This is a genomic window from Nostoc sp. EspVER01, assembly GCF_034530635.1.
In the GTDB taxonomy this organism is placed as follows: Bacteria; Cyanobacteriota; Cyanobacteriia; order Cyanobacteriales; family Nostocaceae; genus Nostoc.
Genome location: NZ_JAVRCS010000026.1, coordinates 12,229 through 69,899, shown reverse-complemented (window position 1 = coordinate 69,899; position 57,671 = coordinate 12,229). Strand labels below are relative to the sequence as shown.

Annotated in this window: 37 protein-coding genes (1 of these 37 running past the window's edge); 17 read left to right on the top strand and 20 right to left on the bottom strand. The window is 42.2% G+C overall.

All coding sequences use genetic code 11. The features are described 5' to 3' along the window. The 4 genes from fbp to opcA form a co-directional block, all read left to right on the top strand. Positions 1–941 carry the 3' portion of a class 1 fructose-bisphosphatase gene (fbp, locus tag RMX69_RS20700; protein WP_194043026.1) on the top strand. Its footprint begins 109 nt before the window's first position, so only the last 941 of its 1,050 coding nucleotides appear in the window; its start codon lies beyond the left edge, outside the window; the stop codon is at positions 939–941. Between the two features lie 301 nt (positions 942–1,242). Next, positions 1,243–2,388: a transaldolase gene (tal, locus tag RMX69_RS20695; RefSeq protein WP_289800004.1), complete on the top strand. Its 1,146-nt coding sequence runs from the start codon at positions 1,243–1,245 to the stop codon at positions 2,386–2,388. Positions 2,389–2,513: 125 nt separating this feature from the next. Next, positions 2,514–4,043, top strand: a complete 1,530-nt coding sequence (gene zwf, locus RMX69_RS20690) for a glucose-6-phosphate dehydrogenase (protein ID WP_322638580.1) — start codon at positions 2,514–2,516, stop codon at positions 4,041–4,043. 176 nt (positions 4,044–4,219) lie between these two features. After that, a complete protein-coding gene (gene opcA / locus RMX69_RS20685) occupies positions 4,220–5,596 on the top strand; it encodes a glucose-6-phosphate dehydrogenase assembly protein OpcA (RefSeq protein ID WP_289797371.1) in 1,377 nt (458 codons plus the stop codon). A gap of 1,076 nt (positions 5,597–6,672) precedes the next feature. On the opposite strand, the gene RMX69_RS20680 is transcribed toward opcA, so the two are convergent. Beyond that, entirely contained in the window at positions 6,673–7,308 is a 636-nt protein-coding gene (locus RMX69_RS20680) for a glutathione S-transferase (RefSeq protein WP_322638579.1), read from the bottom strand. Between the two features lie 241 nt (positions 7,309–7,549). Here RMX69_RS20680 and RMX69_RS20675 point away from each other — a divergent pair, with 241 nt between their 5' ends. Continuing rightward, positions 7,550–8,974 (top strand): cobyrinate a,c-diamide synthase, encoded by a 1,425-nt coding sequence (locus RMX69_RS20675; protein ID WP_322638578.1) that lies wholly within the window; start codon positions 7,550–7,552, stop codon positions 8,972–8,974. A gap of 244 nt (positions 8,975–9,218) precedes the next feature. Here RMX69_RS20675 and RMX69_RS20670 read toward each other — a convergent pair whose 3' ends face one another. From RMX69_RS20670 to RMX69_RS20650, 5 genes are all read right to left on the bottom strand, one after another. Further along, positions 9,219–9,641, bottom strand: a complete 423-nt coding sequence (locus tag RMX69_RS20670) for a TerB family tellurite resistance protein (protein ID WP_289797368.1) — start codon at positions 9,639–9,641, stop codon at positions 9,219–9,221. Positions 9,642–9,698: 57 nt separating this feature from the next. Then, complete coding sequence (locus tag RMX69_RS20665; RefSeq protein ID WP_322638577.1) at positions 9,699–11,135, bottom strand: 16S rRNA (cytosine(967)-C(5))-methyltransferase; 1,437 nt, start codon at positions 11,133–11,135, stop codon at positions 9,699–9,701. 206 nt (positions 11,136–11,341) lie between these two features. Next, positions 11,342–12,793, bottom strand: a complete 1,452-nt coding sequence (locus RMX69_RS20660) for a glycoside hydrolase 100 family protein (protein ID WP_289800003.1) — start codon at positions 12,791–12,793, stop codon at positions 11,342–11,344. A 666-nt stretch (positions 12,794–13,459) separates the two neighbouring features. After that, positions 13,460–14,077, bottom strand: coding sequence for a Uma2 family endonuclease (locus RMX69_RS20655; RefSeq protein ID WP_289797366.1), 618 nt, complete (start codon positions 14,075–14,077; stop codon positions 13,460–13,462). 57 nt (positions 14,078–14,134) lie between these two features. Further along, positions 14,135–15,418, bottom strand: a complete 1,284-nt coding sequence (locus RMX69_RS20650) for a DnaJ domain-containing protein (protein WP_322638576.1) — start codon at positions 15,416–15,418, stop codon at positions 14,135–14,137. Between RMX69_RS20650 and RMX69_RS20645 the strand changes: the two genes are divergently transcribed. Beyond that, on the top strand, positions 15,403–15,747 hold the full coding sequence (locus RMX69_RS20645) for a hypothetical protein (protein ID WP_322638575.1): 345 nt from the start codon (positions 15,403–15,405) through the stop codon (positions 15,745–15,747). The genes RMX69_RS20650 and RMX69_RS20645 overlap by 16 nt on opposite strands. Before the next feature lie 214 nt (positions 15,748–15,961). On the opposite strand, the gene RMX69_RS20640 is transcribed toward RMX69_RS20645, so the two are convergent. The 5 genes from RMX69_RS20640 to RMX69_RS20620 all read right to left on the bottom strand — a co-directional run bounded on the left by RMX69_RS20640 (position 15,962) and on the right by RMX69_RS20620 (position 23,570). Beyond that, positions 15,962–16,261: a transposase gene (locus RMX69_RS20640; RefSeq protein WP_322638574.1), complete on the bottom strand. Its 300-nt coding sequence runs from the start codon at positions 16,259–16,261 to the stop codon at positions 15,962–15,964. A gap of 72 nt (positions 16,262–16,333) precedes the next feature. After that, positions 16,334–17,887 (bottom strand): NAD(P)H-hydrate dehydratase, encoded by a 1,554-nt coding sequence (locus RMX69_RS20635; protein ID WP_322638573.1) that lies wholly within the window; start codon positions 17,885–17,887, stop codon positions 16,334–16,336. Positions 17,888–17,964: 77 nt separating this feature from the next. After that, positions 17,965–19,365, bottom strand: a complete 1,401-nt coding sequence (locus tag RMX69_RS20630; RefSeq protein ID WP_322638572.1) for a family 2B encapsulin nanocompartment shell protein — start codon at positions 19,363–19,365, stop codon at positions 17,965–17,967. A gap of 288 nt (positions 19,366–19,653) precedes the next feature. Beyond that, the gene (locus tag RMX69_RS20625; RefSeq protein WP_322638571.1) at positions 19,654–21,057 is read right to left on the bottom strand and encodes a family 2B encapsulin nanocompartment shell protein; all 1,404 of its coding nucleotides are present in this window, start codon (positions 21,055–21,057) and stop codon (positions 19,654–19,656) included. A gap of 260 nt (positions 21,058–21,317) precedes the next feature. Next, positions 21,318–23,570, bottom strand: a complete 2,253-nt coding sequence (locus RMX69_RS20620) for a family 2 encapsulin nanocompartment cargo protein terpene cyclase (protein WP_322638570.1) — start codon at positions 23,568–23,570, stop codon at positions 21,318–21,320. A 1,561-nt stretch (positions 23,571–25,131) separates the two neighbouring features. Here RMX69_RS20620 and RMX69_RS20615 point away from each other — a divergent pair. Continuing rightward, positions 25,132–26,307 (top strand): homospermidine biosynthesis protein, encoded by a 1,176-nt coding sequence (locus RMX69_RS20615; protein WP_322638569.1) that lies wholly within the window; start codon positions 25,132–25,134, stop codon positions 26,305–26,307. 94 nt (positions 26,308–26,401) lie between these two features. Here the strand turns inward: RMX69_RS20615 and RMX69_RS20610 are convergent, their stop codons facing one another. The 4 genes from RMX69_RS20610 to RMX69_RS20595 form a co-directional block, all read right to left on the bottom strand. Next, entirely contained in the window at positions 26,402–28,309 is a 1,908-nt protein-coding gene (locus tag RMX69_RS20610) for an adenylate/guanylate cyclase domain-containing protein (RefSeq protein ID WP_289797358.1), read from the bottom strand. 456 nt (positions 28,310–28,765) lie between these two features. Then, a complete protein-coding gene (locus RMX69_RS20605) occupies positions 28,766–29,911 on the bottom strand; it encodes a hypothetical protein (protein WP_322638568.1) in 1,146 nt (381 codons plus the stop codon). Between the two features lie 493 nt (positions 29,912–30,404). Continuing rightward, positions 30,405–31,451 carry an agmatinase SpeB gene (gene speB, locus RMX69_RS20600; RefSeq protein ID WP_289797356.1) on the bottom strand — a complete coding sequence of 349 codons (1,047 nt, stop codon included), beginning with the start codon at positions 31,449–31,451 and terminating at the stop codon, positions 30,405–30,407. 192 nt (positions 31,452–31,643) lie between these two features. Next, the gene (locus tag RMX69_RS20595; protein WP_322638567.1) at positions 31,644–31,946 is read right to left on the bottom strand and encodes an acylphosphatase; all 303 of its coding nucleotides are present in this window, start codon (positions 31,944–31,946) and stop codon (positions 31,644–31,646) included. A 240-nt stretch (positions 31,947–32,186) separates the two neighbouring features. Here RMX69_RS20595 and RMX69_RS20590 point away from each other — a divergent pair, with 240 nt between their 5' ends. From RMX69_RS20590 to RMX69_RS20575, 4 genes are all read left to right on the top strand, one after another. Next, a complete protein-coding gene (locus RMX69_RS20590) occupies positions 32,187–32,564 on the top strand; it encodes a DUF1823 family protein (RefSeq protein WP_322638566.1) in 378 nt (125 codons plus the stop codon). A gap of 354 nt (positions 32,565–32,918) precedes the next feature. Then, positions 32,919–34,577 (top strand): alpha-amylase family glycosyl hydrolase, encoded by a 1,659-nt coding sequence (locus RMX69_RS20585; RefSeq protein ID WP_322638565.1) that lies wholly within the window; start codon positions 32,919–32,921, stop codon positions 34,575–34,577. 199 nt (positions 34,578–34,776) lie between these two features. After that, positions 34,777–35,835 (top strand): 3-deoxy-7-phosphoheptulonate synthase, encoded by a 1,059-nt coding sequence (locus RMX69_RS20580; protein WP_322638564.1) that lies wholly within the window; start codon positions 34,777–34,779, stop codon positions 35,833–35,835. Between the two features lie 560 nt (positions 35,836–36,395). Next, entirely contained in the window at positions 36,396–38,591 is a 2,196-nt protein-coding gene (locus RMX69_RS20575; RefSeq protein ID WP_322638563.1) for a transglycosylase SLT domain-containing protein, read from the top strand. Between the two features lie 452 nt (positions 38,592–39,043). On the opposite strand, the gene RMX69_RS20570 is transcribed toward RMX69_RS20575, so the two are convergent. The 4 genes from RMX69_RS20570 to RMX69_RS20555 all read right to left on the bottom strand — a co-directional run bounded on the left by RMX69_RS20570 (position 39,044) and on the right by RMX69_RS20555 (position 47,700). Further along, the gene (locus RMX69_RS20570) at positions 39,044–41,524 is read right to left on the bottom strand and encodes a C1 family peptidase (RefSeq protein ID WP_322638562.1); all 2,481 of its coding nucleotides are present in this window, start codon (positions 41,522–41,524) and stop codon (positions 39,044–39,046) included. A gap of 83 nt (positions 41,525–41,607) precedes the next feature. Continuing rightward, positions 41,608–45,138 (bottom strand): AAA-like domain-containing protein, encoded by a 3,531-nt coding sequence (locus tag RMX69_RS20565; protein ID WP_322638561.1) that lies wholly within the window; start codon positions 45,136–45,138, stop codon positions 41,608–41,610. A gap of 29 nt (positions 45,139–45,167) precedes the next feature. Further along, complete coding sequence (locus RMX69_RS20560) at positions 45,168–47,378, bottom strand: AAA-like domain-containing protein (protein ID WP_322638560.1); 2,211 nt, start codon at positions 47,376–47,378, stop codon at positions 45,168–45,170. A gap of 1 nt (position 47,379) precedes the next feature. Next, on the bottom strand, positions 47,380–47,700 hold the full coding sequence (locus tag RMX69_RS20555) for a CU044_2847 family protein (RefSeq protein ID WP_322638559.1): 321 nt from the start codon (positions 47,698–47,700) through the stop codon (positions 47,380–47,382). Between the two features lie 408 nt (positions 47,701–48,108). Here RMX69_RS20555 and RMX69_RS20550 point away from each other — a divergent pair, with 408 nt between their 5' ends. Then, positions 48,109–49,485: an MATE family efflux transporter gene (locus RMX69_RS20550; RefSeq protein ID WP_322638558.1), complete on the top strand. Its 1,377-nt coding sequence runs from the start codon at positions 48,109–48,111 to the stop codon at positions 49,483–49,485. 229 nt (positions 49,486–49,714) lie between these two features. On the opposite strand, the gene RMX69_RS20545 is transcribed toward RMX69_RS20550, so the two are convergent. After that, a complete protein-coding gene (locus tag RMX69_RS20545; RefSeq protein ID WP_322638557.1) occupies positions 49,715–52,090 on the bottom strand; it encodes a penicillin-binding protein 1A in 2,376 nt (791 codons plus the stop codon). A 253-nt stretch (positions 52,091–52,343) separates the two neighbouring features. Here RMX69_RS20545 and folK point away from each other — a divergent pair, with 253 nt between their 5' ends. From folK to kdpA, 5 genes are all read left to right on the top strand, one after another. Further along, positions 52,344–52,892, top strand: coding sequence for a 2-amino-4-hydroxy-6-hydroxymethyldihydropteridine diphosphokinase (folK, locus tag RMX69_RS20540; protein ID WP_322638556.1), 549 nt, complete (start codon positions 52,344–52,346; stop codon positions 52,890–52,892). A gap of 36 nt (positions 52,893–52,928) precedes the next feature. After that, positions 52,929–53,477 carry an NUDIX hydrolase gene (locus RMX69_RS20535; protein ID WP_322638555.1) on the top strand — a complete coding sequence of 183 codons (549 nt, stop codon included), beginning with the start codon at positions 52,929–52,931 and terminating at the stop codon, positions 53,475–53,477. A gap of 7 nt (positions 53,478–53,484) precedes the next feature. Continuing rightward, positions 53,485–54,330: an ADP-ribosylglycohydrolase family protein gene (locus RMX69_RS20530; RefSeq protein WP_322638554.1), complete on the top strand. Its 846-nt coding sequence runs from the start codon at positions 53,485–53,487 to the stop codon at positions 54,328–54,330. A gap of 136 nt (positions 54,331–54,466) precedes the next feature. Beyond that, positions 54,467–55,018 (top strand): hypothetical protein, encoded by a 552-nt coding sequence (locus RMX69_RS20525; RefSeq protein WP_322638553.1) that lies wholly within the window; start codon positions 54,467–54,469, stop codon positions 55,016–55,018. Positions 55,019–55,635: 617 nt separating this feature from the next. Then, positions 55,636–57,381, top strand: a complete 1,746-nt coding sequence (gene kdpA, locus RMX69_RS20520) for a potassium-transporting ATPase subunit KdpA (RefSeq protein WP_322638552.1) — start codon at positions 55,636–55,638, stop codon at positions 57,379–57,381. The last annotated feature ends 290 nt before the right edge of the window (positions 57,382–57,671 follow it).

Sequence of the window (57,671 nt, the reverse complement as noted above, 5' to 3'; positions counted from 1 at the left end):
GTTTTTCGCCAGATGCACAGGATTTGAGTGCGCTGATGAATCGCATCGCCCTGGCCGGAAAACTGGTGGCTCGTCGTATGAGTCGCGCCGGTTTAATGGAAGGCGTTCTCGGATTCACTGGAGAAGTTAATGTCCAAGGCGAATCTGTCAAAAAGATGGATGTTTATGCCAATGATGTATTTATCTCAGTGTTTAAGCAAAGCGGCTTAGTTTGTCGCCTCGCTTCTGAGGAAATGGAAAATCCTTATTACATCCCGGAAAATTGTCCCATTGGGCGTTATACCCTACTGTATGACCCAATTGATGGCTCATCCAACACTGATAATAATCTCAGCTTGGGTTCCATTTTCGCCATTCGCCAACAAGAAGGAACTGATAGCGATGGTAAGGCAACTGACTTACTCGCCAACGGACGCAAGCAACTCGCTGCCGGATACATCCTATATGGCCCCTGCACGATGCTGGTTTATACTATAGGTAAGGGCGTTCATTCCTTTGTTCTTGACCCCAGCTTAGGAGAGTTTATTCTCACAGAAGAAAATATCCGCATTCCTAACCACGGTTCTGTTTACAGCGTGAACGAGGGTAACTTTTGGCAGTGGGAAGAATCGATTCGAGAATACATTCGCTACGTTCACCGCACAGAAGGCTACAGCGCTCGTTATAGCGGCGCAATGGTGAGCGACATCCATAGAATTTTGGTTCAAGGCGGCGTGTTTCTCTACCCAGGCACAATTCAAAACCCTGAAGGAAAATTACGCTTGCTTTATGAAACGGCTCCTCTCGCCTTTTTGATTGAGCAAGCAGGTGGCCGTGCTACTACAGGACTGGTCAATATCTTGGATGTGGTGCCAAAAAAACTGCATCAGCGCACGCCTTTAATTATTGGTAGCAAAGAGGATGTCGCAAAGGTGGAGTCTTTTATTCAAAACGGACACTAGAAGACAATTCGTAATTCGTCATTTGTAGTTAGTGTTACGTAAGGGTTTTAGACGTTTTATAAGAGTGACTTATGTCCTCTGTGCCGTACTCTCATCTGCCATTAATTAAACGTTAATCATGGTGATTTAGGATTGGGGATGCAAAATAGCGCTTTTTGAAGATCAATTAAGGATTATCTCAGCTGGCCGATGCAATAAGTAATTGGCAACGCCACAATTCAAAAGTAACCATCAATATTTGATGCGTTTTGCCAAATTTACTTAGAAGCATCACTATACAGGAGTGAAACAAATTAGAGCTATGTCTACCAATCATCTACTAGAAATTAACCAATACGGTCAAAGTATCTGGATGGATAATTTGAGCCGTGACATTATTCAATCAGGTGAACTCAAAAACTTGGTTGAAAATCAAGGTATATCTGGGATTACTTCTAACCCAGCTATCTTTGAAAAAGCGATCGCTGGTAACGTTATTTATGATGCCGATATCGAAGCCGGAGTTCGGGCTGGCTTACCGACATACAAAATTTACGAATCCCTAGTTTTTGCAGATATCCGTAATGCCTGTGATATTTTACGCCCTGTTTATGAAGCCTCAAATAGACTAGATGGTTATGTGAGTATTGAAGTACCGCCAACCATTGCCCATGATACTGAAGCAACCATAACCGAAGCCCGCCGCTATTTCCAAGAAATTGGTCGGGAAAATCTGATGATTAAAATTCCCGGTACAGAACCTGGTTTGCCAGCAGTAGAACAGGTAATATCCGAAGGGATGAATGTTAATATTACGCTGCTGTTTTCTGTAGAAAGCTATATAAACACAGCAATGGCTTATATTCGGGGCTTAGAAAAACGGTTGGCTGAGGGTAAAGACATTAGTAAAATTGCTTCAGTCGCTAGTTTCTTCCTCAGCCGGATCGATAGCAACATTGACGGCAAGATTGATGCTAAGTTGAAAAAAGGCGTTGATGATATTGCTGTGGAAGCAAAGCTAAGAGCTGTTAAAGGAAAAGTAGCGATCGCTAACGCTAAGATTGCGTACCAGGAATACAAGAAAATCATTAGAAGCGAGCGTTGGCAAGATTTGGCAGCAAAAGGAGCTACAGTACAACGGCTACTTTGGGCTAGCACCAGCACCAAAGACCCCAACTACAGAGATGTGATGTATATCGAAGAGTTGGTCGGCCATGATACCGTCAACACCGTACCACCAGCGACTATTAAAGCTTGTGCCGATCATTGTAACGTAGGCGATCGCTTAGAAACAGATTTAGATAATGCTTACACGCTGATCGAAAACCTCAAAGATCCCGACATCAACATCGATCTCGATAACGTCATGGATGAACTGTTAGTCGATGGTATTGACAAGTTTATCCAGCCCTTCCAGTCCTTGATGAACTCTTTAGAAGACAAGATCAAGGTATTGTCACCAGTGTAGGGAACAGAAGAGGGGAAAAGGTTAAAGGGTAAAGGGTAAAGGTATAGTTCTTCCCCTTTCCCCCTTCCCCTTTCCCCCTTTCCCTTTCCCCAATCCTAGTACCAAATCTAAAATCCAAAATTGTTATGGTTAGTCTGCTAGAAAATCCCTTGCGTGTTGGTCTGCAACAACAACGGATGTCCGAACCCCAGATTATAGTCATTTTTGGCGCTTCTGGCGATCTTACCTGGCGCAAACTAGTGCCAGCACTTTACAAATTGCGGCGAGAACGGCGTATTCCACCAGAAACTACCATTGTCGGTGTAGCACGTAGAGAATGGAGCCATGAGTACTTCCGCGAACAAATGCAAAAAGGCATGGAAGAAGCACATGCCGATGTCGATTTAGGGGAACTCTGGCAAGATTTCTCCCAAGGTCTGTTCTATTGCCCTGGCGATATAGACAACCCCGAAGGCTACCAAAAACTGAAAAACTTATTGAGTGAATTAGACGAAAAGCGGGGCACACGAGGGAATCGAATGTTCTACCTCTCAGTTGCCCCCTCATTCTTTCCCGAAGCGATTAAGCAGCTAGGAACCGCCGGGATGCTAGAAGATCCCTACAAACATCGTCTAGTAATTGAAAAACCTTTTGGTCGGGATTTGGCTTCTGCCCAAAGTCTTAACCAAGTGGTACAGAAATATTGTAAAGAAAACCAAGTATACCGGATTGACCATTACTTGGGTAAAGAAACAGTACAGAATTTGCTGGTGTTTCGCTTTGCGAATGCGATTTTTGAACCCTTGTGGAATCGTCAATTTGTTGACCACGTGCAAATTACCGTGGCAGAAACCGTGGGAGTGGAAGACCGGGCTGGTTACTATGAAAGCGCCGGCGCATTACGGGATATGTTGCAAAATCACCTCATGCAACTTTACTGTCTAACGGCAATGGAAGCGCCCAATGCAATGGATGCCGACAGCATCCGCACAGAAAAAGTGAAGGTACTCCAAGCTACTCGTTTAGCTGATGTTCACAATCTGTCGCGGTCAGCAGTCCGCGGTCAATATAGTGCTGGTTGGATGAAAGGTCAAGCAGTGCCAGGGTATCGGACAGAACCAGGCGTTGATCCCAACTCCACCACACCAACCTACGTCGCCATGAAGTTTTTGGTAGATAACTGGCGCTGGAAAGGTGTTCCTTTCTACTTGCGTACCGGGAAGCGGATGCCGAAAAAAGTCAGCGAGATTGCCATTCACTTCCGCGAAGTTCCATCTCGGATGTTCCAATCTGCCGCCCAACAGTCAAACGCCAATATTTTGACGATGCGGATTCAGCCAAATGAAGGTATTTCCCTGCGTTTTGATGTGAAAATGCCGGGGGCAGAATTCCGTACCCGTTCCGTTGACATGGACTTTAGTTATGGTTCCTTTGGCATCCAAGCAACATCTGATGCCTACGATCGCTTATTCCTTGATTGTATGATGGGCGATCAAACATTGTTCACCCGCGCGGATGAAGTAGAAGCCGCTTGGCAGGTCGTAACGCCAGCCCTTTCCGTTTGGGATGCACCCGCCGACGCCAATACTATTCCCCAATATGAAGCTGGAACCTGGGAACCAACAGAAGCAGAATTCTTAATTAACCAGGATGGCCGTCGCTGGCGCAGACTGTAAAAAGTTAAGAGTGATGAGTTAATAGTTAGGAGTAATAAATTATGAGTTTTTGAGTTAATAATTTCAGTTATTCTAACTCCCAACTCCCAACTCCTAACTCCTAACTCCTAACTCCTAACTTCTCACTTCTAACTCCTAACTGATTCACCAAACAAAGCTGACAACTCAAAACTACTATGGCTCCCCAAGCTTCTACAATTTATTCACTTCAGGCGCCAAAAGATATTTCGCTTAACGAAATAGAAGCGGAACTTAATCAAATTTGGCAAAGTTACGGCATTACTGGCGAGGACGGTGGGCTTCCTGCTGCCACTCGCGCCACAACATTTACCTTAGTGGTTTACGAACCCGAAGAAACCCAGTATCTTTTGGCTACTTTGGGATTTTACAACGGCCCGCTTGACGGAATTTTAGGGCCTCAGATGGTAGCTGCCTTGCGGCAAGTGCAGACAAAATATGCATTGCCCGATACTGGAACAGCAACACCTGAAACTCTGGCTATCTTGAGAGAAGAATTCATCAAACGTCAAGGAAACGGCGCTGCGGGTGACAATGCTTCTATTGAACTTCCCAGCTTAAATGCCCCAAGCCCCAGAATTGCTGATGAAATCGCCCTCCGCAACCCCTGCCGCATCATTGCGCTATTTCCTATTACTGGCGAAGATGAAGGAGTTAAGGCTCAGGTCTCTGCCTATTGCCCCATCCAAAAGCAATCGTCAAGCACACTAATTTGTTGCGAATACATCACTCTCAGTGGAACTGCTGCGGCTTTAGAACGCATCGGTGGGATGATTCCAGCATTGTTGATTGGTGGCTTACCAAAGTTTCTTTGGTGGAAAGCAACACCAGACCCCAACAACACTCTATTCAAACGGTTGTCAGCCGTCTGCAATAATGTGATTGTGGATTCTTGCCGCTTTAATGAGCCAGAAAGTGACTTACTCCACCTCCAAGAATTGGTGGACAGTGGTGTTCCCTTAGCTGACCTGAACTGGCGTCGCCTCTCAGCATGGCAAGAATTGACAGCTGAAGCTTACGACTCACCTCATCGTCGGGCAGCCCTGCGGGAAGTTGACCGAGTAACTATTGATTACGAAAAAGGCAACCCCGCACAAGCATTGCTGTTTTTGGGTTGGTTGGCAAGTCGTTTAGGATGGCAGCCAGTTTCGTATAAAAAGGAAACCGGAGATTATGACATCACTCGCATTAACTTTATTGCTCAAGACCAACGGCAAGTAGAAACCGAATTAGCGGGCGTTCCCCTTGCTGATGTGGGTGAGATTGCTGGCGACTTGATTGCTTTGCGCCTAAGTTCGACCAATCCAAAGGCAGACTGTGGTACAGTAATTTGCTCGGAAACTGGTGGCTGTATGCGGATGGAAACCCACGGTGGCGCTCAATCTGCTGGTCTATTTCAACAGGTGACTTCACTTTCAGAACAAAAGGCGGAAGCATTGCTGAGTCAGCAGGTACAACGCTGGGGTCGTGAGTCGCTTTTTGAAGAAAGTCTGGGAGTGACAGCAAATATTTTCAAATTGGAAACAAATAGTTAGTTTCGCCTGGAAACAATAAAAGTTACCAAAATTGCGAAAATCAAACACAAACTCTTCAGATTTTTGGATATTTCAATAATCTGGAGGGTTTTTCTATTTTCCTTGGAGGCAAGAGACGCGATGAATCGCCGTCAAGACAAAAATCAATCTTTTGTATATAGCGCTTCTCGTTTTGATGGAATACAGTTTGACCTCTCTCCTAAAAGCAGAGAGGCTTTGAATCTTACTCCCCAACGCTAGTAGGGAAGAGGGGCTGGGGGTTAGGTCTGTATTCCATACAATTGAGAACCGCTATATACGGCGATTTATCGCGTTTTTGGCGATCAATAATTTTCATCAAAAAACCTTAACCGAACCGTATTGCATTAACATAAGCTGTTACGTATACAACTTGCATTATCAGGGCGGGCAAAATGCCATTGGTGTCAAGTTAACGCTAAACCCGCTTGGTGACAAGGTTTTGCCCTCACCCCCAGCCCCTCTCCCATCCGTGATATCATGTCCGCATAATTAGTTATGATTTCCACAGTCATTGCACCCCACCCCCAGCCCCTCCCCGCAAGCGGGGAGGGGAGACAAAGCGCAGCTTTGGCGGGGTGGGGTTCTTGGGGTTTAGTAAGTAATCAAGCGGACATGATATGAGAGGGGAGCTAGACATTCAATTCCCTTTCTCCCAAGGGAGAAGGGGTTAGGGGATGAGGGCGTGAGGGATTTGTAAAACGCCTGTCCGATATAGTTTTCGGCTTAAGTTGACACCAATGGCAAGATGCCCGCCTCACAATTATATTGAAAAAAATATTAGTGCAAATTGAAGGCGCAACAGCTTAGCAAGTCAATGTATTGGCATAACAGGCTGATGTATTGGCATAACAGACCGATGTATTAACATAACAGACTGATGTATTGGCATAACAGACCGATGTATTGGCATAACAGGCTGATGTATTGGCATAACAGGCCGATGTATTGGCATAACAGGCCGATGTATTGGCATAACAGGCCGATGTATTGGCATAGCAGGTCAATGTATTGGCATAGCAGGTCGATGTATTAGGTGATTTCCGACAAAGAAAAGTCTATTGAAAGGATACTTCGTATTTACCTCCACGCTCCAGGGCGCGTTTGTAAGCAGGTCTTTCATGAATGCGCTTGACAAATTCTTTGAGCTTTGGTCTGTTCTTGACCTCTTCGGGAAGCGCAGCCACCACTTCTAGGGGAAAGCTCATTTGGATATCGGCGGCGGTAAATTCATTGCCTACAAACCACGTATTTTTACGGAGTTCGTCTTCTATGTAGTCCAAGTGAAGTTTAATTTGGGGCGCGACAAATCCGCTAACCACGCTGCTGTCACCTGCACCAAAATTGTTCAATACCAGCCGCATTACCAGTGGTGGCATTGCCGAGCCTTCGGCGTAATGCAGCCAATACTTGTAGCGCAGATACTCTGGCGTACCGGATGCTGGGACTAACCGACCATTACCATAGCGATCAATTAGGTATTCGATAATTGCACCCGACTCAGCGATCGCCAAGTCTGCATCTGTGATTACTGGTGACTTGCCGAGGGGATGAACTTGGCGTAGCGTCTCCGGTGCCATCATCGTCTTGGCATCGCGTTCATAGAATTTGATTTCGTATTCGATACCTAATTCTTCAAGCAGCCACAGCACCCGCTGCGATCGCGAGTTGTTAAGATGATGCACTGTGATCATAAAACGTTCCTTTTGTGGTAGCTGATTATTATCTGATCTTGGATAATCTCCTCTCCAACTGTATTATTAAACAGACGTTTCCAACTTAACTCCCCTAATTGGGTGGTTTTCTTGTTTCTAATTGGTATAAGTTTGAGTTAATCGGTTGGAAAAACTGGTGCATCTGCTTTTGCAAAAAGTAACGATAGACATACAGCCAAGAATCGAAATAGTTGCTGCATATTATTAATTTGTTTCATTTATGGCTTTAGTCATTGCCGGGGAACGTAGTGGGGTGGGTAAGACAACAGTCACGCTCACCCTTTTAGCATCTTTACGCCGTCGCGATCGCTTGGTGCAATCTTTTAAGGTGGGGCCAGACTACATCGATCCGATGTTTCATCGACACGTAACCGGTCGTGCTTGTCGCAATTTAGACCCCGTGCTGACTTCTGAAGCCTACGTTCAGCAATGTTTTGCCCATCATAGCCAACTGAGTGAATATGCCCTCGTGGAAGGGGTTATGGGGTTGTTTGATGGAGTGAAAGAGGGAGCAGGGGAGCAGGGGAGCAGGGTAGCAGAGGAGAAGAACAATGCCCAATGCCTAACTGACTTTGCAAGTACGGCACACATTGCACGGCTGTTAGATTTACCTGTGGTGTTGGTGATTGATTGCAGTCGTTTATCTGGTTCTGTAGCTGCGATCGCACACGGCTATCGATCTTTTGATCCCCGCATTAAAATAGCTGGGGTAATATTAAATCGCGTCGGGAGCGATCGCCATCTCTCTCTCCTCAAAGATTCCCTAGAACCCTTACAATTACCGATTCTCGGCGTCATGCGCCGTCAAGATAACATTACAATTCCCGATCGCCACTTGGGTTTAGTACCCACAGCCGAACTTCCCGAACTCAATGCTTTAATCGATCGCCTCGCGGATTTAGGAGATAGTTGCTTCGACTGGCAACGCTTATTACCTTTGTTAAAATCAGAACCCCTTTCTCCCTCCGCTTCATCCTCCTTATCTCCCTTATCCCCAGTTAGGATTGCAGTAGCCCGCGATCGCGCGTTTAATTTTTATTACCAAGACAATCTCGATTTGCTGCAACAACTTGGTGCAGAATTGGTTTTTTGGAGTCCGTTAGAAGATGCTGACATACCAAAAGATATTCAGGGAATGTATTTTGGCGGTGGTTTCCCGGAAGTTTTTGCCCAGCAACTCGCAGAAAATTCTAACGTTCGTGATGCGGTGAAAACGGCAATACTTAAAGGAATACCTACGATTGCCGAATGCGGCGGATTAATGTATTTGTGCGAGCAAATTATCGATTTTGAAGGTAAATCTTGGTCAATGGCGGGAGTGCTACCAACATCTGCGGTGATGGGTGGACGTTTAACTTTGGGCTATCGTCGTGCTGTCGCTTTGCAAGATAATTTGTTAGTTAAAGCAAATACAACTGTTTACGGACATGAGTTTCATCGTTCCCATTTAACCTTAACTCCCACTCAACCCCTATTTGAAACTTCTCGCTACGATTGCGAAGAAAATATGGGATGCGAGGGATGGGGTTTACCTGCAAATATTCATGCTTCTTATGTTCATCAGCATTGGGGAGAAAGTAGAGAAATTCCCCAGCAGTTTCTTAAAAAATGTCTAAAAGTAGCATCTTCAGGAACGTTGATTTAAGGGACTTCCAGAAAATAAATTATCCAATTTACTCAGATAATATTTTTCTTTCTCCCCCTGCCCCCTGCCCCCTGCCTCCTGCTCCCCTGCCTAGACAGCGATGGGATATTTTTTTATTTGGAAGTCCCTAACCCCAAAACCCTCATGTAGAGACGCGATTTATAGCGGAGCATAGGGACGAAGAGACATAAAAAGGCAGTGAGATAATTCACCGCCTCCTCTTGGATTAACTTATAACTCGATATTAGTTTTGGACTTCAACCCAACGGCGGTAAAGCTTTTGAATTTGTTTGAGAAGCGCAGTAGGAGCTGGTTGATTTGACTCATTCGGCTTCGCTATATCCTGCAATTGCGTCAGGAGTCTGGCTTCTTCGACGGCAACTTCACCATCGCTATAAATTAAGCCACTGATGGCTTCAATCAGATTTTCGCAATCTTCAAGACTGGGGCGATCGCCTAGATACTCCCGCACCCAGTCGTAGCATTCTTTTGGCTGCACAGGAACTAATTCGTACAGCCAAGGCTTAATTTCTGGGTCGTTAGCTAAACCTTTTGCTTGAGCTATTTCGCGGAGATATTGCCGTTCTTCTGGCTGGATTCTGCCATCGATCCAGGCGGCTCCAATCAGGATTTTAACTAAGTTTTTTACATTGGAAGGGGAAACCATTGCTGCCTCCTCTGGTAGATTCAGGCCTCCACCAAATCGTACAATCCTAAACAGTATTCACTCGGAATTATTGGTTTTTCTTAAGCGCACCATAAAAAAACCATCCATGTCCTGTCGATGGGGCCAAAGTTTAAACCAACCTTGAGGTGTCCTCTCGGTAGAATCAGGTAACTCCACGCCACTAGGAGACTCAATTTGCCACTGAGGTGAATCAGCTAAAAACGCCGAAATTACTTCTTCATTTTCTGCTGGATGCAATGTACAGGTGGCATAAACTAGTACACCACCAGGTTTGACAAAAGTTGATGTATGTATTAATAATTCTCGTTGCAGCACCGCAAGTTCTCGGACAGATTCTGGTGTCTGTCGCCAACGGGCATCAGCATGACGGTGCATAGTTCCCAAACCAGAACATGGAGCATCGAGTAATACTCGGTCTGCGGTGTTTTGAAATTGATTGAAGTGGCGACTGTCACCAGTATAAATCTGAATAGATTGTAAATTTAGCCGTTGAGAATTTTCTTGGAGTTTGCGAAGACGAGAAGGAGTGCGATCGCAAGCCCAAATTTTCCCTTGATCTGCCATCAACTCAGCGATATGGGTTGTTTTCCCCCCTGGTGCTGCACAGGCATCAATTACCACCTCACCTGGTTGGGGGTCGAGCAAATGACCTACTAGTTGAGCGCTAGCATCTTGTACAGTCCACCAACCTTCTTTAAAACCCGGTAGTTTTTGAATCGCCCCAGTATTTCCAATAAATCGTAAAGCTTGGGGTAAATGAGGAATCCGTCTCACCAAAACACCAGCAGATTGCAAAGCCGCCTCAACTTCCTCGATGGAAGTACGAAGTGGGTTGATGCGTAAATCGATTGTTGGTGATTGGTTCATCCATTCACACAGTTGTTCTGTCTCAGTCAAACCCAGTTGTTCTAACCAAACTTGAACAATCCAGTCAGGAAAACTGTGTAAAATGCCCAAGCGTTCCACAGGGTTTTCTGGAAGTTCTAACGGATCAAAATAGGTAACAGGGGACTGGGGAAGTAACAAAGAATCTTTCTCCTCTGCCCCCCTGCCCCTCTGCCCCCCTGCCCCTCTGCCCTCCTGCTCCCCTGCTTTTCTAAGATACTGGCGTAATAGACCGTTAACAAAACCCGTAAGTCCAGAAAAACCATTTTCTTTAGCGAGTTGGACTGTGGTATTAACAGCCGCTGAGGCGGGAATACGCTCTTGATAACGCAGCTGGTAAAAGCCCAGATGTAAGATGGTGCGGAGGTCTTGTGGTTGTTGATCAGATTTCTTTTTGGCAAGTTGATCGATGAGAGTATCAAGAGTGCGCTGCCTTCTGACGCTCCCATAAACCAATTCTGTCACCAAACGGCGATCGCAATCAGGCAAACTGACTTTTTGTAACACTCTATCTAGGGCAACATCAGCATAAGCCCCCTTATGAACATCTCGGAGGGCGATAAAAGCTAATTGACGGGCGTTTGTCATGAAAACACGATTCAGGAGTCAGGAGGCTTTTGTATTCTAACTCCCAACTCTTTACTAATTCGTAATTCGTAATTCGTAATTGTCGAATTTAATTCCCCCTTGTTTATAGGTGGTTTTGTTTCAATCTGGGTCAAGCTTTCTGTCTGGAACTGTCTTTTAATTACGAATTACGTTAGCGACACAGGAGCGTCATTATAAATTACGAATTATTGCATATATGGGTCTACACTGGCAATTTCAAACTCACACGCTCTAGAAACCTGTTCTGCTGGTAATTTTCCAAAGCTGATTAATGGTAAAGAAGTGGGGTCTGCCATCAGTTCTTTTGCTAATAAGAACCCAGTGATTGTCCAAGTTTGATATTTTCTCGCTTGTTTCCCAATCAGTCGCCCTTTTTTACCATCGTAATACTCTGGCCATTCATCTGTACTAAGGCGTCCTTGGGCAGTTTCAATCGCCTTTTGTGCAAGACTTGTTCTATTAGTTTTCACAGCCGCCGCCGCCAACATCCACATTAAAACTGGCCAACTACCAGCATTATGATACGACCAAGGTATATTTTTGGGGTCACACCCAGTCACAATTCTGTATTCTTCATGTTCCAAAGCTGGGAAACAAATTTTCATTGGCATATCTCCCACCAAATCATCCCATCGTTCCTCAATGAGAGTCATAATCGCTTGTGACTGTTCTTCTGTGGCTAAATCTGAAATAATTGCCATTAAGTTCCCTAGTGAAAAGAAGCGAGTATCTAGCTGCGACGGGCCAACATTACCTGCGAGATAACCACCTTTTTTTGGTAGCCACTTATCTAATTCATAATAGGGAACAGAATCTACATATATGTTGAACAAATTAACAGCAGCCTTGCCATATTCTTCACTTTTGAAGCGATAAATTGCATTCAGACGATTAATATCTATCCAATAATGCTGGCGAATATGAGCGCATAAAAGAGGCAATCGGTTATCAATGGCTTCAACAATATCAGAATTACCTTGACAAATTAGTAGTTCACGAGATGCACGCAATGCCGTGTAAAAAAGAACTTGCAATTCTAAAGGATGCCCATAAATGCCCATACGACGGTCAATCATACAAGCGCCATCTGGAACCAATAGCGTTGGGTACATATCAAAACGATTCGCCAAGCAGATTTCCATGATTAACCTGATACCATTTTGGAATTCAGGTTGATAGGCGAGAGAAAAATCTTCTGTGGCGACTACATAAGCACGCAACAAAATAATCCACCATAGGCAAGAATCTACAGGTGTAACTCTGGCGATCGCATGTTCGCCAAAGTCTGCTTCTAAATATTCTTGTCCATTTTCTGATACTACTTTAAAGCTAGCTGGTATTAATCCTCTTCCTGGCTTATAGGCATCTAATGCCTTTTCTTTAGGCTGTAACTTTAAGGTTTCTTCTAAGAAATTACGAACAATATCGGTTCTACCTTTAATCAGAAAAATTAGAGCAGAAGAAACAAAATCCCGGACAAAGCACTGATCGTAATTGAGCGCTTCTACAGATTCATCATAAGCGGCTACTGTCCCAACCGGGCGACCTTGATAATAGAGAATTGATTTTTCTAGTGCTAGCCATGCTTCTTCCACTTCTTTTAAATTCTCAGTAGTTTCCAATTCGTTTAGGTGCATTGCCAGAATAACTCCATAAGGATTGTGAATTTGTGGTAGATGTGTCTTCATTTATTATTTTTGCTATTCTCAGCATAACAAAAACGATTCTTTGAATAGCAAAGATAATTAGGCAAAAAAATAATCAACTAGCAAGGAATAAAATTGCTGACATTTATGCAACTTTCTTGTTAGTTAATTGCTTGTAATCTATTACTATTTTGGTGAATTCTAGTTATTGTTTTCCACCAGAAGTAGTAACATGATTCCTAAAAACAGTCACATAAGATATATTTTTAGATTATTTATTGTTCTGTTGTCTGTCCAGAATCATTGCTTTACCAAACAAAAACATATCTTCAGTGCTGTTTAGGGTTTGTGTGAAGTTAAAACTGGTTGCAGTATATTTACTTGAACAGGATTAGTTTTTGACACTAAGAAGTCAGATTATTCCCCTATTATCTAATAATTTATAACGTTTTTTCAGAATATGCAAGATGAAGACTATAAAATTTTAATATGTCAATACTTCTCAAGGGTTAAATATCTTACCCTACTGATAGATGAAACGGGACGTTTATGGGAGTATAGCCAAAAATAATAAAGAGTACTGAGTCGAAATACCGCCCATAAGGTACAGAGAATATACAAAGTACACAAGTACTGAGATTAGCAAAGTGATGTTCATTACTGCTCTCCCGAAGCAGCCTTAAACACTTGTTCAGCAGTTAGATTTAGCTCTGTTAAAGTTGGTGATTGAATTTGGTCATTACTACAAAACTGAGTTACTTGGTACTCACCTTCCACTAATCTGTAAACTGATATTGTCGGTTGTTTGGGATTGCCGATAAACCGTTTTCCACCAAGAGCAGCATAGTCAACAATCCAATATTCTGGAATCCCAATTTCTTCATATTCCGCAAATTTTAGAAAGTAATCATCTCGCCAATTTGTACTCACAACTTCTACTACTAATGGAATTGATGCGGCTTGAGTAACTGTTGATGATTTTTTCCAAAGTGGTTCATTAATTAAGTTAGGGATATTCAATACCAACACATCTGGAATATAACCAGATTTTTTATCAACCGATTTGATTAATGCTTGAGCAGGAATCGAATAAGCTAGATTAAACCTCCGAATTTCAAAATTTAGTTCTCTAATCAGAAATGCTCTGACTAACTCATGTTCTCCTGTCGGCTGCATTTCAACTATTAATCCTTTATGTAATTCATATCTGCCGTTCTCCGGTTTCCATTCGACGAATTCTTCAAAATTTATCGACTCTACTAAATGTTGAAACATAACACTATTTCCTCAGATATTATTCATATTTTGACTAGCATCGATAAACTGGTAACTTTATGTTACCTGCTGCTGGAATTCTTTATAAGCTTGATTAATTGCTTGCATTGAGGCTTTTGCGATCGCAGAGCTATTAACATCAGGATGATACAATCTTGCTAATCGGCGGTAGGCAATTTTAACAACATTGGGGCGATCGCTCGGATTTACGCCCAAGACTTCCCACCATTCTCCCGATAATTCAGAGTCGAGAGTAAATTGACTCCAAATCTTGATGCTTCCGCCATTAGCGCCACTTACCAGGGTTTTACCATCAGGACTAAAAGCAACGGGATTACACCCAGAAAGATTTTGTAGTACTTCCCCAGTCTGGAGGTTCCAAAGTTTGATTGTACCGTCTCGGCTGGCACTGGCCAGCGTTTTTCCATCGGGGCTAATGGCAACAGACAAAACCGCCGTTGAGTGTCCAGTCAAAGTGGAAATTAATTCTCCAGTTTGGAGATTCCAAAGTTTAATTGTGGTGTCTGTACTACCACTAATAAGAGTTTGACTGTTAAGACTGATGGCAACTGTATTCACAGCACCCAAATGTTCAGTGAGAATATAGCGTTGTTCCCAAGTTTTGACATCCCAAAGCCTAATAGTTTTATCGGCACTACCACTTGCAAGGATTTTACCATCGGGACTGATGGTGACAGATAAAACTGCATCTGAGTGTCCATTCAAAGTGCGTTTTACGGTTCCTGTGTAGCGTCCCCAAATTCTAATTGTCTTATCAGCAGCACCACTAGCAAGAATTGCCCCATCAGGACTATAGGTTACTGAGTTAACAAAACCATTATGACTATAGGCATTTAAATAAAAGAATGTGCGGAGAAATTTTTTTGTGTCCATTTGCCAACTGCTGATTTTGCGATCAACACTACCGCTTGCAATCTGCTGTCCATCAGGGCTGATCGCAACAGATAAAACTGCCTCTGCTTGTCCAGAGAATGTGTAAAACCATTTTCCGGTTTTCAAGTTCCACAAATTAACTTGTCTGTCATCACTGCCACTAACTAAGGTAGTACCATCAGGATTGATTGCGATCGCATTCACTGCCGCTAAGTGTCCCTTGAGTGTGCGTACACATCTCCAAGTTTCAGGTAGCTGGGTTGTCGGAGAAATTATTTCTGGTTCAATATTGGGAATAGAAGGTTTAGGTGTAGCAAATTCTGATTTTTTCTTGAATTCATTCTTAAGTGCTTGTAACTCATCCTCGACTTCCAAACCAGCAAATTTTTGGTTGAGATCCTCACCAGATAAAAATGCTTCTAATTCCATCAATGCTTCTAATTCCATCACTGTCCGTAGCCGTGCGAACCTTACAAATGGTTGAAGGACGCGATAATACTCAACTTTCTGCCCAGCTTACCTTTTGTCTTGAACAGCAGCAATGCTTATCTGGGATTCAATCTTCTGTTGAAGGCGATACTAAAAAACTGCAAAATCCTTATCCACGCGGTTGTTTGCCCTGGGCTAATTGGATCATTGCTCGACTTGGTGGATGGTCTGGTTATACTTCTGGTAGACCTCCTGGAATGCCTACTCTTGTTCATGGTTTAAGACAATTTGAATCTATCTTTCTTGGCTGGAAACTCGCTCTGGGTGGACTTGTGTATACACGGTAGGCTCTTCGGGAGGGGAGACAAAGCACAGCTTTGGCGGGGTGGGGTTCTTCGGGTTTAATAAGCAATCAAGCGGACATGATATGACTGGATTGTTGTGAATATAATCTAACTTTTGTCTAAACATTTCCTCATCTAGAATCACCTGCGGATGAAAACCTTCTTGCCAAAGTTGATATTCTTGTTTGGTCTTATGTTTTAATTTATAAAGCTCAAGCTAATTAAGTATGTAGTTAGAATTATTTTTCTCAAGTAAGTCAATAATACAGCGAGCCGTGAACGATTTAAAATTTCCTATTTCTTTGGATAAACTGGCGGCAGAGGCGATTAGATGAAGATGATTTTCCATAATTACGTAACCATATAAGGTTAAACGCTGCTGACGTTGCAGAAAATTCAGGGAATCTAAAATAATTTGTGTAAATTCAACTTTGCCGAATAGTGGTATCCAATTTATAACTGTGCAGGTGAGAAAGTGTGGCTGGGTTCCTAATACGTGGTAGCGGCTGCGTCCCATGATGTTATTTTAATTCGAGGCGGAGCCTCTAGGATGGCATTCCCAGTCGAAGACTGGGAACGAGGAATTTGACTAAGTTACAGCTTTCATCAAATATTGTGTCAAGGTAAACGCATCTACACCTAATTCGGTACGCTCTTGGGCAGCTATTATACCTGCTTGCGAATGCCACCAAGCGGCAGTTGCCACAATATTTTCTAGGGGAATCTGTTTAGTTGCTGCTTGCGCTAACAATCCGCCCAGTAGCCCAGTTAACACGTCGCCACTACCACCACGGGCTAAGGCGGGTGTGCTTTCAGGAACAATCCAAACTTCACCTTGAGGGTTGGCGATCGCAGTTCTTGCCCCTTTCAACAATACTACTGCCCCACTTTGGGCGGCAGCTTCTTGTACTGCTTTCACTCTGTCGTGTTTGGCATCGGCGACATCAGGAAACAATCGTTCAAATTCGCCAGTGTGGGGTGTGAGTACGGTTACTGCTTGGCGTTTTTTTAGTGTGGCGATCGCTCCGATTTGTGCCAAGATATTTAAACCATCGGCATCGAGAAGCAAAGGGCGTTCGCTTTCTATGACTTCTTGCACAATGGGCGTAGCATCTCGTGTTAAACCGGGGCCACAAGCGATCGCATTGAAGGAACTTAAATCAGTTTTTTCTGGTAATTTTAATTGAGCTATGGCTCCACTTTCCGTCTCTGGACAACCGACAATTAGCGCTTCTGGCAAATGTGACACCAAAAGAGATTTCAGAGATTCGGGTACGGCAATCGAAAGCATCCCGACACCACTAGCCCTAGCACCCAAACCAGTTAAAATTGCCCCACCTGCATAGCGCCGCGAACCGCAAATCAGCAGTAAATGTCCTTCTTTATATTTGTGAGTAACTGCTGGACGGGGTAAAGGTAAAGTAGCAAGTGCTTTTGCTCGTGTAATCCGTTTAATTTTAGGTGCATCTTTGAGAACAGCTTCCACATCAGCTAAAGGAATATCAAAATCGATTAATTCAGTTTTACCAAGATATTCCAACGCTCGATCTTGGAAGAAAGCGAGTTTCCATAAACCTAAGCAAAATGTGTGAGTAGCGCGAATGGCAGTTCCCAATACAACGCCAGTGTCAGTGTGTAAACCTGAAGGTAAATCGATACTATAAATCGGTATAGATAATTCATTTAATTGATTAATTGCAGAGGCAATGGGATCGGTCAGGTTTCTTTCTAAACCAAATCCAAACAAGCCATCAATCAACAAATCAGAATCTGGCAGTTGTTCAATTGTTTGATAAATTGGAATGCCCAAACTCTGGGCATATTGCAAGTGCTGCGAAGTTAATTCTTTAAGCTGAGAAAAAGGAGAATAAATCCAAATTTCATATCCGCGAAAGTATAATTCACGGGCTACCACTAAAGCATCGCCACCATTATGACCGGGGCCGACAAGAATTCCTACACGAGATCCCCTTAACAAAGGGGTGTTTGCAGGAATCTCTGGAATGCGACGAGCAATTAATCCCGCCACCTTTTCCATCAAAGCAACTACAGGCATTCCCGCTGCAAAGATCCGCTTTTCAATATCGCGCATCTGCCCAGCAGTCACTACCACTTGCGAAATTTGTTCTTGCCTATCTTGCATCAGTCCTGAGTGGTGAGTTATGAGTTTCAGGGTAACTGAAAGTTTAGCAAAATTGACTCATATTCCACTCAAAAAAGTTACAACCCGATTTCCACATCTTCAAGGATGCCGAGTGCATCGGGGATGAGGACAGCTGCGGAGTAGTAGGCGGTGACAAGGTAGGAAATAATGGCCTTTTCGCTGATGCCCATGAATCGGACGGACAAACTAGGTTGGTATTCGTCGGGGATACCAGTTTGATGCAAGCCAATCACGCCCTGATCTTTCTCACCAGTGCGGAGTATAAGAATAGAACTAGTTTGGTTCTTGGTAATCGGGATTTTGTTACAAGGCAGAATCGGTACATTGCGCCAGGTGATTATTTTGCTCCCGTCCATATCGATGGTGTCTGGATAGATGCCTCGACGGTTGCACTGGCGACCGAAGGCTGCAATAGTGCGGGGATGAGCTAGAAAGAACCTCGACTTCCGCCGCCGGGTGACTAATTCATCAAGGTCATCGGGAGTTGGGGGACCGCTGCGGGTGTAGATGCGCTGTTTGAGGTCGGCGTTGTGCAACAATCCAAATTCGCGGTTGTTGATCAACTCGTATTCTTGACGTTCTCGCAATGCCTCAATCGTCAGCCGCAATTGTTCTTCCGTCTGATTGTATGGTTGATTGTACAGATCCGCAACACGAGTATTCACTCGCAACACAGTCTGAGCAATGCTCAACTGATATTCGCGGGGTGAAAGTTCGTAGTCAACAAATGTTCCCGGTAACGTCGTCTCTTGACTATGACTGGTTGACAATGCGATCGCAGCTTCTCCATACTTGTTTTGTGGAAGTTCTGCGCGAGTCCTAAACTGCTCAACTTGAGCCTGCAACGCCTGCGACTGGTTGAGCAGTTCCCGAAATGCCTGTTGTGGTAGCGCCAATACCGTGCATCGGGTTACAGCTTGGACTGTGAACTTCCAATTGCTTTCTGACACCAACAGATCGCCAAAATAATCACCGTCAGCTAGCGTATCCAAGAAAGGCTGCTCGTCATACTTGCCAATACCAATCTTGTTCGCTTTACCATGTGCGATCAAGAAAAGCTGATTGGCTGGCTGACCTGACTGGACAATGATATCGCCAGGTGCAAACTCCTGCTGAACAAACCGACTTGCCAACGCCCTCAGCACCTCGGTATCGTCAAATCCTCGCAGCAAGGGCAACTCACCAAGTTCCTGGGGAATCACCTGCACCTCGTCTCCGGTGTTAGAGAAACTTAACCGTCCATCACCCACCGTATAGGTCAACCGACGGTTCAGCCGATAAGTTCCACCCTTCGTCTGCACCCACGGCAACATCTTCAACAACCACCGCGAGGTAATTTCCTGTGTCTGCGGTGCAGATTTGGTGGTCGTGGACAAAGTACGCGCAGCATCTTTACTCAAACTCAGTTGAGGTTGTCCACTCTCAACATTTAAATTTGATTCAATAAAATCAGTCATCACCCCATCCTCTAATTACTAATAAAAGTGCCATTCAGTGCCAATACGGTTCGGTTAAGGTTTTTTGATGAAAATTCTAGATCCAAAGACACGAGCAATCGCCCTCTCTACAAGGATCAATCTTTTGTAGAGACGGCGATTGATCGCGTCTCTTGCCTTAATCAAACCGTATTGCGTTCCATTAGCGGTAGCGGGGCGTTGAGCCAGTGCTGAGTTAAAAGACCGCCCACTTTCTTGCAGGGTATCAACAGTCAGCTATAATTTTTACTCACTCAGCACTCCTGATATTTAGCGACCGATCTCAACATCTTCGAGGATGCCAAGTGCGTCAGGAGTGAGGACGGCTGCGGAGTAGTAGGCGGTGACGAGGTAGGAGATGATCGCCTTTTCGCTGATGCCCATGAATCGAACAGACAAGCTGGGTTGGTATTCATCGGGGATACCAGTTTGATGTAAGCCGATTACCCCTTGTTTTTCTACACCAGTGCGGAGCAAAAGGATAGAACTGGTGCGGTTATTGGTGATGGGAATCTTGTTGGAAGGAAAGATAGGTACGCCGCGCCAAGATGTGACCTGAACACCGTTCACATCTACGCTTTGTGGATAGAGACCCAGGCGGTTGGCCTCACGACCGAAGGCAGCGATCGTCCGGGGGTGAGCCAGGAAGAATCCCGGCTCCTTCCATACCGTCGCCAACAGTTCGTCGAGATCGTCAGGGGTGGGTGCGCCACTACTGCTGTAGATACGCTGTTTGAGGTCGGCGTTGTGCAGCAACCCGAATTCGCGGTTGTTGAGCAATTCGTGTTCTTGACGTTCCCGCAATGCCTCAATAGTCAGCCGCAGTTGTTCTTCTGTCTGGTTGTACGGTTCATTGTACAGATCGGCTACCCGCGTACTGACTCGTAACACCGTTTGAGCAATGCTCAACTCATATTCTCTGGGTGTGAGTTCGTAATCGGCGAAGGTTCCTGGTAACTCAGCTTCTTGGGGATGATTAGCTGCTAGCTCAATGGCAGCTTCACCTTGGGGAGTCTGTGGCTGGTTCAGGCGGGTGCGGAACTGTTCAACATGAGTTCCTAACGCCTCAGACTGAGCGATCGCTCTCTCAAACGCCGCTTGGGGTAGGGACAAAACGATGGTTCTGGTAATCGCCTTGAGGGTGTACTGCCAAGTATCCTCGGACTGCACCACAGTTTCATCACCGAAATGGTCGCCATCAGCTAGCACATCGAACACGATCTGCTCGCCATACTTACCAACACCAATCTTGTTTACCTTGCCACGAGCAATTAGAATGACGCGATCGGCAGGCTGGCCCAGTTCAACTATGACATCATCTGGAGCGTACTCCTGCTGAACAAACTGGTTTGCTAACCCGGTCAATACGTCAAGGTTGTTAAATCCTCGCAGCAAGGGCAACTCAGTCAGTTCCAAAGGAATCACCTGCACCGTTGCTCCGGTATTGCTGAAAGTCACCCGTCCATCACCCACGGAATAACTCAACCGACGGTTGACTCGATAAGTACCACCTTTTGTCTGTACCCACGGCAACAACTTCAACAACCACCGGGATGTAATTTCCTGGGTTTGCGGTGCAGATTTGGCTGTTGTCGCCAAATTACGCGCCGCTGCTGTACTCAAGGTTAACTGGGGCTGCTGATCTTCCAAATTGGGATCGTTAGAATACGTCACAACTTAATCCTCCACTTTTTAGTTACTAAAAAAACCGATCTCACGCGATCGCATACTGAACCTGGAATTAACTCACCGACAAAAAAATGACCTTAAATCCTCACTAAAAACTTGGGTCTGTTCGCGAAGCGTCTCGTAGAGAAGCCCCGTCTTTTGAGGACGGCTTTTTATCATCAGTGACAGGACTTTGAATGAGTAATGAGTGGATGAGAAATGGGTATTTACTCATTACTTATTACTTGTTACTTATTACTCCAGAATCACCAACCCTTCTTTCTCGGTGAGTATGTCACCGATCCAATACGCCTAGCTGAAGTACCCAGTCCTCTAGGCCCGCTAAGTAGCCGCCCTGCTAAGGAATTACGCAATTCAAATTCCTTATAGCGGTCTACCGTTATATGCCACTTGAGAACGCCGCACATCCACTGCTCTAGTTTCTTGACGTATCCAAGCAGTTTCTCGCGGGTACTTGCATCCAGGTCGAAATCATCAAAAAGGGCTGGTAGTTCGGTGGCAACGATGTGTTGAAACTGGAGCGCCCTAGCGGTCATCAGATTATTGACAACCTCAACAGCCTGTGGTATGTCGCAATTGAGGAAATTCTGAACGACCAGCACGCAGTTATGGATTTCGCCCTCGAATTCGATTTCTTTCTGATAGGAGAAGATATCGTTGGTAAAACAGGCGAAGTCGGCGGCGGAATTATCGAGCGATCGCATCGTTCGGGTGCGGTAAATCTCTTGCGGGATCTCGCTCCCCTGAGCTAGTCGCGACAGGCTCATGGTCAGATCCGAGCCAAAGGTCTTACGGCGCATCTCAATATAATCTATCGGGTCGGGAATCCGATTTTGGATCTGGTTGGCGAGTTCCCACACCCAGCTGTCAGTCATATCCTGAATCGCGCGGCGGAACTGAGTCCGCGCGTTTGCGGACATGGGGCCAGCTGTGCGAGACCAAATATCTGCCAAGCCGGCTTCCACCGGATTAGTCGGAACCTCGCTGGGGGTGGAGTCATCCAGAGGCATAAACGCCGACAGTCGGGCATTGAACACTTTCGCACCAGCCATGTTGCGGTTATTCCCATAGAGTGCCGGGAAGTAATCGTCGGCGTATGTTCCCCAAACCAGCCAGCACGCTGTCAAATTCAGCTCGTGACCAGATCCATTCGGATGGATCAACGCACCACAAAGGGCTACGTCGGCAACATCAAACTTGTGATCATCCCAGATGACAGCATCAGGAATCCCAGGTAGTGATTCCAGCATCCCCATTTCACGCGCCCATTCCTTGGAATACTTCCGCGCAGCATCCAGATGGGGATTCAAGCTTGTAGTGAAGGGCATGTAAAACTTCGGCAGTGTTACTGGCCCGACAGCCTGGTATGGAACGTGAGTAAAGCTCTTGAACCTTCCCAAACCCAAGGCGGCGTATAGCGATTCAATCCGTGCAGCCGATGTGCCTAGCCCTGTGGGGCCTCCCAGAAGTGTGGATGTCGAAGAATTGTCTCCTCCCTTGTTCATGTAACGGCTCGATCGCATGTGCCACTCGTGACCGCCCGATTGCCAGTCCTGGAGTCCTTTGATGTAAAGGAGAACGTTCACACGAGCCACTGGGTCTAGTCCGTAGTCCTCAAAGAGGGGGGGCAACTCGGTGACGGCAGTGTTATCAAACTGGTATAACCGCGAGGTTAGCAGTTCGTTGGTAAGGTTAGCCGCCTCTTGGGTACTCACATTCAAGAACCGCTCCAAGACCAGCACGCAGTTGGCGTTCTCACCTTCATCTTCCACTTCTCTCTGGTAGGAGAATAGGTCATTGCGAAGATGCACTCCATCGGCAAATGTGTCTTTGAGGATACGCATTGGCCGAGTCGAGGCGATTTGGGCTGGAATCTCTATAAACACGGCATGTTCGACGAGATCCGCTGACCACGGAGCGCCACCAACTTTGCGGCGCATCTCGATGTATTCGATGGGGTTAGCAACCCTATCTTGGTTGATATTGGCGAGTTCCCACAGAGACTCTTCTAAGAGGTTCTTGGTACTCTCAAAGAATCGAAGTCGCCAGTCTACAGATTTAGTAAAGGCAGTGCGAGACCACAGATCAGCCAAGCCGCGCTCTACTGGGTTGGTCGGAACCGAAGGGGTATCAGTGGGATGCACTGGCATAAACGCTGGCAGTCGGTCAAGATACTCCTTTGCCCCAGCCATGTCTTGAGTGCGCTTATAGATTTCCAGGAAGTGATCGTCGAAGAAGAACACCCAAACATACCAGTCGGTTACTAGGTCAAGCTCCGCTCCCGGCGCATCTGGATGGGTATAGGAGCAAAGCAAGGCGTAGTCGTGGGAGTCAAATGTATGTTCATCCCAGATAACCGAGCTTTGCGCTTCCTCTTCTGAGCCAAGTATCCCCATCTCGTAGGCCCACGCTTTGGAATGCACTCGTGCCGCTTCCAAGTTTGGGTTTAGCCGTGCGGGCCAAGGCGTGTAAAATTCTGGCAGTTCAAAGGGTTGCATGATCTGCGCTAAACCTCCTCTGGGGTCTTCTTGCTGTCTTTATTTCGTGGCCGATCTGAGCATTGTTGCAGTTCATAAGTATCATTACTACCCAGCTAGATCCCCACATCTCGTTTGCTCATGGTGGCTCGTTTCAAGCCGATAATATTAAGATGCTCATAATCTAAATAACGAGCTATGTACCCCGGATTTCTCACCACACCTCTTAAAGCCTGCGCAAGTGCCGGGGAGAAGTAATGAGTAAGAAGTAAGAAGTAAGAAGTAAGAAGTAAGAAGTAAGAAGTTTTTACTCATTACTCATTACTTGTCCTTTGCTACATCAAACGCCTTGAGCTTGTGAGAAATGCGGGGTACGTTTTATTTGAAGTTGTTGGCAAATAAATTTTTAATACTGAATCGTGGTGTTCTCATAATTTTTCATAGTTGTAAATAAAAAGCAATCCGTACATTGAAGCCGTTAAGCAAATAATTAAATCAAAAATTGAAGAATTAGAAGACAGTTAAGACAGTTAAGCAAATAGTTAAATCAAAAATTGAAGAATTAGAAGACAGTTAAGACAGTTAAGCAGATAGTTAAAAGATTTAAGATAGTTATTAAAGAAAAAATACTAATTGTTAATTTTTTGCAACTAATATCCATTCAGGCATCACCGTTCCAAAATCAAGAAATTACGCATTTGCCTGAAACTACGTCAGGATAAGCATTTGTTCCTTATAGCAATTCAAAAATGTTTGCGACAGATATCCTGCGTACCCTCCCTGATACCTTGGCTACAGTGTACATAAAAGTCGAATTACCCCACTTAATCCACCCGATATATTGGGGGTAAACATGAAATTTAGTTCTCTATATTTCACAAAGGTAGGGAAAAAACTGACGCTAAAACCTTTAAATTATTTTTTTAATTGGTATTAGCGTTAGGAACGAAACCCAACATTTTTATAGCTTTATTAGGTTGCGCTTTGCTTCACACAACCTACAATTTTTCTTAATCCAAGCGTATTGACTTATAGAGTAGACCGCAGACGGCGATGAATCGCCGTCTCTACAATAATCAGTCTTTCGTCTTGACGGCGATTTACAGCGTCTTTTTGATCTAGCATTTTCATCAAAAAACCTTAGTTTAACTGTATTGGGCTGGGATAGAAAGCCCCTTACTTAATTCTCTTCACTTGCGAAGGATGCAACTTGTTAGACTGACTACAAAGTGTATACCCACGAAATACTTTCTGGCTTTGATGGGCTAATCATCGGAAAATCCCAAAAGGGCTGAAAAAGGTTTCTTCTCCTACTTCTCACCACATATTTGGGTCTGTTCGCGAAGCGTCTCGTAGAGAAGCCCCGTGCTTCACGCAATGCTTTAAAGTAATGAGTAAGGAGTAATGAGTGGATGAAAAATGGGTATTTACTTATTACTTATTACTCCTTCTTCCCCACGCCTTTAGGTCGGTGAGGATGTCAATTGCTTTCTCAAGCTGGTAGTAAAAAAGTATTGCTGTCACTTTGGGTGAAAGCTAGATACTATTAGATTCGGCGTGTTTACTGTTCGGGAGTGCCAAAATGTCTAAACAGCTGGGTCAAAAAATTGCACCCACACCGATATCAAATGATATCAATGTGGTGGATTTGATCGATCGATACTTCACCGCTTACAACTCAGCGCGGTTGCGGGAAATCTGCCAACTACTGAGTCGCGATGTCCTAACAGAATGTGTCACAGTGGGAGTTAGCCTTTCCGGTGCGATGACGCCAGCAGGATTTGGGGTTTCAGCGCTTGCACCCTTAATTCGCAACGGCTTTATTGACTGGATGATTAGCACTGGTGCAAATCTTTACCACGATATGCACTACGGATTGGGTTTTGAACTCTTTGCTGGTAATCCGTTTTTGGATGATGTGAAACTTCGCCAAGAAGGCACGATCCGCATTTATGACATTATTTTTGGTTACGATGTGCTGCTAGAAACTGATGCGTTTATCCGCAAGATTCTCCAAGGAGAAGCGTTTCAAAAGCGGATGGGAACGGCTGAATTTCATCATTTACTGGGTAAATATGTCCGAGAAATAGAAAAGCAATTGGGTGTGCAGCATTCCTGCTTGCTAGCTACAGCTTATGAATATGGCGTACCGATTTATACGTCTTCTCCAGGCGATAGCTCAATTGGGATGAACGTGGCGGCTTTAGCATTAGAAGGTTCGCAGTTGGTGATCGATCCATCAATTGACGTGAATGAGACAGCAGCGATCGCATATAATGCCCGTGAATCAGGAGGTAAAAGTGCGGCTGTAATTCTTGGTGGCGGTAGTCCTAAAAACTTTTTGCTACAAACCCAACCGCAACTTCACGAGGTTTTAGGGTTAGAAGAACGAGGACACGATTACTTTGTGCAATTTACCGATGCACGTCCAGATACAGGCGGTTTATCTGGAGCAACCCCATCGGAAGCTGTCAGTTGGGGTAAAATTGACCCGGATGAGTTACCTAACACAATCGTTTGTTATACCGATAGCACGATCGCTCTACCACTGGTGACAGCGTATGTGTTGAACAAATGCCAACCTCGTCCCTTGAAGCGTATATATGACAGGCGAGAAGCCATTTTGGATAAACTGCAAAAAGACTATCTAGCAGCCAAAACCCAACCATCAGATCAAGTTCCAGCAGCAGTTGCTGAAAGTGCTTCACAGCAAACAGCGACTTATCCCTGTGGTCGGATGATTCCGAATACTCACTAAGGGAATAGGCAGGAGGAGAAATCAATTCAAAATTCAAAATTCAAAATTCAAAATTAAAGAACTTCTGCCTCCTGCCTCCTCTTTACCCATACCCTCATTCCTTCTTTCCAATCAACAAATAAGTTGTTATCTTCCCTTTGTCTTTAACTTCAATTTCGCCTCGTTTTTCAAATACAAATTCATCACACAAACACTTATAAGTATTTTCTGTAACTTGGATTTTACCAGCAACATCTTGGGATTCCATAGAGCGAGCGATGTTTACTGTGTCTTTATAGAGTTCATAAGTAAACTTATTCAGCTCGATGACTCCCCCCATTATCGAACCACTATGGATGCCGATACGGATGCTGAAATTTTGGTTCTTCTCAGTATTAAATAGAGCGATCGCAGTTTGCATATCCAGTGCCATCAGAGCGATCGCTTGAGCATGATCTTGGCGACGTGTAGGTAAGCCGCCTACCACCATATAAGCATCGTTAATGTTCTTGATTCTCTCTAAACTATATCGTTCGGTGAGGCGATCGAAAGCTGAGAAAATTGAGTTGAGTAGGTTCAGTAGTTGAATTGCACTTATAGAAGTAGCAATTTCGCTCAAGCCAACGATATCTGCAAATAAAACTGTGACATCAGCAAAGTCTTCGGCAATACTAGCTGGTTGTTCTTTCAGTTCTTTAGAAATTGCGGCTGGCAAAATATTCAGCAATAAACGTTCGGTTTCTTCCTGCTGATGGCGCAACGCTTCTTCTGCTGCTAGTCGTTGGGTGACATTGCGAAAAATGCCGCGAATCGCAGTTGGATGACCTTCGACAAATTTACAATTAATATTACCTTCTAGAAAGATTGTTTGACCGTCTTTAGTAACGAATGTGGCTGTTACTTGCCCAAGCTTTTCTCCTGATAAAACACGATAAAACCTTTGCAAACAGTGTTGCTTAAACTCTGGATGTATAATATCGAAAACACTCATATTTGCGATTTCAGCTTCACTATATCCCAAAGTTTCTCGCCATGCACGATTGACATACAAAAAACGACCAGATGGATTGACGCATTGAATCAAGTCATTAGCATTTTCAAATAAATCTCGATATCGTTCTTCACTTTCTACAAGAGCATTTTCTGCTTGTTTGCGTTTGATAAACTGAGAGATTTGGCTACCAATAGAACCCATCATTTGTAATAGGTCTTTATCTTTTGGTTGTACGTCCCGGCTAAAGAAAACCATCACTCCTAAGATTTCACTATCGTCTAAAATGGGGAAGCCAAAAGCTGCGTGCAATCCAGCCTCAGCAGCAGGTTGCGATCGCCTATTATCTCCATCTACTGTGATATCTTTAATCCACAAAGGCAAACGTCTGATCCAAATTTTACCAGGTAATCCAACACCGGGTGTATAGGTAGCTTGCCAGGTGATTGCCTTAAACTCTCGCGCAGAAATTAATCGACTTGACCAAATTTCTACACACCTTAGTACTGCATTGAGACTATCTCCTTGTAGTGAAGTACCAATATATTGACTTGGTGTCCAAAGTTCGCCTAAATCCCATCCCAAGTTTTGACAAATAGACTGCAAAATTTGTGGAATTACCTGCCTTACGCTCTGTGATTCTGATAAGATACGGGTAATAGCATACTGGGCACTTGTACGCTGTTCCCGGCGTTGCCAAGCAGTAATATCCCGACCAATGTAGACAATATCTTCTAGTCCTTCTGTTTTTTTTGCAATCACTGAGCAAGAAAAAGCAATCAACAGCTTTTCTCTAGTTTTTGTTCGACAAACTACTTGTAAATTCTGTGAACTTCGCTTCAAATAAGAATGTTGAGAAATAGCTTTTGTTAATATTTGATTATCATCAATTATCAGTGATATCGGCTGATTAATTAATTCTTCTTCCCGAAAACCAAATAATTGTTGAGCAGCACGATTGACTTTTTTGATTTTTCCTGAATTACTGGTTACTAACAAAGCATCTGCCATTGAAGTAATTACTTGTTCCATGTAATTTCTGTCTGAGATTAAAGCACTTGATAGCAGATTCGTTTTCTTGGCTTGCGGCGTTCTACAAACCGTTGTACTTGCTCGGATGTATCTATGATGCAGAAATTATTATCCAGTTCCAAGCGTTCAAATTTAAGGGGGAAAGTTTAATATACTTCTTTCGGAGGATTGACAATTGAATATAATATTGATTTTTGAGCAGTTTATATTTAATAGTTGCCTTTATCTTTAATTTTAATCCTATGTGGTGTTTTACAAAACGGCGAATTAGGTTAAGATTACAATTTAATATTAATTGCCGTAAACACCTTTGATTAATTTCGCTATCTTGAAAGTTCATTTTTCAAGATAGTGCGATCGCCACTACGAAATTTGAAACCCGTCACTTTGTAAGAGAGTGGCGAGTCCGTAGCAAGATCCCGCCACTCTCTTATTCTTCAATTCCATCAATAAGGTTTATGATTGTGCGCTGGCTACAATTTGATTCCAGGCTTTGACTGCTGTCTGTAAATTCTTTGGCAGGTTATTTTGAGAAATATCATTGTACTGAACCGTACCTTCTTGGCTGGTGAGCGTATAGGTGATATAGTCAGCAGCACCACTGGGGGCTGGGTAACTCAAATTCCGAAATTGACTAAACTGAGAACGTTTTAGCGATCGCACAAATTGTTGCACCTGTTGCACAGAAACACGGCGAACACTACGTTCCGAATCATTAGCATCACCAATCCGCACGCGAATCAGTCGCCCATCTTTGAGTAAAACAGTCTCATAGGTTCTGCCAGCAAAACCCCCACTGGAGATTTGGCGAAATACTATATCTCGATCTAACGGTGGTGGTAACTCACTAGCTGGAATTTGCACAGGGCCCAATGTATTTTCGTTAGCCTTTTGATTTAGCCTGAGTGTGGAACCTGTTTGATTAGTATGATAAACCAAGGTTTGGCCAACTCCACCGACAACCACCCGCCAGCCTGATACCAAAGCTTGGGTACAGAATTCATCAGGATTAGCTAATTCTAAGCAGCTATCTCTCCAAGTTTGCTGTTGAGCCTCAATAATAGTTAACTGAGAAATTGGCTGTTGCAACCGTCTGGATGCGGCTTGTAGAACAGCATTTTTTACAGATGCAGGTAATTTATCTGGCAGATTTTCTGAGGGAGTATTTGCCGAAGCTAAACGTAGCGATCGCCCATTATTATTGGTATGATAAACCCACTTTTCTCTGCCATTAGATACCACAACCCGCCAACCACGAACTAAGGCTTGGGTACAGAATTCATCAGCTTGAGGTAGTTCCAAGCAACCATTACGCCAAGTCTGTTGATTGTAGTCAATAATTTGCAGTTGTCTAGTAAAAATTCCCTGTCTGCGCGCTAAGTCTCGCAGTACTGCATTAGCTACTGGACGTGGCAAGCGGTTTGGTTTAATATTGTCTTTGAGAACTTCATTGCTTGTTTCTAGAGAGAAGTTCGCAGAAGCGCCCGTCGCACCTTTGACAAGTATTAAACCGCTAGCAACAGATAAAATTCCCGTCAAAATCAAAGCAGTGAAAATTCGCCCTTGATTGGTGTTAAAGTAGTTTTTTCGCATGATTTTCATAGTAAAATAGAACGAATAAATACTATTCAGCTACTAATAGACAATAAAGTATATAATTCCAGAACTTCACTATCTGGAATTAGTTTAGTCTCTATATTCTGAAACAGATATAGAGACAAGACGCTGATGTACTGATTGTTTGTTCCTTATAGAAATTCTGGTTGAAGAAGAATTCAGGAGTCATACCAAATCTATGTGAGCCTGCATAGAATAATTACCTTGTCCAGCATGGAGCTTCAAGTGTGTTATTCTGTGCATCTTCATAGAGAATTGGTATCAGAACAATCAGTGGTGGATACCCTGCGGGATCTTGCTACAGACCCGCCACTGATTGAAAACCACTAAATATTGTCTTTCATAGACGTTACGCGAATGATTTAGTGGGGATTTTAAACCCTCTTATTCATCCGCCAGCCGTACAGAATTAATTCTGTTAGCGGATAGCTAAGGTTTAGCCCATTCTGACTCACCTCGACTGCGCTCGGCGACCACCTTACTCCTGAATTCTGTTTGATAAATCCATCAAATTTGCCAACTTGTAAACTACCCGCGCTCCAACATTACCATCCCACTCTGCATCACCGACTTCGCAGATATCAAAGCCAATAATTTTTCTTCCACTATTGACTAATTCTCGGAAAAGACAAAAAGTTTGCTCTAATTCCAACCCACCTGGAACAGGAGTACCTGTACTCGGACAGAGTTTTGGATCTAAACCATCTACATCAAAGCTAATATAAACATATTCAGGTAAATGACTAATAATTTCTCGGCATAAATCAATCCAAGTTGTGCCAGAGTAAAGCTTTTGCTTAATAGCTGGGTCGTAATAAGCAATAATGCGACTATCGGATTGGTCAATCATTTGCACTTCATCATGACTAATATCACGCAAACCTACCTGCACTAACTTAGAAATTTGCGGTATTTTCATCGCATTAAACATAATCGACGCATGGGAAAACTCAAATCCCTCATAAGCATCGCGTAAATCTGCGTGGGCATCAATATGCAAAATGCCATAGTTTGGGTATTTAGCTGCTAATGCTTGGAAATAACCTAAAGGCGAACTGTGATCTCCACCAATGACTGCAACTCGTTTGCCATTATTAAATGCTGCCTGACAATTTTCAAACAGCCATTGATTAACCTGTTGACCAGCCTGATTAATTTCTGTCAGCACAGATGTTAAATCTGGTGTATCGGAGAGTTGTTTACCTTGGGCTAATCGTTCGATAATTTTTGCTGCCAAGGCGCGGTAGTATGTGTTCTTCTCTAAAATATCTTGGGGAATTTCTTCCATAAAAATTCCCTGCTTCCAGCCATCAGGGTGATCAAAATCGAACAAATCTAATTGAGTCGAAGCATCTAGAATTCGCTGTGGCCCATTAGCAGTGCCAGCACCATAGGAAACAGTTACTTCCCACGGTACACCAAAGACAATCAAGTTTGCAGACTCATAATCGCAGGGCAAACCTAAGAGGTTGCCATTTATTTCACCTACGCCGCTGGGATTGTAGTCTTTTAATTGATTACTCATTGAGTATCTTCTGGATTTACGTGGATAGACAGCACGCCGCCTAGTTGACATCTGCATTGTAATCAAAATTTTTCACAGGCGGTAAACTGCTTCAAAGGATGAACAGGAAAAACCCACAAGTATACAGGTTACTTCAGCATAGTTTATAGGGTACAAGGGATAGTTTCTCTTTCCTATGCTTTTGTTAACTCCCTACTCAACCCGCTTAACTTCAAATCCCCGTAACCCTTCCGGTTCCTCATATTCAACCACAACATCTTTAACCACAGCAGCAGGCGGCCCAGAGTGGCACCAGCGAACCATGTCATCTACAACCCCTCGCGCCCCTTCAAAAACTGCCTCTACTCGACTATCGGGGAGATTCCGCACCCAACCAGTTAATCCCAATTGCCTAGCTGTATCAACAGTGGAATAGCGATAACCTACTCCTTGGACTCGGCCAGAAATGAATACATGGGCGCGGATAATCTTTGGCAGTGGTGTAGAATTCTGCATAGACTGGTCTAATCTTTACGATTTCCAGTCTACCTAGTTTGTGTATACACAATCTGTTTTTAACTCCAACTCGCCAAATTAATCCCAGTCTTTCTTAATACCTACTAGTTTTTGTATATTTCCCGAACTTTTCAAGTAATTGAACTACCCTACTCTTCATTGAAGTCCTAGTCTAAATACCTGAAAACTGCTGTAATTTGATCAGTAGTTAGTTATTTCACTTGGAATTTTGAATTGTTTATGTCTAACCTGCCACCACTTAATACAGAAACAATTTGGGCGATTCTTGATGATAAACTTGATGATGCCACAGTCAACCAGTTGCTATGGCATTATTTAGGCTATCGCTATGACTCCTCAATTGCACAATGGGATGTTAGCCAAGTTGCACCAGAATGGCATAATGATTACCCACAACCACCAGATTTCATTGAATCTCGCCCCGCAACTGTCAAGCTGACTCGTTCCATTCCTGCTGAAAATAAACAAATACTAAAAGAAAAGTTGGGTTTCAAAGGTTACAAAATTGGGGAATTTGGACCTCGGCAAACTCGCAGGGCGACAGCGGCAAATTGGTTATTAAGTTATCTACAACAAGCTAATCGCAAAAAAGATTAATTTTGTAGCATATATTTGGTGAGAAACATCCTAATTTTACCAAATATATACTGTCTTTGAACATTATTAAAACTATTGTTTTGTTTAATATTTTTATGTATTTGTATGCAGTAGCTTAAAAAATATTAGTTTTATAGACAATCTTTACAAGAGAGTAAATCCGTATTTGAGTCAACTACTAAATACTATAAACAGCCAAAAATCAAAAATACCCAGTTAAGTTTTATCAAGAAAATATAAATTATTCCTGAAGAGAGAAGCACTCACGAACTAATTATTTCTCTAGAGCTATTTGCAAATTCAATTCAGCATCAGAGAATATTTCTATCAACCATTGATATTACAAATACTTCTATGGCAAAGCCAATTGAATTTAATTTATTTGCACCTTACAACAAAGGAGCCGCATTAATTGGTTCTTTTTCTGATTGGCAAGAGATTCCAATGGAAAAAGGTGATGATGGTTATTTTCGTACAAGTGTTGAACTAAAAGACGGCATTTATAAATATAAATTCCGCGTTCAATCAAATTCATGGTTTTTTGAACCAGAACAATGGGTTGATGTTACAGATCCTTGTGCAACTGACATAGATGAACAAAGTGGAAAAGACGATGGTGTTATCCGAGTCAAAGATGGTCAAAAGATTACCGATACTTATGTTTGGCAACATGATGATAAACCTTTACCTGCTGACCACGAATTAGTAATTTATGAATTGCACGTTGGTGACTTTTCCGGTGGCGAGGACGATCCTTATGCACGAGGTAAGTACAAACACGTCATTGAAAAGTTAGACTATTTGTGTGAACTGGGAATCAACGCTATTGAGTTGATGCCACTTAAAGAATATCCTGGTGATTATAGTTGGGGTTATAATCCCCGCCACTTCTTTGCAACAGAATCTAGTTATGGTTCTACTGCTGAGTTAAAAAATTTGATTGATGAGTGTCACGCTAAAGGTATTCGTGTAATTCTTGACGGGATTTATAACCACTCAGAAGCATCTGCTCCTTTAACACAAATTGACCACGATTACTGGTATCATCACGATCCTCGTGATCCTGATAATAACTGGGGGCCTGAGTTTAATTATGAACATTATGATGAAAAATTAGATATTAAGCCAGCCTGGAAATTTATTAGTGAGGTAATCCGTTTTTGGATATCAGAATATCATCTTGATGGTATTCGCTATGATGCAGCGCGGCAAATTGCTAACTACGATTTCATGCACTGGATTGTTCAGGAAGCCAAAAAAACTGCTAGCATGAAGCCTTTTTACAACGTTGCCGAACACATTCCTGAAACTACCAGTATTACCAATGTAGATGGGCCAATGGATGGTTGCTGGCATGACAGTTTTTATCACTGCATTCTCGAACACATTTGCGGTGATACATTTGATTTGGAGCGTCTCAAAGATGTCATTGACTGCAAGCGCCAAGGCTTTTTGGGTGCTACCAATGTAGTAAATTATCTCACCAACCACGACCATAATCATGTCATGGTTGAACTGGGGAACCGTGAGATTTTTGACGAAGAAGCATTTCGGCGGGTCAAATTAGGAGTAGCCATCCTAATGACTGCTGTTGGTGTGCCTTTGATTTGGATGGGAGAAGAATTTGGTGAGTATAAACCTAAACAACCTGAATCATCCAAAATCGATTGGACGCTGTTAGGTAACGATCTAAATCGTGGTTTATTTGAATCATACAAAGGCTTAACTAACCTGCGTAAAAGCAATCATGCTCTCTACACAGAAAATATCGATTTTATCCACGAAAATCCTGAAGCAAAAGTATTAGCTTATACTCGTTGGAATGATGAAGGTTCTCGTGTAGTTGTAATAGCAAATTTCTCAGGAGATTTTCTAGCTGGCTATCATGTTCCTAACTTTCCTAGCGCTGGTACATGGCATGAGTGGACAGGTAATTATGATGTCGAATCTGGTGATGATGGGATCATCACAGACTTGGGACCATATGAAGCAAAAGTGTTTGTATGGCAGTAATTATATACACTACCACTGAATCAGTAGTCTAATAGCAAAGAAAAGGGGCAATATCTTTTCCCCTTTTCAGTTATTATTTTAGTTCACATACAGTTTAATTAGAAATTTGTCAATTAAAAAATAAGCTATTTTAAAATTTCATGGGTTTGTGTTACACTTCTGAGTTGAAGTGCGTATATAAAATTGTCAGAGCATCCCCATGCACAACAAATTACTTAATAGTAATATCGACAACGCTAACATTGAGAACGATCGCATTTTATTAACCCCCAATGAAGTCAAGTCAAAATTACCTTTAACACAATTAGCTGAACAAAGAGTTTTAGCATATAGACAGGAAATAGAAGATATCCTGGATTTTAAGGATCGCAGGAAATTTATAGTAGTTGGCCCATGCTCAATCCACGACCCAAAAGCAGCGCTCGAATATTCTGAGAGATTGAAAATATTGTCCGAGCGAGTCAAGGATAACTTGCTATTAATTATGCGAGTGTATTTTGAAAAACCCAGAACAACTGTAGGCTGGAAAGGTTTAATTAACGATCCAGATATGGATGATTCTTTCCATGTAGAGAAAGGTTTATTAATTGCACGGGAGCTACTATTAACAATTACAGAGTTGGGATTACCTGCTGGCACTGAAGCATTAGATCCAATCATCCCTCAATACATAAGTGAACTGATTACATGGTCTGCCATCGGCGCACGCACAACTGAATCACAAACTCACCGCGAAATGGCCAGTGGGCTTTCGATGCCTGTGGGTTTTAAAAACGGTACTGATGGCAATATTCAAGTAGCCTTGAATGCCCTACAATCTGCTGGAAATCCGCATAATTTTCTGGGAATTAATCAAAACGGACAGGTCAGTGTCTTTCAAACTAAAGGTAATGGCTATGGTCACGTAATTTTAAGGGGTGGTAGTCAACCCAACTTCGATCCAGCAAATGTCAAACTGGTAGAAGAGAAATTAAAACAGGCAAATTTACCACCGAGAATTGTAATCGACTGTAGCCACGGCAATACTAATAAAGATTATAAATTACAAGGTGCTGTCTTAGAAAATATTATTCAGCAAATAGTGGATGGTAATACATCAATTGTTGGCATGATGCTGGAATCGCATTTGTATGAAGGTAGTCAACCAATTACTGGTAAACAAGAAGAATTAAAATATGGTGTTTCTGTAACTGATAAATGTATTAGCTGGGAAGAAACTGAAAAAATTATTTTGGCTGCTCACGAAAAACTTAAATGAGAATTCAGAATTCAGAATTCAGAATTCAGAATGTAATGAATAGGGAGGGGATTTAAAAAAACCCCGCTTCCATTCCTCTGACTGTTTCGGCTACAGTGTACACACACGAAAAACCTGTTCCACATTAGCAAAAAAATTTGTAGGTTGGGTTTCGTTCCTCAACCCAACCTACATTTGATGCATCATTTTAAGCTTGCCACGCCATTACAAAACTAAGTTGTCAGGAAAAACGCCCAAATAGTGGCGGTAAATTTTATCTATCGAGAGAAGAGTTTTAGATTTGTAGCGTCAGCTTCTTGCAGGGTACGAGAGTTAGTGGCCCCAAATCAGTAGGAGGCGAATCCCCAGTAGAAGAGCTATCTCTTAGGATCTTTAAGATATACCTAAGATAGATGTAATAGTATCTAATATGTGCTATCTACTCAATACTACCAACTATAGGATTGAAAATTAGTATTTTTCTACATAAAATTAAAAATCTAAAATTAAAAATTGGTAACACTGATGGTTAGGAGTGTTAGAGTTTCAAGAAATTCACCGAAACTTTTCAGCGGGTATTCATGCTGAAGAAACTACAGAAAAAGCAAATTTCGATCATTGCGGGTGCAGCACTGTTTGCCTTTTTGACTGGGGCAATGGTATCAGCACCTGAGATTGGCAAGTCTCTGGGGAAATGGCTCAAACTGAGTCAGAATCAAGCAGAGCAAACATCGGACGGTAGTGTTGCCCAATCAGCCGTCTTCCCGCTGATATCGCAATCGCTGCCAGAACGGGCGGCAAAACTAGCAGCGATCGCTGCCGAATCGCGATCGCCTGATCGGAATCGCGCTCGTTATCTTTTGGCGAGTGATTATATTGAAAGAACCCAAGGGCAAAAAGCTCTGGTTTTACTCCAAGGACTAGAGAAAGACTATCCCATCCTTGCGCCTTACATTTTGCTCAAACAAGCCCAGGCAGAGGATATGCTGGGCGAGGACGGCAAAGCCTCGGATCTCAGGCAAAGGGTGCTGAAACAGTATCCCAAAGAAGCGGCCAGTGTGAAAGCGTTATATCTGATTGCTCAACCAAAGCAACAAGAAACAGCGATCGCTCAATTTCCTTCCAATCCTCTAACTTGGGAAATTATCCGCAAACGCTTGCAAGAAAATCCCAATCAGCCACAATTACAATTGATTTTGGCTAAGTATGCCTACGATCAACCAGGCATAGTGGGCGTTTTGGATCAGTTAGTAAAACAAAATACTCTCAAACCTGAAGACTGGGAACTTATTGGTACTAGCTATTGGGAAAATAGTCAATTTCTGAAAGCGGCGAATGCTTATGCCAAAGCACCCAAAACATCGCGCAACCTTTACCGTACTGCACGCGGGTTACAGGTGGGAGGCAAAGATAAAGAAAAAGCCATCGCCACCTATAAACAATTAGTGCAGCAATTTCCCAATAGTGAGGAAACTGGGACGGCACTACTGCGGTTAGCAGAAACCGCAAAAACACCTAAAGACGGCTTACCATATCTTGACCAGGTAATTAGTAAATTTCCCAAACAAGCTGGTACTGCACTGGCACAAAAAGCCAAAACTCTCCAAACTCTTAAGGATCAAAAATCAGCTAGCGCGGCGTGGCAATTACTCATAGGTAAATACGGTAACTCTAATGAAGCAGCAGAGTATCGTTGGAAAATCGCCCAAGATAAGGCTAATGCCAAAGATTACGTTGGTGCTTGGCAATGGGCAGAACCAATTGTCACTAATAACCCCAATAGCATTTTGGCTCCAAGAGCAGGCTTTTGGGTAGGTAAATGGGCGGCTGCACTGGGGAAACAGCAAGAATCTAAAACTGCTTATGAATATGTGGTTAGCCAGTTTCCCTACTCTTACTATGCATGGCGAGCCGCGACAATGTTGGGGCTAAATGTCGGCAATTTTGACAACGTGCGCGTCATGAACCCAGAAGTAATCGCACCCCGGCGTCCAGTACCGCCTGCTGGTTCTGATACTTTCAAAGAATTGTATCTGTTAGGTCAAGACCGCGATGCCTGGTTACAATGGCAAACAGAATTTCAGAACAAAATTCAGCCAACGGTAGCACAGCAATTTACTGAAGGGTTGATGCGGCAGGCTAGAGGAGAAAATCTCATCGGAATTGATAAAATTTCTAAATTAGAAGACCGGGAAATACCAGGCGAACTTGCCCAATATCAGACTCTAAGTAAACAAATCACCTATTGGCAAGCGCGTTATCCATTTCCCTATCAGCGAGAGATTGAAAAGTGGTCTACTGAGCGTCAACTCAATCCTCTGCTAGTAACTGCTTTGATGCGTCAAGAGTCACGGTTTGAACCAAAAATTAAGTCTGTTGCTGATGCTACTGGTTTAATGCAGGTGTTGCCGAGTACAGCTAAATGGATTGCGCCCCAAATCAAAGTGGATTTCAAAACAATAAGTCTAGAAAATCCCAACGATAACATCATGATGGGTACATGGTATTTGGATCATACCCATGAGCAATATAACAATAACTCCTTGCTGGCGATCGCTAGTTACAATGCTGGCCCCGGCAATGTCTCCAAATGGTTGCAAACTCTAACGACAAAAGATCCAGATGAGTTTGTTGAACAAATTCCCTTTGATGAAACTAAAAACTATGTGCGGCAAGTATTTGGCAACTACTGGAATTATCTAAGGCTTTACAACCCGGAGATTTCTGGCATAGTGACAAAGTACTCGACCACACACCCACAACTACCGGCGCAATAATCTTAGAAAGTTATGAGTTGTGAGTGTTGAGTTAAAGCAATTTTTTAATTCAAAGTTCACAACTCATAGTGATATCTGTTTAGCTATTACTAATTCTGACGCTAGCTCCGACACTCGATTACTCAAAGAGGCTGCGCTATTGCAACGCATCGCATAAGGCACTTATTCTCAAGTGGTAGCGCAATTTGTTTTTGCTCACTTTTGACTGGAGTTTAGACTAAATTCTATTTTTCAGGCTACAGCCCTTGTGTAACAAGCATTTTAAACTTGGGAATCTAAAACTTGCCTATAAATTAGGAAAGCCTTTCTGGATAAGGGTTTGGTGGTTTGGTAAGCAAAATTAGTCTAAACTCCAATGACAAAGAATCTGCCGTTTTGTCTAAATAATTCATCGCTCTACAGCATTGATTAAAATCTATGTTAGGCGATCGCAACCATTAAATTATCAACATTTATGTACCTGTACTACCTGGTACTCCTTCACCACCTGTACCTGAAAAACCAAAATTATTCTCGTTAAACCATTCTGACTTGAGCAACGACCACCAAGCAGAGGTTAATCCAGCTAATACATAATCGTAAGGAAGCCACCCGTAACCTTCTACACCCCATTCAGTTCCCCAAGAATTCCTAACTAAAAATGCACCTTTTGAATATTGCTGACTATTAGCACATTTAACAAACTGAAAATCATCATAACCAACTGCTACAAGTGTATGTCCGCCAACAATCTTATCTTCTTGATAATTTGGAAACGGAATGTGACCTTTTTCGTTTGAGCTTTTGTAGATAGAGCTATAAAGCGTAAGTCCAAAAATACAAGGGAAACCTGCGGACAGAACTGCTTTTATTTGAAATAAAAGCGTTTCTGGAGTAATACCTGCATAATCTAAAAGAAAATACTTGAGCGTTTTGTAATTCTGAGCATAAGCATAGCAGTATGGTAGTGGTTCTTCATCTACTTGATTTTCATCATAAGGCCAATAATCTTCTGGTGGAACTCCGAATAAAGCTAATGCTTTCATCGTCTCTCTGATTGACGAACCTACATCTCCTTTAACTTTCATTTTGTTACGTGCAGCTTTGTAGAGAAACATAGGAGACGGTTCAATTTTATCTTTAGAGTTTTTGTTGGCAAAGTACTCTAATAATGAAACAGCCGCAAATGCAGTACACGATTTTAAAGAACCTTGGTCTTTCACTGAAGAAAACCAATAACTCAAATCGACTACGCTAGGAAGTTGAAAAAATGGTTTTTTATCTTTATCTGTGTCTTCTTGCGGCTCTTCTAAATATTTAATAGTTTTATTGCTGAATATGGGAATATATAAATTTAAAGATAGGAATAGTTCTTCTTGTTGCTGAGTAAAGCTAACAAAAGAATTACTATTGACACCATTAGTACTTTCCTCTGTTACAATTTCAAACAGTTCTTGCTTATCAAAAGGATTGTAACGAGGTGGCACTGTAACATCTGAGTTTCCAATAACAGCAACTTCTTTTTCAATTTCTTTAACAGCCTCTTGTGTATACTCAAATTTATTTAAATATTTTTTGATAAAGAAACATAGGACAAAAGAATTAATAAATTCATTTGTAAATTCTTTCTTGTTTATTTGTCTTTCTTGATTTTCTTGCTCAAGCGATTGAATCTCATAGTAAAGTGTATACAAAATTTTACGAATTGAGTATTTAACTAATTCATTATTGGAGTATCCAAGCTTTGGCTTCTGCTGTTCATTAAAATTTTCTGGTTTTTGTTTAATAAGATTTTCAAGGTTATCAATCCCTTGCTCTATTAATTCTTCAATAGTCTGGTGTCTGAGTTGAGCTAGTGGATAAATACTTCTAAGAGCTATTGAAATCAAAGGATCAAACAAGGGAGAATTTTTAAAAAATTCTAAATTAGATTTAATGTCAGATTTATTTTTATTAACAGCGTTAGTAGATTGAGCTGGTTTAGTTAAGCCTTCTTCTAAAATTCTTAATAAACAATTACTATTTTTAATACTAGTATCTGTATTTATTTCTGCTAAAACTTTTTGAAAAAAGTCTGAGTTTACTTTAATACTATTCAGGAAATCTTCTTCAAGAAAATTTTTAGTTTTTATTTCTTGTGAAATTTGTTTACTTACTTTTAAACATAAATTATAGATAATTTGATTTAAAGCCTTATCTGGTATCAGTGAAGTAACTGAAAAATATCTAATTCTTTTTAATGGCTTCCTTTTAGAATTATCATCTTTACATTTATTATTTGCATCAACTAATTTACTTTTTTTAGGGTTTAATAAGTATTCATTTAACTGAACAAAAGTCTCAAGCCCAACAATTCCATCTTGCTTAATATCTGTTAAACATTGAAAAAACTCAATAATTTCTTTTGTACGAAAATCATAAGTTTCATCATTCATCCACTGAATTACATCCAATGGATTTTCAAGGTCTAAACTCTTATCAGTATCATAATTAGACTTTGAATTTATTTTTTTAGGGATGTTTAAATATTTAGTTAACAATAAAACACCAAGATATTTTTTTAGTTGAATAACTTGTCTCGATAAAATACTGTCATATTTAACTTTATTAATACTAAATTGACCAGTTTTTTCATTGTCTTCCAAAAAACCTGGATATCGCAAAAGTTTATGAACTCTTACCTTTTTAAATATAACATTGCCTAAGATTTTATTTTTTAGTTCATTAATGTTACTTTTTTGGATATTTTCTCCATCTTCATTTAATAATTGAAGTACTTCTCCGATAATATTTTCTATCCAACCTGTTGTCTCTTCTACTTTCAAGCGTTGCTGATTTTTCAGATCCTCATCATCTAAATTATAGTCGCGTAAATCTGGATAATCAGGCACCCAACCTAAGCCTTTACTCTTCCAATCATAGCTTTTATTAAGATTTTCAGGTTGATTTAGCATAAATGTATTCCTAAGATAAATCTAACTTTACTATTAGCTAATTTGATTAGATGTAGACTAATTTTTTGCATTTATTCTTTATTTTATTTGCACACATTTTTTAAATCATCTCGCTCGTCATGAGTTTTTAGATAATCACTCAACCAATTACATCCATGCTCTATGTATTTGTCGAAATTCATATCTTGTACATCCCACACCAAAATTTTTTTATCAGAACTGGCGGTAGCAAGCTTTTTACTGTCAGGTGTAAATTTAACAGAGTTTACGCTACCCTTGTGACCTGTAAGAGTTGTAATCAATTTCCCATCCATAGTCCATATTTTTACAGTACGGTCATCGCTACCACTAGCAATCATTTGACCGTCGCGGCTAACGTCCAATCCCCAAACCCCAGCCGTATGACTTTTCAAAGATTTGATAACACCACTATTTGGATTCAATAACTTTACAGTATTATCTTCGCTAGAAGTAATAATTGTGCTTCCAGTCGAACTGTATATAACTTTATAAATAGTTGTATTTAAAGTTGATTTATTAAGAAGTGATTCATCTACATTCCAGGTATATAGTGGACTTCCATTACGCTTCCAAAATTGAATTATTCTATCTCGCCCAGCTGCGGCAATGGTCTCACCATTTCGACTAAAGTTAACACTGAAAAACTGTGTATTACCTGGCAAACTTTTCAAAGGTTTTCCTTCTCTATTCCAAAGTTTCACAGTTCTGTCAAGACTAGCAGAAGCAATAATTTCTCCATTAGGGCTAAAGCTAATACTATTAACAGAGTCTTTATGTCCTCTAAGTGTTGGATTTAGTTCTTGTCCTAGTAAATTGAATCTCCTAACAGTCGTATCTGGGCTACTACTAGCAATGGTATTACCATCTGGACTAAAAGTAACGCTAGCGATACCCAATTTCTGAGCTTTAATAGTTTTTAGTGGTTCTCCTTGGAAATTCCATAGGTTTATAACTCCATCTCCGCTACCAGTCGCAATAATATCTTTCTTGGGATTAATATCAATGCTGTAAATGGCATCATGTTCATTCAAAGTTATTCGCAAAGGATTTATACGCCAAAGCCTAACTGTTTTGTCATCACCACCAGATGCTAAAATATGTCCTTGAGGGTGGAAACTAATACCATTAACGGGACCTCTATGCCCTTCAAAAGTGTCTAGCACTTGGTAATTACGGCTACTCCATAATTTCACAGTTCCATCATCACTAGAAGTGGCAATAGTTTTACCATCGGGGCTGAAGGCAACATTTTTCACTGGTTTTGTATGCCCTTGCAGTTGAGCTAGCTGAGTTTTCTTGTTTACATCCCAAATAATAGCTGTATTATCACTACTGGTAGAAACGATAGTTTGACCATTAGGGCTAAAACTTACATTTAAAACTGATATTCCTTTATGACCATTTAATGTATCAATTAAATTACCTTGGATGTCCCAAAGTTTAACTGTACCATCAGGGCTAGCGGAGGCAATCTTTTGACCATCAGGACTGAAGCTAACATTCCGGACTTCTTTTTTATGCCCATTTGTATCGTCCTTTAAAGTTTTCCAAAGACTACCATCTAGCTTCCAAAGCTTGATTGTTGTGTCGCCACCTGTTGTAGCAATTATCTGACCATCTTGACTAAAGTTAACGCTCCAGAGAATATCTTCATTTTTATTGGAAGTGACAACAGTATGTTTAAAAGTTGAAATATACTTACCTTCACTATCCCAAATGTCTACAATTCCGTCTCGGCTAGCAGTAGCAATCCTCCGATCATTAGGACTAAAGCTGACATCAACAACATGACTTTTATAGGTTTTTAATGTCAAAGGTTCTTTCTCACCTAACTTCCAAAGCTTCGCAGTATCATCATAGCTAGCTGTCACAAAGCTTTTACCATTTGGATTAAACTTAACACGTCTAATTAGGTCTTGATGTTTTTCTAGACGGTTACTTTCTCTAACGTCATAAACTGCATTGCTCACTATCTCCATCACTTCCATCTGAAGTTGAGGGTTATTTTTAACAAAGATAGAATCTTGGAGCAGTCTTGCTGCTTTTAAGGCATCTATTAATCCATCAAATAAATATCGATTTGTAGTAAATTTAATCTTAGAGGAAGTTGTGAGTGCTTGTATCTGTCCTATCTTAGCTTCTCTCCATTGAAAACCAGCAAATATAGCCATTATTGCAACAACAGCAGACGCGATCGCTAATCGAGTTCTCTGCGTTTGAGCTTTAATTCCAGCTTTATATTCTTCGACTTTTGCTGCTGCCAGTTTTTCTTGAAGATCGCGTTGTTGTTGCTCTTGGCTAGCAGTTAAAAAATCATAATCTTGATTGCTCAAACTTTTGCCTTCTCTCCAATTTAAAGCATCTTCTAATGCTTTACCTCGCAAAAGCCGCGATTCATCTTGACAATTAGAATCCAACCAAGCCTGAAAAGCTTCAGAGTATGGGCGCTGTTTAGCTAATTGTTCCTTTACCCATTCTTGATTAAAAATAGACTGATAAATGCGATTATAAATTTTAAAATTACTGTCGTGTTTTACTACTAATCCAGATAATCTTAATTCTATTTGCTCATCACTATCATTACCAGACAATTCTCCTTTATTTAAAATTTCTTGAACCAACCCTAGCAACATATTTGCTTGAGTTTGATTACGCATAATCCGGTCACGTACTGTACGTAAATGTTCTGGTTCATCTTGAAATTCCCAATTATTAATGATTTTGTAATTTATGATCTTTTCTACCCACTCATGAATATTGATTTTGTTTATTAATGAGCTTGAAATATTTAATGAATTAGCTAAATTGTTCACTAGAAGTTGGCATACTTTTTGAGTGAGAAATGGTTGCCCACCTGTCCAATCTAAAATTTCTTTTAATACCAACTGTGGATTATCTATCTTGTTTACAAATCCATATCCTAGTGGTTTTGCTTCTTCTAAAGTAAAGCCATTTAATTCAACTGCTTTACCAATATTAAAAGGCGTGAGCTTTTTATCTTCTATTAAATCTGAAGGTGTTGCTACTCCCAAGAGGGTAAACGTAATACGTCTGTATTGTGGTTGATCAGCACGTTGGTTATAACAGTTGCGGATAAAAGCAAAAAAATCATCAGTTCCAACGATGTTTTTCAGATTGAGAACACAATCAATTTCATCTATAAAAATGACAATAGGTTGAGCAATTTCTACCAGCAGTATCTCTTCGATAAAATCGCTTAACCTCTGCACTGGGGAAAGATGATCGTTGTTGCGCCACCAACTCCGCAAATTAAACTTTTCCGACAGATCAAAGCTCCTAACAAAAATGCGGACAATTCCGGCGTACCATTGATCTGCTGTTACTTGTTGGTTGCCAATTTTAGTTAAGTCAATTACTGCACAGGCAATACCTTCAGCTTTTAGTCGTTGCATTACTTGGACTCGCAAGCTAGACTTACCCATTTGCCGCGAGTTCAGCACATAGCAAAACTCCCCTGCTTTCAAGCCATCATAGAGGTCTTGATCTGCTTGCCGCACTACATAAGTGGGAGCATTACTTGGTAAATTGCCTCCAACTTGATATTCATAAGCGGGGTTTTGTTCTGCGTTCATCAATGAAATGTAGATGTATGAGATTTCGATTACAGAGAAGCCGCGCGATCGCGGAAATATTGCCGATATAAATTAAATCTAGGTATTACATAATTATTTTCCAGATCGACCAAACCCATACTTTTTAATTTAAAGGCTTCTATTGGCTCCAGCTGTATTGGTGTGTTTTTTGCAACAATTTGTTTCATTGCCCTTGCTAACTCAGGATGTTGTTTTAGATTCCACCAATGTCGGTGCAAATGGTCGCCAAAAGGCCCGGCATCTGTAGGAGCAACTTGTAATAACTGCTCCAGTGCGATCTCTTGGCGCGCAATGCGATAGAGTGCTACTCGCACCAAATAAGGATGACCTCCCACCATATTCATCAATTGTTCAATTTCTGAAGACCTCCAATTTAGCCCATGCCTACGTGCCAAATCTTGGGCTTGTTCAGCATTAAACTCTGGCAACTCAATCGAAAGTCCCACGTTGAATGGTGATTGATTGATATTCATTGGGATATAAACTTCTGTTGAATGCACCACTACCAATCGCAATTTCTTCCAGATATCCCGATTTTTTGCATCTTCATGCCAAGCACGCAGGAGTCCAAAAAAGTCCGCGGCAATTTCAGGGTGTTGATATACTAAATCGACTTCATCCAAACCCAATGCTAGGGGTTGATCGATTTCTGCTAGAAGATACTCCTCAAAATAAGCTGTACAGTTATCTTTGCTACCAAAAATCTCGTCCCAGTAATCCGCTAATCGATTTGGTATTCTTAGTTTCCGAGTAACGCTAGCACAGAACCAGCGTAAAAATTTATCTAAGTTTGGGAACACTTTACTATCTGCTAATTGAAAACTCAAAGATACGGCTAGAGAGTTTTGTTGTGAAGCTTGATGAAGAATCCGTGCCATTAAGGAAGTTTTACCCATCTGTCGAGGCGCTTTAATCCGAATCAGAGAACCAGGCTTTAAAATAGCCTCGTAGCAGTGTTCTTCAATAGGAGGGCGTTCTATATAAAAAGCAGAAGCCATATCTACCTGACCCTCTGGCAACTCTGGTTCTGCTACTGGCAAAGGAGGTTCTTCCAAATTTTCTACCGCAACTGCTGTTGTCAACTCATCCTCTGTATAGTTAGCCTCATAATCTTCGGCTAGAATTGTCAAAATTTCTTGCGAAATCTTGACTGTATCAGCAGATGATTTCCATTCTCGTTGTTGAATTCTTTGCAAATAACCCCGTAAATCATAATTTAATGGCGAATCCAAAGGAAAGTTCACACGGATAGGTAAAATTATAGGTTTATTTTCGGGATTTAAATCTTGCAACTGCTTGGCACGCCTGACTTCTTCTGTGACCATTTCACTAGTTGCAGATTTAGGAGATAAGAGCAGCAGAAAGTAATCAGACTGTTCCAATTCTCTATCTATGCGTTCGGGCCAGTTTTCGCCGAACCGTATACTCTCCCCCGCCATAAATGCTTCATGCCCAGCCGCTTTTATTGCTTCATAAAACTGCTGGGCCAACGTTAAATCTGGATCTTGGCTGCGATAGCTAATAAAAACTCTAGCACTGTCATTGGCTCGTTTCACTTTTGGCTGTTGCTGCATTTTTTCTAAAGAAAGAGCTTGCTCAACCAAGTCTGACCATGCTGTAATCAGCACTTGTGTGGGAATAATAAACGCTGCTTTAGCTGCTGTTCGCTCCATTTCCGCCGCTACTGCTATGCCTGCTACACCCTGTAACTGCTCATCCCATATCGGCGCACCACTGAAACCAGGCTCTAATGCATAACCTTGTTGTTTGACATCCTCCAGTTGTACCCAACCATTTGCAAGTCCAGCCCTGATTTGTCCAGTAGCCCAAACCCCATTGGGTTGGTTTTTTGGAAAACCCAAAACTCGGAAAGAATGCCCCCATAATTCCTCTGATGCTACCAATCGTGCTGGATGAGCCGCACCAGGAAGAGAGCTTTCTAACTCCAGCCCCGCAATATCTTCCGCAAACTCATTAGGGTTAACAGGCCGCCAGAATACTACCCTGGCGGTCAAAAACTCTTTAGCTGCCAATAAAGGAAAATCCAAACGGACTTCTGCATTGATTATTTCGGCAGTGTTTCTAGCAATTCCTAAAGCATCTGCTACCACATGGGCACATGTAAGGATATATTTTTGGGAAACTAAAAAGCCAGCACCAACAACTTTGCCACTGTTTGAGTAAATCCTGACGACTGATAACTCCAGGGGTGTGGCCATCTTATGGCTCCCGTTTCCACTTCAAAGTCACTTCATAATTAACTTCGCCATTGCCAGAAGCAATGACTGCCCCAAGTTCTGCACTCATTTTGATGCCAAACTTGATTTCCACTTCGTCGGCAGGCTTATTGAGACTATTTACTTTAGTCATAATGACATTTGCTATGGGCTTAACTTGTTCCAGAGCAGACTCAAAAGTTTTTTGAGCTTTTTGAATAATCTCATCTCGCAGACCAATACGATCATCAGTTAGCCCAGGCTCATCTACTTCTACAAGAATTGAGTCTCCGTTTTCGAGAGGAAATTCGACGATACGCTTCACAAGTTAATCTTCTACCCCATTTTTCAGAGAATAAAGTTATTTTACCTGTTAGCCACGAATAAACTTTATATGGGAGCAACGCGATTTTGTGAGAGTGGACAAAAAACGAGTGATTGCGCTCTCGCGCACTGCCCTTTGGGCAATCCTTAAAAACTAACTTCAGTACATTAGTAAAAGATATACATTGAAAAGAGTCTTACTACTTGCTGTTTACCAGAGCAGTATTAGTTTAGTTGGCGTAGAGCTGGCGAAGCTGTCACCAAGTGCAAACTAAACAGTTTAGTTTAGAAACAGAGTATAACTATAGACATTTCTCTTTGAGTCAGGCGATCGCTAATAGCTTGAGTTGATTACACCTGTGGCGTTAATATATCTTAATGTATTCAGTATTGCTTTTTTAGCGCCCCAATGGAGTTAACTTCAAAAGAATTTAAGTCAGAACTGATATTAGAAGTCCAAGCCTGCCTGCAATTAGCAGTTCCTTTGGTAATTACTCAAATATTAGAAGCGGGCATTCCTTTATTAGATGGGGTGATGATGGGCTTACTTAACAGCCAAGCTTTAGCTGCGGGTGCTTTAGGTGCTGTTACCTTTTCTACCCTAGCTTCCGTTTGTCGTTCTGTTCTTTCAGCCGCGGGTGTAAGTGTTGCTAATGCTTTTGGTGCAGGAAAAATAGATCAAGTTAGTCGTGCTACCGGTCAAGGAATTTGGTTAGCCGTGACGATGTGCTTGCCTGTGATGTTTATCATTTGGCACTTTGACTATATCCTGCTGCTAACTGGTCAAGAAGAAAGCAATGTATTATTAGCTCAAACCTATTTGCGGTCTATTGTTTGGGGTTTTCCGGCTGCACTCGGTTTTTGTATCTTAAAAGAAGTTAGCTCTGCCCTCAATCGCCCCCAATTCTTAACAGTAATTACGGTCGCTGGACTATTATTAAATGCGGTTGCTAATTACGTGCTAATGTTCGGTAAATTTGGTTTACCAGCCCTTGGTTTAGCCGGTATCGGTTGGGCAAGCGCACTCATTTTTTGGCTAAATTTTATTGCCGCCGTTAATTGGATTTGCTTTGATAACTACTTTAAAAAATACCAACTTAATAGCGCTTTAGATAAATTTGATCGGAAGATGTTTATAGATATCTTCCAAACTGGGTGGTTTTTGGGGTTACAGTATGGAGCAGAAATTGGAGTATTTACTGCCACTGCTTTACTGATGGGTTGGTTTGGAACAGAGACGTTAGCAGCACATGAAATTACCGTCGAGACAGAAAGTTTTGTGGAAACGGTATCTATAGGTATTTCCTATGCCGTCACAATGAGAGTAGGACAGTTGAGGGGACAAAACGATCTCAAGGGTGCAAGCACAGCGGGATTAGTCTGCATTGCGCTTGTTACTCCTTTTGTAAGTATTGTGGCACTAATTTTTTGGCTGTTTCCCAACTATATTGTGGCAATGTATTTGGACACCAGTAATCTAGATAATATCGAGATAGTTAAAACGGCAACTTCTTTTCTGGCTGCGGGGGCAATAGTCCAAATATTTTATTCTATTCAGACTATTGCTGCTGGTGCTTTAATCGGGTTGAAAGACACCAAAGTGCCAGTGTTAATTACTATGTTCGCTTACTGGGTAGTAGGTCTAGGTGGGGGCTATCTGATGGCATTCACTTTCGGCTGGGGTGCTATAGGTTTATGGTTGGGTTTAGTACTAGGGCTACTTATGGGTGCAGTGCTTTTAACTGGGCGTTTTTATCTTTTGACTTCTGAGATTGAGTCTGGTTGACTAAAGAGGACTCAGGGACAAGGGGAAAGACTTGTTGTAAGTTCTGACTGAAGTCCCCTTGTTTCCCCTGCTCCCCTGGTTACTGAGCGCAGTCGTTGGCGTGGTCACTGAGCGTAGTCGTTCGCGCAGCGTCTCGTAGAGAAGTGCAGCCTCTCGTAGAGAAGTATGCTCCCCTGCTCACTGCCTTCTACAAGTCGTGCATAGTCTCAACAATGCCCACTTCTCATTACTAGTTAGAAGGTCTAAGTCTATCCCGCCAAGATGGTTGTGATGATGAAGAACCTGAAGAACCAGAACTATTTGCGGGAGGCAACTCTCGCCGACTTCTTCTAGGCGGGGGTGAATCAGATTCTACTCTTCTAGAGCGTCGCCGTGGAGTAGATGATTCTGAAGAGGAGTTACTAGAACTTGATTCGCTGCGATCGCGTCTTCTCCGTCTTGGGGTATAATTGCTCGATTGCTGTTCTTCTTGAGAATAGCTTCTCCTTCTTCTACGTCTTCGAGATGAACCACTCTCATCAGAATTTCTCGCACTTTCACCTTCTGAGTCATCATTTTTAGAGGCAATAGAACGATTCAGCATTTGTTTGGGCTTGATAGACTGGGCTTTGATAGTGCCTTTGCGACCGTCTAACTTGGGTCGTTTGGGAAACTTTTCTACAGGCATCCCCTCTACCGCTTTTTCCATAAATTCGCGCCAAGTGTAAGCGGCACTACTACTACTGCCATAAGTGGGGCGGTTGTCATCGTTACCTAGCCATACCCCTGTCACCATCTGAGGAATGTAGCCAATAAACCATAAATCGCGGGCTTCGTCGGAGGTGCCGGTTTTGCCAGCAACTTGTCTATTAGCTAATTGGGCAGCACCACCAGTTCCCGCTTGAACGACGTTGCGTAGCATCCAAGTCATGATGGCGGCACTGTCAGCGTCAAGGGCGCGTTTTGACTTGAAATTAGCTGACCAGATGACTTTGCCTTGGCGGTTGAGGATGCGGGTAATACCATGAGGTTCTGCGTGCAATCCCTGAGTCGCAAAACTGCCATAGGCGCTCGTCAACTCTAGCAGATTGACTTCATTTGAACCAAGAGCCAAGGAGTAGGTGGGCTTGAGTTCAGATTTTATCCCCATATCATGGGCTAGTTTAATCGTTGGTGTAAAACCCACATCAATCAACACCTTGACCGCAACAATATTAACAGAGCGGGTGAGGGCATCTCGGATGTTCATTGAACCCCGGAAGTTTTCACTATAGTTTTTCGGTTCATAGCCGTCTACGACAAGGGGCGCATCCTCGTAGCTATCGTAGGGGCTTTTGCCAGTAGCGATCGCAGTGGCATATACAAACCCTTTAAATGTCGATCCTGGCTGCCGTTGTGCCTGGGTAACTCGATTAAACTGATTTTTACCAAAGTCTTTTCCCCCAACCATTGCCTTAATTTCACCGTTGCGGGGGTCTATGGCCACCATTGCTGCTTGCTTAAAGTTTTCCCAGCGTCCTTGATTTCGCAATGTTTTGGCAACTGCCTCTTCTGCCACCTTCTGCCAACTTGGGTTCAGGGTAGTTTCTACTACTAAACCCCCACTTTTTAGCACATTAGGAGAAACATACTTGGACAATTCTTTTTGGATGTAGCTGGTAAAGTAGGGTGATTCTACTTGGACTCGCTTGGGTAAACTGCTTTTGAGGGCTAATGGCTCCTGAACGGCTGCTTGCCTTTGCTCTGGTGTAATTATTTTGTCTTCTTGCATCCGTAGCAATACCAAGTTCCGCCGCCGTTTTGCCGCTTCGGGATTTTTGTCTGGGGCGTATAAGCTAGGAGCAGGAGCTAATCCAGCGATCGTTGCCATTTCCGCGAGAGAAAGTTGATCTGGCGACTTACTAAAGTATACCCAGGCGGCATCTGCCACACCATAAGCTCCAGATCCCAAATAAACCAGATTTAGGTAACGCTCTAAAATCTGATCTTTGGTTAATTCTTGCTCCATTTTTTGGGCTAGGCGGACTTCCTTAAGTTTGCGCCAGATTGTCTGCTCTTGTTTTAAAAACAGAATCCGCGTTAGCTGTTGGGTGATGGTGCTACCACCTTCTACCACACCTTGCGATCGCAAATTATTCAAACCCGCTCTGACAATCCCTTGCGCATCGACTCCGTTGTGTTGCCTAAATCTTCTATCTTCTGAGGCGATGAAAGCTTTTTTTAAATTATCTGGTATTTGTTCTAGCTGTAGCTGTTCTCTGGTCGCTTCACCTTGTTGTTGTAATATTGTGCCATCAGCAGCTTTAATGGTCAGCGTTTGCTCTCGAAACACAGCATTCAACTCGGACTGATCTGGCAAAGTCCGATCTATTAAACTAATACCGTAGATCAAAGCAACTATTCCACCACCAACACCTAAACCTGCCCAAAACCAGAAGCGGCGATAGAGTGGTTTAGCGTCAGTTGCCCGATTGACCCTCATCTTAGATGGTAAAATTTTCATTTTGCTCAGTAACTGCCTCGTCTGCGCCAGATGTGCTGGTGGTAAGCTCTCATTCGTTCCTCCTTGTCCAGAGTCACTCAAATTAGTTGGTCTTCGCTTGAACCAGGAGGTAAGCTTCCCCACGTCAGTTCCTCGCTCAAAGTAGTAAGCAATTATATAACCACCATCAATCAACTTTGGGGTTATAGCACTACCATTGTGTTAGTATAATATCCTATCAATAATTAACTAAATTCACTATAAAATAATGTTTTTTAAATTTGGTTAATTTAGTTTTGTAAAAAATGCGGCAATTTTGATCACTACTGCGAATATAAAAGCTATTGACAAGTATCCGCAAAGACAGCCCGAAAACGGCTTATTTCAGGAAAGTATAATGTCTACACCGGGCTACGACGAAGCAGAGCTAAGACGAAGCGCCGTTGCTCTTGGTAGTAATATCGGCGATTCCCAAACAATTTTAGAAGCAGCTATAGAGACTTTAGCCCAAACGCCAGGTATTGCTTTAGAAGCCAGATCCCATTGGTATCAAACCAAAGCTGTCGGGCCACCACAACCAGATTACCTCAATGGCTGCGTCACATTAAAGGTAGAAATACTCCCTCAACAGTTATTAGAAATTTTGTTAGGAATTGAACAACAATTTGGGCGTGTGCGTCAGGAACGTTGGGGACCACGAACCCTAGATTTGGATTTGTTATTATATGATGACATTACTTTGGATACACCAAATCTCCAGATTCCCCATCCACGAATGCGGGATCGGGCCTTTGTGTTAGTCCCCTTGGCAGAAATTGCCCCAGATTGGATAGAACCAGTTTCCGGGTGTGTTATTAAAGAGCTGCTGAAAGAGGTAGACTGTTCTGATGTACATTTTATGGATGGACAATTAAAATTACCATCCTTAAAAGCAGAAGAACACTGATTTTGCCTCTGTATTCACAGATAATCAGATTTTACTATGCCATTAGGTAGAGAATTACCACAACTGCTAAGACAACGCCTGTTTCATAAAGGACGCAAGTTTGATTTTGAAGTTAATCGCTTGCGTTTGCCGAATAAATCGGAAGGAGAATGGGAATGTATTCGTCACCCTGGCGGTGCGCTAGCTGTGCCAGTGACAGCGGAAGGTAAACTTATACTGGTGCGCCAGTACCGTTTTGCGATTCAGGGACGGATATTAGAATTTCCGGCGGGGACATTGGAAGGAACTGAGCAGCCCTTAGAAACAATACAACGTGAAATTGCCGAAGAAACTGGCTATAGTGCCCAAAAATGGGACAAATTAGGCGAATTTTTCCTAGCTCCTGGCTATTCTGATGAAATTATCTATGCTTTTCTGGCGCGAGATTTAGAAAAGCTGGAGACACCACCACCACAAGATGGAGACGAGGATATCGAAACTGTGTTTATGACTCCTGAAGAATTAGAAAAAGCTATTCTGGAGGGAGAGCCGGTAGATGCTAAATCAGTTTCTAGCTTTTTTCTGGCGCGTCCGTTTTTAGTTTAATCCCCTTATGCTGCTAGAGTTAGCGATTGCAGATGCCTACGGTGCAGGTTTTGAATATGCAGACGAAATGATCGCTAACAACGATTTGAGTCGATACGTTGAGCATCCGCGGTTTCGACTCAATCCTGGCAGCTACACCGACGACACCCAGATGAGTATTGCCATTGCGGAAGTGATTGTCGCTCAAGCACCGTGGACACCAGAAGTTTTAGCCGATAGTTTTGTTAGAGCTTTCAAACGCGATGAGAGAGAAGGTTATTCTCGAAATTTCTACCATTTTCTGAGAGAAATTCAGGATGGGGAAGAGTTTTTAACCAAAATTAACCCTGATAGTGACAAAAGCGGGGGGGCAATGCGTGCAGCACCCATTGGCATCTATCCCACACCAGAAAAAGTGATTGAGGCAGCAACAATTCAAGCGGCAATTACCCACAATACAACCGATGGGATCAATGCTGCCGTTGCGGCTGCCTTAATGTCGCATTATTTTATCTATCGACTGGGAGCAAAACGCAAATTAGGACGGTTTCTGGAAGGTTATGTATCTGGTGAGTGGAATAAACCGTGGGAAGGTAAAGTCAAGTCTAAAGGCTGGATGAGTGTCAGAGCAGCGATTACTGCGGTGATGCGAAATGACAGCATGAGCGAACTTTTACAAGATTGTATCGCTTTTACTGGGGATGTAGATACAGTAGCGACAATCGCTTTGGCTGCTGGTTCTTGTAGCGAGGAAATTACTCAAGACATTCCCAATTATCTTGTCGCAGGGTTAGAGAATGGAGCTTACGGTAGAGATTACCTCATCGAACTGGATAAGCAGTTAATGAGTTTGGTGGGTAAAAAGATCGGCTAAATCTAATACATCAGAGTAGCACTAGGTAATCTGATTTTTCTAATTTTGGAGCGAGTTGAGTTCAGATGCTCAAAAGGCTAGATTTTAGTGTTTAATTTTAAGTTAGATAATCGAAAGCATATTTCAAGCCAAATTGATGAATCATACTCTAGCTTCTACTTTAGGAGAACTACAAACAAAAATATATTGGCTACATGATGCTGAAAAATTTGCTGAATTGGCAGAAGCAGCAACTGAAATATATATTAAACTTGGATATGATCAAAAAAAAGCAGAAAATGTTGGCCGTTTAATTAGTGAAGCCTATCAGTTATCTGATGATGCTGATTTATCATACAAGGCTGGAGAAATTGAAAAAGAAATAAAATTTTATAATCAAGTCAAAGATAAATTTATAGAGATTGAGGCTATATTAGGTCTACAAAAAAATATAGCCGAACATCAAACAAAATGGTGGATACATTTTCGCCATAGACAGAAACTTCAAGTTATATATCACCTCTTTTTGCAACATTTAAAACCTTTGGGTTTAAGTTATTTACTTATAGCTATACAACTAACATATTATATGTTAAAGGTAGGCAAAGGTCATAATTTGCGCGATATAAAAATAACTCAAAAAAACGCTACAAAATATTGGATGCAATTATTGAAATGTCATATTACCAAATATCCATATTTAGGATAATTTGGTGTTTTGTAAAATATTTAAAGAAGCAACGCGTAGCATCTCATAGAAAAAGTGATTTGATAAATTAAGCTTTTTAGTGAATTGCGCGTAAATCGTGGTTTGGTTTGTATCGTTCCAGTAGACAACCACCTTTTTAAGGTTCTTACTCATTCCCTACGTAGGGGTTGCTGAAAATTACTGTAATCCTCAAAGACTCAGCTAGTTTTAGTGTCAAATAGCTATTTGTTTAGTATTTAGCCGTCCTTCTATATTTGCAGATATATATCGAGATAAACACTCTTATACAGAGAAACATATATTTCTTATATAGCCTAGTTTAAATATCAATTTATACCTTGTATTCTTTAACAAAAAGCTCCATGATTGATTTAGAAAGCCCATAACTATAGGTTGGTTAGTTAAGAAGTATGCCAATACAGCGCTTTGCAACTAAATGAGGTACAGAACCAAGGATTCACAAATCAAATTATTCTTCTCCCTCCTGCCTCAAAACCAGTGACTTTGTGCCTCATGTAAAAGAAAACTGCTGTATACTTCATAAATATTTCCGATTCCTAACAAGAAAATATCTGATATTTATCTCAATTTTACTTAGGTTGGAGTTTGATTAACTGATGCTAGAAGGATGGATTCAAATTACATTAACGCTACTAATTGTAGTAGCAATTACTCCTGTTTTTGGGCGCTATATGGCGCGTGTCTACCTAGATCAAAGTACTTTTCTCGATCCGATTTTGAATCCGGTTGAGCGAGTACTTTATGCTTTGGTTGGCGTTAAAACCAAAGAAAATATGACCGGCTGGCAGTATGGGCGGGCAATCCTATACAGCAATGTAGCAATGGGGTTGCTGATTTTCTTGATTATTATGAATCAAGGATGGCTGCCATTAAACCCAACTAAGATAGATGCCCCAACTTGGGATACAGTGCTGCATACGACTATTTCTTTTATTACTAATACTAATCAGCAGCACTATTCTGGTGAAACCTACATGAGCTATGGCAGCCAAATGTGGGGACTTGGTTATCACATGTTTACTTCTGCTGCTACTGGTTTAGCAGTAGGAATTGCCTTTATTCGGGGATTGACGGGTAGATCGTTGGGCAACTTTTATGTAGATTTAATTCGCTCGATTACGCGAATTTTACTGCCTATTTGTATTGTCGGCGGCATTGTCTTGATGGCAGCTGGCGTTCCCGAAACACTGGGGGGTGCGGTTGTATTTCCTACTTTAGAAGATGCGAATATTAGTCAAGCGATCGCTCGTGGCCCTGTTGCTCACTATGAAATTATCAAACAACTAGGAGAAAACGGCGGCGGCTTTTTCGCTATCAACTCGGCACACCCCTTTGAAAATCCCAATGGGTTTTCTAATTTGATTCAGATTGTCGCCATGCTTTCGATTCCTACTTCCCTAATCTACACTTATGGGTTGTTTGCGAATAACACTAAGCAAGCTTGGTTAGTCTACGGTATGGTAGGCGTTCTCTATGTAATATTTATCATCGTTACTGCCATTGGTGAATACAACGGCAATCCGGCTGTGAATGCCCTGCTGGGTAGTCAGCAACCAAATTTGGAGGGTAAAGAAGTCCGGTTTGGTTGGGCACAATCTGCACTATTTGCAACCAGTACAACTGGTACTATGTGCGGCGCAGTCAACAGTTTACACGACTCGTTCATGCCCAACGGCGGTTTTATTACCCTTTCCAATATGTTCCTGCAAATTATTTGGGGTGGACAGGGGACAGGAACCGCTTATCTATTTGCTTACCTGATTCTGGCTGTGTTCGCTACAGGGTTGATGGTGGGACGTACACCAGAATTTCTCGGACGCAAGATTGAGAAGCGCGAGGTTGTACTTGCTAGTTTTTTAATTTTGCTAGTTCACCCGATCGCAATTATGATTCCCGCAGGTATCGCCTTGGCGTTTCCCGATCAATTATCAGGAATTAGCAATCCCGGTTTCCACGGCTTTGCTCAAGTTATCTATGAATATGCGTCCGCCGCTGCTAACAACGGTTCTGGCTTTGAAGGTTTAGGAGATTCACAACCTTCACCTTTAGCGATCGCTACAGGTACAGCACCAACTGCAACTGCTTTGTGGTGGAACTTGAGTACCTGCTTTAGTTTACTGGCTGGGCGTTATGTTCCAATCATCGGTTTGCTGTTTTTAGCAGATAGTATGTCTCGCAAGCAAGCTGTTCCTTATACGACTGGGACATTGCGAACCGATACCGGACTATTTATAGGCGTTACCGCAGGTGTGATTTTAATTCTGGGCGCACTTACATTTTTCCCAGTCTTAGCATTGGGCCCCATTGGTGAAGCTTTCTTTATTGCCAAAGGTATTGGCTAGGAATTGGGGAGCGGAGGTGCAGGGGTGCAGCACTTCGGCTACGCTCAGTGACCGGGGAGCAGAGGAGCAGGGGAGAGTTAGAACACCATTTATCGACCTTGGAACTCTGTTCATCGACCTTGGAATTCTGTTCATCGACCTCTGAACTCCGTTCATCGACTTCGGAACACCATTCATCGACCTCGGAACACCATTCATCGTCTTCGGAACTCCGTTCATCGACCTCGGAACTCTATTCATCGACTTCGGAACACCATTCATCGACCTCGGAACACCATTCATCGTCTTCG

Excerpts from the sequence above, each read along its gene's own strand:
- tal (WP_289800004.1), top strand. The coding sequence starts at position 1,243 with ATGTCTACCAATCATCTACTAGAAATTAACCAATACGGTCAAAGTATC.
- zwf (WP_322638580.1), top strand. The coding sequence starts at position 2,514 with ATGGTTAGTCTGCTAGAAAATCCCTTGCGTGTTGGTCTGCAACAACAA.
- opcA (WP_289797371.1), top strand. The coding sequence starts at position 4,220 with ATGGCTCCCCAAGCTTCTACAATTTATTCACTTCAGGCGCCAAAAGAT.
- RMX69_RS20680 (WP_322638579.1), bottom strand. The coding sequence starts at position 7,308 with ATGATCACAGTGCATCATCTTAACAACTCGCGATCGCAGCGGGTGCTG.
- RMX69_RS20675 (WP_322638578.1), top strand. The coding sequence starts at position 7,550 with ATGGCTTTAGTCATTGCCGGGGAACGTAGTGGGGTGGGTAAGACAACA.
- RMX69_RS20670 (WP_289797368.1), bottom strand. The coding sequence starts at position 9,641 with ATGGTTTCCCCTTCCAATGTAAAAAACTTAGTTAAAATCCTGATTGGA.
- RMX69_RS20665 (WP_322638577.1), bottom strand. The coding sequence starts at position 11,135 with ATGACAAACGCCCGTCAATTAGCTTTTATCGCCCTCCGAGATGTTCAT.
- RMX69_RS20660 (WP_289800003.1), bottom strand. The coding sequence starts at position 12,793 with ATGCACCTAAACGAATTGGAAACTACTGAGAATTTAAAAGAAGTGGAA.
- RMX69_RS20655 (WP_289797366.1), bottom strand. The coding sequence starts at position 14,077 with ATGTTTCAACATTTAGTAGAGTCGATAAATTTTGAAGAATTCGTCGAA.
- RMX69_RS20645 (WP_322638575.1), top strand. The coding sequence starts at position 15,403 with ATGCTTCTAATTCCATCACTGTCCGTAGCCGTGCGAACCTTACAAATG.
- RMX69_RS20650 (WP_322638576.1), bottom strand. The coding sequence starts at position 15,418 with ATGGAATTAGAAGCATTGATGGAATTAGAAGCATTTTTATCTGGTGAG.
- RMX69_RS20640 (WP_322638574.1), bottom strand. The coding sequence starts at position 16,261 with ATGGGACGCAGCCGCTACCACGTATTAGGAACCCAGCCACACTTTCTC.
- RMX69_RS20635 (WP_322638573.1), bottom strand. The coding sequence starts at position 17,887 with ATGCAAGATAGGCAAGAACAAATTTCGCAAGTGGTAGTGACTGCTGGG.
- RMX69_RS20630 (WP_322638572.1), bottom strand. The coding sequence starts at position 19,365 with ATGACTGATTTTATTGAATCAAATTTAAATGTTGAGAGTGGACAACCT.
- RMX69_RS20620 (WP_322638570.1), bottom strand. The coding sequence starts at position 23,570 with ATGCAACCCTTTGAACTGCCAGAATTTTACACGCCTTGGCCCGCACGG.
- RMX69_RS20615 (WP_322638569.1), top strand. The coding sequence starts at position 25,132 with ATGTCTAAACAGCTGGGTCAAAAAATTGCACCCACACCGATATCAAAT.
- RMX69_RS20610 (WP_289797358.1), bottom strand. The coding sequence starts at position 28,309 with ATGGAACAAGTAATTACTTCAATGGCAGATGCTTTGTTAGTAACCAGT.
- RMX69_RS20605 (WP_322638568.1), bottom strand. The coding sequence starts at position 29,911 with ATGAAAATCATGCGAAAAAACTACTTTAACACCAATCAAGGGCGAATT.
- speB (WP_289797356.1), bottom strand. The coding sequence starts at position 31,451 with ATGAGTAATCAATTAAAAGACTACAATCCCAGCGGCGTAGGTGAAATA.
- RMX69_RS20595 (WP_322638567.1), bottom strand. The coding sequence starts at position 31,946 with ATGCAGAATTCTACACCACTGCCAAAGATTATCCGCGCCCATGTATTC.
- RMX69_RS20590 (WP_322638566.1), top strand. The coding sequence starts at position 32,187 with ATGTCTAACCTGCCACCACTTAATACAGAAACAATTTGGGCGATTCTT.
- RMX69_RS20585 (WP_322638565.1), top strand. The coding sequence starts at position 32,919 with ATGGCAAAGCCAATTGAATTTAATTTATTTGCACCTTACAACAAAGGA.
- RMX69_RS20580 (WP_322638564.1), top strand. The coding sequence starts at position 34,777 with ATGCACAACAAATTACTTAATAGTAATATCGACAACGCTAACATTGAG.
- RMX69_RS20575 (WP_322638563.1), top strand. The coding sequence starts at position 36,396 with ATGCTGAAGAAACTACAGAAAAAGCAAATTTCGATCATTGCGGGTGCA.
- RMX69_RS20570 (WP_322638562.1), bottom strand. The coding sequence starts at position 41,524 with ATGCTAAATCAACCTGAAAATCTTAATAAAAGCTATGATTGGAAGAGT.
- RMX69_RS20565 (WP_322638561.1), bottom strand. The coding sequence starts at position 45,138 with ATGAACGCAGAACAAAACCCCGCTTATGAATATCAAGTTGGAGGCAAT.
- RMX69_RS20560 (WP_322638560.1), bottom strand. The coding sequence starts at position 47,378 with ATGGCCACACCCCTGGAGTTATCAGTCGTCAGGATTTACTCAAACAGT.
- RMX69_RS20550 (WP_322638558.1), top strand. The coding sequence starts at position 48,109 with ATGGAGTTAACTTCAAAAGAATTTAAGTCAGAACTGATATTAGAAGTC.
- folK (WP_322638556.1), top strand. The coding sequence starts at position 52,344 with ATGTCTACACCGGGCTACGACGAAGCAGAGCTAAGACGAAGCGCCGTT.
- RMX69_RS20535 (WP_322638555.1), top strand. The coding sequence starts at position 52,929 with ATGCCATTAGGTAGAGAATTACCACAACTGCTAAGACAACGCCTGTTT.
- RMX69_RS20530 (WP_322638554.1), top strand. The coding sequence starts at position 53,485 with ATGCTGCTAGAGTTAGCGATTGCAGATGCCTACGGTGCAGGTTTTGAA.
- RMX69_RS20525 (WP_322638553.1), top strand. The coding sequence starts at position 54,467 with ATGAATCATACTCTAGCTTCTACTTTAGGAGAACTACAAACAAAAATA.
- kdpA (WP_322638552.1), top strand. The coding sequence starts at position 55,636 with ATGCTAGAAGGATGGATTCAAATTACATTAACGCTACTAATTGTAGTA.